At 47.8% G+C, this 47,692-nt stretch carries 36 protein-coding genes and 2 pseudogenes; 20 read left to right on the forward strand and 18 right to left on the reverse strand.

The genetic code is table 11. From position 1 onward, the window contains the following. Positions 1-79 precede the first annotated feature (79 nt). The 8 genes and pseudogenes from QUA74_RS22480 to QUA74_RS22510 all read right to left on the reverse strand — a co-directional run bounded on the left by QUA74_RS22480 (position 80) and on the right by QUA74_RS22510 (position 8,117). Positions 80-367 (reverse strand): hypothetical protein, encoded by a 288-nt coding sequence (locus QUA74_RS22480; protein WP_006630975.1) that lies wholly within the window; start codon positions 365-367, stop codon positions 80-82. A gap of 163 nt (positions 368-530) precedes the next feature. Further along, positions 531-2,693 carry a DUF4394 domain-containing protein gene (locus tag QUA74_RS22485; protein WP_333333643.1) on the reverse strand — a complete coding sequence of 721 codons (2,163 nt, stop codon included), beginning with the start codon at positions 2,691-2,693 and terminating at the stop codon, positions 531-533. Between the two features lie 706 nt (positions 2,694-3,399). Next, a pseudogene (locus tag QUA74_RS29930) lies at positions 3,400-3,909 on the reverse strand (DUF6745 domain-containing protein); the annotation flags it as partial. Positions 3,910-4,473: 564 nt separating this feature from the next. Next, a pseudogene (locus tag QUA74_RS29935) lies at positions 4,474-5,199 on the reverse strand (leucine-rich repeat domain-containing protein); the annotation flags it as partial. A gap of 62 nt (positions 5,200-5,261) precedes the next feature. Beyond that, positions 5,262-5,834 carry a hypothetical protein gene (locus tag QUA74_RS22495; protein WP_333333647.1) on the reverse strand — a complete coding sequence of 191 codons (573 nt, stop codon included), beginning with the start codon at positions 5,832-5,834 and terminating at the stop codon, positions 5,262-5,264. Positions 5,835-5,841: 7 nt separating this feature from the next. Further along, the gene (locus QUA74_RS22500) at positions 5,842-6,276 is read right to left on the reverse strand and encodes a hypothetical protein (protein WP_333333649.1); all 435 of its coding nucleotides are present in this window, start codon (positions 6,274-6,276) and stop codon (positions 5,842-5,844) included. Positions 6,277-6,321: 45 nt separating this feature from the next. Beyond that, complete coding sequence (locus QUA74_RS22505; protein WP_333333651.1) at positions 6,322-7,362, reverse strand: ABC transporter permease; 1,041 nt, start codon at positions 7,360-7,362, stop codon at positions 6,322-6,324. Positions 7,363-7,604: 242 nt separating this feature from the next. Further along, a complete protein-coding gene (locus tag QUA74_RS22510; protein WP_333333653.1) occupies positions 7,605-8,117 on the reverse strand; it encodes an adenine phosphoribosyltransferase in 513 nt (170 codons plus the stop codon). Between the two features lie 237 nt (positions 8,118-8,354). Between QUA74_RS22510 and QUA74_RS22515 the strand changes: the two genes are divergently transcribed. Continuing rightward, complete coding sequence (locus QUA74_RS22515) at positions 8,355-9,521, forward strand: pyridoxal phosphate-dependent aminotransferase (protein WP_333333655.1); 1,167 nt, start codon at positions 8,355-8,357, stop codon at positions 9,519-9,521. Positions 9,522-9,655: 134 nt separating this feature from the next. Here the strand turns inward: QUA74_RS22515 and QUA74_RS22520 are convergent, their stop codons facing one another. Continuing rightward, positions 9,656-10,429, reverse strand: a complete 774-nt coding sequence (locus QUA74_RS22520; protein ID WP_333333657.1) for an RNA polymerase sigma factor SigF — start codon at positions 10,427-10,429, stop codon at positions 9,656-9,658. A 463-nt stretch (positions 10,430-10,892) separates the two neighbouring features. Further along, a complete protein-coding gene (locus tag QUA74_RS22525) occupies positions 10,893-11,735 on the reverse strand; it encodes a photosystem II manganese-stabilizing polypeptide (protein WP_333333659.1) in 843 nt (280 codons plus the stop codon). 401 nt (positions 11,736-12,136) lie between these two features. Here QUA74_RS22525 and QUA74_RS22530 point away from each other — a divergent pair, with 401 nt between their 5' ends. Further along, positions 12,137-12,499, forward strand: coding sequence for a hypothetical protein (locus QUA74_RS22530; RefSeq protein WP_333333661.1), 363 nt, complete (start codon positions 12,137-12,139; stop codon positions 12,497-12,499). Between the two features lie 67 nt (positions 12,500-12,566). On the opposite strand, the gene QUA74_RS22535 is transcribed toward QUA74_RS22530, so the two are convergent. Continuing rightward, positions 12,567-14,255 (reverse strand): calcium-binding protein, encoded by a 1,689-nt coding sequence (locus tag QUA74_RS22535; RefSeq protein ID WP_333333663.1) that lies wholly within the window; start codon positions 14,253-14,255, stop codon positions 12,567-12,569. A 93-nt stretch (positions 14,256-14,348) separates the two neighbouring features. Here QUA74_RS22535 and QUA74_RS22540 point away from each other — a divergent pair, with 93 nt between their 5' ends. Then, a complete protein-coding gene (locus QUA74_RS22540) occupies positions 14,349-14,519 on the forward strand; it encodes a hypothetical protein (protein WP_333333665.1) in 171 nt (56 codons plus the stop codon). Positions 14,520-14,693: 174 nt separating this feature from the next. Here the strand turns inward: QUA74_RS22540 and QUA74_RS22545 are convergent, their stop codons facing one another. Together QUA74_RS22545 and QUA74_RS22550 are read right to left on the reverse strand one after the other, a co-directional pair. After that, positions 14,694-20,138 (reverse strand): AAA family ATPase, encoded by a 5,445-nt coding sequence (locus QUA74_RS22545; protein WP_333333667.1) that lies wholly within the window; start codon positions 20,136-20,138, stop codon positions 14,694-14,696. Positions 20,139-20,304: 166 nt separating this feature from the next. Beyond that, complete coding sequence (locus QUA74_RS22550; RefSeq protein WP_333333669.1) at positions 20,305-21,291, reverse strand: AEC family transporter; 987 nt, start codon at positions 21,289-21,291, stop codon at positions 20,305-20,307. A 213-nt stretch (positions 21,292-21,504) separates the two neighbouring features. On the opposite strand from QUA74_RS22550, the gene QUA74_RS22555 reads away from it, so the two are divergent. Continuing rightward, positions 21,505-24,036 carry a vWA domain-containing protein gene (locus QUA74_RS22555; protein WP_333333671.1) on the forward strand — a complete coding sequence of 844 codons (2,532 nt, stop codon included), beginning with the start codon at positions 21,505-21,507 and terminating at the stop codon, positions 24,034-24,036. A 313-nt stretch (positions 24,037-24,349) separates the two neighbouring features. Here QUA74_RS22555 and QUA74_RS22560 read toward each other — a convergent pair whose 3' ends face one another. Then, positions 24,350-24,829 carry a GNAT family N-acetyltransferase gene (locus QUA74_RS22560; protein ID WP_333333673.1) on the reverse strand — a complete coding sequence of 160 codons (480 nt, stop codon included), beginning with the start codon at positions 24,827-24,829 and terminating at the stop codon, positions 24,350-24,352. A gap of 86 nt (positions 24,830-24,915) precedes the next feature. Beyond that, entirely contained in the window at positions 24,916-25,869 is a 954-nt protein-coding gene (locus tag QUA74_RS22565; RefSeq protein ID WP_333333675.1) for an AraC family transcriptional regulator, read from the reverse strand. 321 nt (positions 25,870-26,190) lie between these two features. Between QUA74_RS22565 and QUA74_RS22570 the strand changes: the two genes are divergently transcribed. From QUA74_RS22570 to QUA74_RS22625, 12 genes are all read left to right on the forward strand, one after another. Continuing rightward, positions 26,191-27,135 carry a (R)-mandelonitrile lyase gene (locus QUA74_RS22570; protein WP_333333677.1) on the forward strand — a complete coding sequence of 315 codons (945 nt, stop codon included), beginning with the start codon at positions 26,191-26,193 and terminating at the stop codon, positions 27,133-27,135. A gap of 63 nt (positions 27,136-27,198) precedes the next feature. Then, complete coding sequence (locus tag QUA74_RS22575; RefSeq protein ID WP_333333679.1) at positions 27,199-28,044, forward strand: 2Fe-2S iron-sulfur cluster-binding protein; 846 nt, start codon at positions 27,199-27,201, stop codon at positions 28,042-28,044. Then, positions 28,031-29,023: a xanthine dehydrogenase family protein subunit M gene (locus tag QUA74_RS22580; RefSeq protein WP_333333681.1), complete on the forward strand. Its 993-nt coding sequence runs from the start codon at positions 28,031-28,033 to the stop codon at positions 29,021-29,023. The genes QUA74_RS22575 and QUA74_RS22580 overlap by 14 nt, the downstream gene beginning before the upstream one ends. A gap of 18 nt (positions 29,024-29,041) precedes the next feature. Further along, positions 29,042-31,258: a xanthine dehydrogenase family protein molybdopterin-binding subunit gene (locus QUA74_RS22585; RefSeq protein WP_333333683.1), complete on the forward strand. Its 2,217-nt coding sequence runs from the start codon at positions 29,042-29,044 to the stop codon at positions 31,256-31,258. 230 nt (positions 31,259-31,488) lie between these two features. Further along, a complete protein-coding gene (locus tag QUA74_RS22590; RefSeq protein ID WP_333333685.1) occupies positions 31,489-31,941 on the forward strand; it encodes a MarR family transcriptional regulator in 453 nt (150 codons plus the stop codon). 14 nt (positions 31,942-31,955) lie between these two features. Then, entirely contained in the window at positions 31,956-32,720 is a 765-nt protein-coding gene (locus tag QUA74_RS22595; protein WP_333333687.1) for an NAD(P)-binding domain-containing protein, read from the forward strand. A gap of 203 nt (positions 32,721-32,923) precedes the next feature. Next, positions 32,924-34,051 (forward strand): XdhC/CoxI family protein, encoded by a 1,128-nt coding sequence (locus tag QUA74_RS22600; protein ID WP_333333689.1) that lies wholly within the window; start codon positions 32,924-32,926, stop codon positions 34,049-34,051. 60 nt (positions 34,052-34,111) lie between these two features. Then, a complete protein-coding gene (locus tag QUA74_RS22605) occupies positions 34,112-34,717 on the forward strand; it encodes a nucleotidyltransferase family protein (RefSeq protein ID WP_333333691.1) in 606 nt (201 codons plus the stop codon). Positions 34,718-34,724: 7 nt separating this feature from the next. Further along, on the forward strand, positions 34,725-35,171 hold the full coding sequence (gene sufU, locus QUA74_RS22610) for a Fe-S cluster assembly sulfur transfer protein SufU (protein WP_333333693.1): 447 nt from the start codon (positions 34,725-34,727) through the stop codon (positions 35,169-35,171). A 736-nt stretch (positions 35,172-35,907) separates the two neighbouring features. After that, a complete protein-coding gene (locus QUA74_RS22615) occupies positions 35,908-36,684 on the forward strand; it encodes an SDR family oxidoreductase (RefSeq protein WP_333333694.1) in 777 nt (258 codons plus the stop codon). A gap of 48 nt (positions 36,685-36,732) precedes the next feature. Then, a complete protein-coding gene (locus QUA74_RS22620; protein WP_333333696.1) occupies positions 36,733-36,867 on the forward strand; it encodes a hypothetical protein in 135 nt (44 codons plus the stop codon). 12 nt (positions 36,868-36,879) lie between these two features. Continuing rightward, complete coding sequence (locus QUA74_RS22625) at positions 36,880-37,938, forward strand: NAD(P)-dependent alcohol dehydrogenase (RefSeq protein ID WP_333333698.1); 1,059 nt, start codon at positions 36,880-36,882, stop codon at positions 37,936-37,938. 516 nt (positions 37,939-38,454) lie between these two features. On the opposite strand, the gene QUA74_RS22630 is transcribed toward QUA74_RS22625, so the two are convergent. Beyond that, complete coding sequence (locus QUA74_RS22630) at positions 38,455-39,750, reverse strand: ribonuclease D (RefSeq protein WP_333333700.1); 1,296 nt, start codon at positions 39,748-39,750, stop codon at positions 38,455-38,457. Positions 39,751-39,979: 229 nt separating this feature from the next. Continuing rightward, the gene (gene gyrA, locus QUA74_RS22635) at positions 39,980-42,697 is read right to left on the reverse strand and encodes a DNA gyrase subunit A (protein WP_333333702.1); all 2,718 of its coding nucleotides are present in this window, start codon (positions 42,695-42,697) and stop codon (positions 39,980-39,982) included. Positions 42,698-43,092: 395 nt separating this feature from the next. Here gyrA and QUA74_RS22640 point away from each other — a divergent pair, with 395 nt between their 5' ends. The 3 genes from QUA74_RS22640 (at position 43,093) to QUA74_RS22650 (ending at position 46,158) form a co-directional block, all read left to right on the forward strand. Continuing rightward, a complete protein-coding gene (locus QUA74_RS22640) occupies positions 43,093-44,016 on the forward strand; it encodes a histone deacetylase (RefSeq protein WP_333333704.1) in 924 nt (307 codons plus the stop codon). Between the two features lie 336 nt (positions 44,017-44,352). Continuing rightward, a complete protein-coding gene (locus tag QUA74_RS22645; protein WP_242716917.1) occupies positions 44,353-44,541 on the forward strand; it encodes a hypothetical protein in 189 nt (62 codons plus the stop codon). 594 nt (positions 44,542-45,135) lie between these two features. Next, on the forward strand, positions 45,136-46,158 hold the full coding sequence (locus QUA74_RS22650) for an ATP-binding cassette domain-containing protein (RefSeq protein WP_333222266.1): 1,023 nt from the start codon (positions 45,136-45,138) through the stop codon (positions 46,156-46,158). A 129-nt stretch (positions 46,159-46,287) separates the two neighbouring features. Here QUA74_RS22650 and QUA74_RS22655 read toward each other — a convergent pair whose 3' ends face one another. After that, a complete protein-coding gene (locus QUA74_RS22655; protein ID WP_333333706.1) occupies positions 46,288-46,917 on the reverse strand; it encodes a Uma2 family endonuclease in 630 nt (209 codons plus the stop codon). A gap of 172 nt (positions 46,918-47,089) precedes the next feature. Between QUA74_RS22655 and QUA74_RS22660 the strand changes: the two genes are divergently transcribed. Then, a complete protein-coding gene (locus tag QUA74_RS22660) occupies positions 47,090-47,620 on the forward strand; it encodes a DUF4917 family protein (RefSeq protein ID WP_333333707.1) in 531 nt (176 codons plus the stop codon). Positions 47,621-47,692: the final 72 nt, after the last annotated feature.

Consider the following 47,692-nt stretch of genomic DNA (forward strand, 5'->3'; position numbering starts at 1 on the left):
GTTTTGAAGGAATATATTAGAAATCAAGAAAAGCCGTCCTAGAAGGACGGGGCTTGAATCCCGTTTTTTTGGTCAATTGTCAATCCTTTGTCAATAAAAACTCAATATTGGGTAACAGCGGGTCTTGAACAACCCCCACACCGTTAAAGCCCCAACGTTCGAGTAGCTTTTTTACCTGAGAACCGGAAATCGATTCTACTCCAAATCGATCGGCAACATCAGCAGCGTGGGCGTTGAGATAACTCAAAGCGTCATAGTCTTCGCGAAACATCAGCAGGTAACTCACTGCCGCATCTGGGTTGGGATTCGCGGACAGATATTTGCCGTCACTGCGGGAACGTAGCAAGTAAAAAACTTGAGATAACATCTTATCTTGGTTGTCAAAATAATATGTTACCTCAAATTGGGAATTAGAAATTGCCCAAACGATTTTAGACTGACAATTTGAGATAGTAGAAAAGTTGAGTTTTTTTCAACTTTCTACCTAAAAAGTACATAATTGATGCCTAAAATCGCTGGGAATCTAGCAGTTAAATCAAAGTCAGTGCTAAGCCTTTAATCCCTCGCCCGTCACCTATTTGACCGACGATCGAAGCTTGACCGGTCGTCAAATTGATATTGTATAGGCTGGAAACTCCGCCAACCTCGATCGCAGCCAAAGCCGTCTCGTTACCGCCAACACTCCTGATATCAAAGCCGAGAACAGTACCAGCATCAATTCCCAAAGATCCGATCGTATTCAACACGCCATTATTCGGCGGATCTTGCCGCACCAAAACATCTAAATTGGTGTCAATTGCAAATAGTGTCGTCGAATTGGCCCCTGCAAAGTTATTCACATACGCAGCAGCAGCAGCCGCGCCGGGATTGCCAAAATTGCGATCGCCCGCAGCATAAGCCAAATTCCCGTCGAGTTGAATTCCCCCCGTCAGCGTGTCAAAATCCACAAGTGCCCCAGTATCAGGGTTGAGGCGGGCGTTTTGACCAGGTTGATTGACAAACCGAATTCGATCGACTGTCGGATTGAAATCAAAACCCGCAGCCCCCGGAGTTAGAGGAACAGCAAACTGCCCGCTACCGACTTGACTTGCAGCCCCAGTAACCGGATTAATCGCGTACAAGCGATTACTAGAACCCACACCGTAAAGCAAACCGTTAGCGGGGCGAAAATCAATTCCCAGCAAACTTTCTCCCGGCTGCAACCCCGTAACTGCTGCGTCACTGAGAATCGCCCGCGGTCCCGCCTCGTTAAAACCTACAATTGTTTCAGCGCCATTTCTGACCGTTAAGGCGTAAGCTGTAGGCAAAGGCAAAGCCAAACCGTTAATCTGTCTCCCGTCGGCAATTTGACCGACAAAGGAAGCTTGACCGCTACTTAAATTGATATTGTACAAGCCGGAAATGCCACCAACTTCCAGCGCCGCCACTGCCACCTCGCGGCCGCCAATACTCCTGATATCAAAGCCGAGAATGCTAGTAGCATCAACTCCCAAAGATCCGATCGTATTCAACCCTCCATTATTCGGCGGATCTTGTCGCACCAAAACATCCAAATCGCTGTCAATTACAAACAGGGTTGTCGAAGTTGCCCCTGCAAAGTTATTCACATACGCAGCCCCTGCTGCCGCCGGATTTGACCCAAAATTGCGATCGCCCGCAACATAAGCCAAATTCCCGTCGAGTTGAATTCCCCCCGCCACCGTGTCAAAATCCACAAGTGCCCCGTTATCCGGGTTGAGGCGGGCGTTTTGATCGCCTTCATTGACAAACCGAATTCGATCGACTGTCGGATTGAAATCAAAACCCGCAGCCCCCGGAGTTAGGGGAACAGCAAACTCCCCGTTACCGACAGGACTTGCTTCCCCAGTCATCGGATTGACAGTATACAAGCGATTGCTAGAACCCACACCGTAAAGCAAACCGTTAGCCGGCCGATAATCAATTCCCAGCAAACTTTCTCCCGCTTGCAATCCAGTCACGGGCAAATCTGAGAGTACACTTCCCGGATTGGAAAGACTAAAACCGACAATCCGATTAGCAGGAGTTAAAGCATAAGCCGTTGTCCGCGCTGGAGGCGGGGGGCTGGGAACAACGCTGCCAATATTATTAGTGAAACTTGCCTGGTTAATCGCACTTTGCCTCACTCCTCTGAGAGTAGCGAGAAATTCTCCTGTTACCCGGTCTTGAATAACAGTATCGTTTCCAGCTTCCTGAATATTCAAGTCGCTAAAACTGAGTCCTCCCGCCAAACCGATTAAATCTGTACCGGCAGCAAAATCGGCGATCGCGTCGGCATTTGCCAAACTAACACCGCCACTGGTACGGAAAGGGTCAGCCTCAGCGTAGCGCCTCAAAACAAATAGGTCTGCCCCCTCTCCCCCTATCAGGATATCAGTATCTCGATCGCCCGACAAAACATCATTGCCGGAGTTGCCCGATATGGAATCGCTGCCTTTTCCGCCCACTAAAAAATCGTTACCTTCTCCGCCGTTAATAGTGTCGTTATCTAAATCTCCAAAAAGCGAATCTTGACCTGAATTGCCATCTATTAAATCGCTTTGCTTACCTCCATAAATGCTGTCATTACCAGAGTTTCCGGCAATGGTGTCATTCCCCATTAAACCAAAAATCAGGTCATCTTCTGGACTTCCTGCTAGCAAGTCTGCTTGGGCGGTGCCTCTAATTTCTGCCATCCTCTAATTACCCTCTAAATTTGATACTTCTGTTGCCTAACGGCGGTGGTATTCTCAGTCAAAATATCACAAATTCGCACTTTTAGGAGAGTTTTTCTGATTTTCGGCTGTAGGGGTGGCTTGCCATACAAGTATTACAGGCAGATCAAATGATATATAAACCCGCCCCCGGATTCAAATAAACCCACTCCTAAAGATAGATCGCTTAGCCGTATTTTATAGTTGGCTGTGTAGCTGGCGGGCGATCGCAGCTAAACTGCAAACAGGCAAGCTGAATTTTTTAGGGGTGCGAACCTATGAAATTTTGTACTGCGTTCATTAGTAATATACGCTGACTCTATAATTTTGGATCTGTACAGTCAGAAATTCTTTTTTAACTTTAATCTTAAAGCCTGCGAAGGTGAGCTTTGTGTGTGTAGCGGCGACCACCATCGCTCAATATAAAGTGGATAATAACTGCGGAATTGACCTAATAAGTTGAACAGTCGTCTGAAGAGGAATTAAGCTTTCAGGCAGGGGTTTAAACCTCTGCCTGAATAGGGGTTTCACATTAAGTTAACACCAATGAGTTTTGCCTGGGAACGCACAAAAGCTGTTTTTTAGCTTTTCTTTCTTCCTTCCTTCTTTCTTTCTCAGGACTTACGCAATAACACATTGTGACTGCTAATCTAACTTGATTTAAGTATATACTGTCGCCGCCATTATATCAAGTCTGCACGGAAAATTCCTCTGGATCAATATCCCAATTTGCCCAGCGAATTGCCTCCCTCGCTGATGTCAGGTTAGGTGGAACTCTCAAAGCGTGAATGAATCCCGTACTCGGACAAGTCATTTTTAACAAACAAATCGGCTCTACATCGGCATTATCTATTTGTAATAGTGCATATTCCTGCCAACTATCTATTTGTTTTGCTGACAATTCTTGAATTATGCGCTCGTAACCAATTCCTTCAATTAACACTCGCCGCACTTCGGCATTCTCTTCTGCTAAAAGCCATTGGGATTGCCATTGATTGGGGTGGACTTTGCCGTATTCTTCAGGCAATCTGACGCTGTGATAATAGTAAATTTTCCATCCATCGGCAAACTCGATCGCAGGTTCTCCTTCAGCGTGCAAGCGGTTTTGACTGTCAAAGCGCAGGTGGCGGGGGCGATCGCACACCGCGCAAATCTTTTCAAAGGGAAATATAAAACCGCAATGCTCAAAAAGCAGCTTTTGGCAGTGATGTATTTCTTGTGCCTTTTGGGACAGATTGACACCTGATGAAGAGATATACAATTCAGTCAAATAGATTTCTTTAAACAAATTCGTGGGGGTTGAATGGTATCTCAGCTCGGACAAATGATTGGGAAAAACATTCCCCATCGTTCCTTCTGATCGCTCTAATTCGTCAACCAATTCCCTCATTAGCGAACTCAGTGCGCTGTCTGCTTCGGACTCGATCGTCAGGCGATCGAGCTCATACTGCCACACGCCCGGACTTGCAAATTCTCCCACAATCGATGGGGACATGGATATCAATTTCCAATCTAGCTTTTCCCCCAATCTATTGCTGTCCCATTCGTCTGAGCAGTTTGGTGAATGGTCGCCTTTGGGCAAGTTGAAAATTTGGATAAAAGCGTCGCGGGGACTGCTGCAAACAATAACTTGGGGTTCTTCTAGGCTAATAGCGGCATAGGCAACTTTGACAGCTTCTGTGGCTTTTTGAGCATCAATTGGCGTAGTCGAGAGAGTAAGATGTTTCTGTGCGAGGAGGCCTAACACGCAGATAGCGGTCATTTGATTGTTGTCGAGATTCAGTTCTGTCAGATTGGTGAGCGATCGCAAGGCACTGATGTCGGTAATTTTATTGTTATTGTATTCGAGATACAGTGTGGTCAGATTGGTGAGCGAGCCCAGGGAGCTGATGTCGGTAATTTTATTGTTGTCGAGATCCAGTGTTGTCAGATTGGTGAGCGAGCCGAGGATGCTGATGTCGCTAATTTCATTGCCCCAGAGATGCAGTGTTGTCAGATTGGTGAGCGAGCCGAGGATGCTGATGTCGCTAATTTTATTGCCACCGAGATACAGTGTTGTCAGATTGGTGAGCGAGCCGAGGATGCTGATGTCGCTAATTTTATTGTCGTTGAGATTCAGTGTGCTCAGATTGGTGAGCGAGCCGAGAAAGCTGATGTCGGTAATTTGATTGTCGCTGAGATCCAGTGTGGTGAGATTGGTGAGCGAGCCGAGGATGCTGATGTCGGTATTTTGATTGCAGTCGAGAGACAGTGTGCTCAGATTGGTGAGCGAGCCGAGGATGCTGATATCGCTAATTCCCGTGTTGCTGAGATCCAATTCGGTCATGCTTGAAAGTATCTGCTCCGCTTCTTGTGCGTCATCAGTGCCAGCCTTTTCTAACAACACTTTAACTGTGTGCCTTGCCGATTCTGAAAGACTGTCAATATGCCTGCACCAGTCCGCAAAGCGACTAAAACTCATTGGCTCGTTTGGTGGTTTTTCTGACATAAAACACTCCTAGATGGGGAATGGGGCATCGGGAATGGGGCATGGGAATATTTATCGCACTTTTATGGTAGTTTATCGCGTAGTAAAAGCCAAGTGTTGAGTTTTTCATCTAAAACATATTTATCAGTATCAGAAAGTGCTGCAATAACTTTCAATCGATTTTTAAGTTTTCTTAAGTCGCGAATTTCTGCAATAGGTAGCGTTTTCCAATTAGCTGCCTTTTTTTCGACATCTTCCTGCGACTCTTGGACGTTCTCCCAAAACCATTCTAAAATTAAGTTAACATCGAGAACAGGATGATCGGAAATTACTTCCTGTTTTTCTATCATCGCAGCCCGCAACATCATTGAGGAAATCGTAAAAGACTCGCCACTACCTGGTTTTTTCCGATCGGCATCATCGGCTTTGCGATCGTAAATTGCGATTGCTACTTCTGCCCATTTGCGATCGCACAAACCGGAACCATTTTGACCTTTTCGAGCCTTAGCCGAGGCAACATCGGCTAATAATAGCCAGTTAAACCCTTGTGGTTCGGTGGTTTGACCTGAAAATATGTTGTTCGCCCAAATCAGTACAGATTCGGCATTTTGTTCGAGAATGCGATCGAGGGATATTGTCGTAGGAGATTGAGTCATAATTTATCTACTCCACATATTCGATATCAGCATTATTTGGATCGACTCCTTGCTGCCTAAAGGCTGCAATTCCTAGTTCTAAGCTCTCTGAATTGGGTCTAAAATGCCCGCTGTGATTGCTGATTGTTAGCAAAATATACAAACCGTTGGTGCCGACAATCTCGGCTTCTCCCGCCGCCAAAACAGGCTGACCGCGAGTTATAACCGTATGGTAAATTTCATTGTTAACATCTAAAAATTTCGGAATTATAAGGAGTTCTAGGTTGGTTGTCACTGCCCATTTGACAGTACCTTCATTAATTATATCGTCAAATCCTGCTTCTCCCACTTTAATGGGTCTGATACCTAACTCATCTGCCGATCGAATTTCATCATTTAGCGTCGCGGGGGACTGATTGGAAAAGCGAGGGCTAGGAACATTATTTGAAAATGATTGTGTCACAACAGAATTTAACGAGAATCAAATTTACAGTCAAATATGATTCTATCACTTCAAATCTTCCAGCTTAATCCGAGGATCGACAGCTTTCAGCAGCAAATCCGCAAACAAATTCCCAACAATCAACATCGTCGCACCCATCATCAAACTTGCCATTACTAAATACAAATCTTGATTAGTCACGGCCTCCAGAGTCAGCTTTCCCAAACCCGGCCAATTAAAGAAATATTCGGCAATAAACGCACCGCTCAACAAACTAGCAAACTCAAAACCCAATAGGGTAATCAACGGATTAACTGCATTCCGCAAAGCGTGAACGTAAATTACTCGATCGTCCGGCAAACCTTTAGCCCGTGCTGTTCGGATATAATCTTGACGCAGCACGTCCAAAAATTGTCCGCGCATCAATCTTTGCAAACCCGCAAAACCAGTAAGGCTGAGGGCGACTGTTGGCAAAATTAAGTGCCAGCCGTAATCAAGGATTTGACCCCACCAAGGTAAGTCTGCGTGGTCGATACTTGTCATTCCTCCGATGGGAAACAGAGGCGAAGTATTCTGAGCAAAAAATAGCAGCAGCAAAGCTGTGATAAAGCTGGGAAATCCCTGTCCCGTGTAGCTGACTACTTGCAGAACTCGATCGACTGTGCGGTTTTGATTGACGGCGGCGACTATTCCCAAAGGAATCGCGATCGCCCAAGTTACAATCAAAGATGCGATCGCCATCAATAACGTCGCCGGTACCCGTTCCCACAGCAGCGAAGCTACGGATCGCTGATACACAAAACTCGTGCCAAAATTCCCCCGCGTCACAATTTGTTGCAGCCACAGCCAATACTGCACAATAGCTGGTTTATCTAAGCCGAACTGCTGTTCGAGTTGCTTGAGAGTCTCCGGCGAAATCTTCGGATTTTGGCTCAAAGTATCCAAGTAATTTCCCGGTGCCAGTTCAATAATTGCAAAACAAAGCATCGATGCCAAAAATAGCGTTAAAAGTGCCTGCAACAGTCGCTTGAAAACATAAGTTTTTGTCTCCCTGCCAAACAGAGAACTCAACCCTCGCGAATTTTGATTCAATTTAAGAGAAGTCATACGATTTTAGATTTTAGATTTTAGAATTGAACAATTGAAGAATTGAAGAATTGTGAATGATATTAATTCCGGTTGCATCGGAATGATTTAACCGCTCTTGACGCAGAGATAGCAGAGTCTCCAGAAGAGAGAGATGAATAATTCCGATGCAAAGCTCAAGGATATTATTTGTCAGTAGTTTTTATTCAGCAGTCAACTGTCAACTGTCAACTGTCAACTGTCAACAGTTAACTGTTAACTAACTAATATTCAACTAGCGTGACGATCGGCACATCGGGCAATTTCTGCCTGCCACCCAAAGCCTGCAATTCAATGATAAAAGCAAAACCGACAAGCTCGCAGCCAGCTTGTTCCAACAACTTAGCCGTCGCCGCCGCTGTTCCGCCAGTGGCGATTAAATCGTCCACAACCAGCACCCGGCTGCCCGTTGTCATCGCATCTCGGTGCATCTCCAGTCGATCGACACCGTACTCCAACTCGTACTCAGCAAAATGAACCGCACCTGGCAGTTTCCCCGGTTTGCGGACAGGAATAAAGCCTATTCCCATTTTATAAGCCAAAGGCGCGCCAAAGATGAAGCCCCGCGATTCCATGCCCACCACATAGTCAACAGACATTGCAGAGCATTTTTCGGCTAAGCTGTCAATAGTGTAGCTGAGCCCTTGCGGGTCGCGCAGCAAAGTTGTAATGTCTCGAAACATAATTCCCGGCTTGGGGAAATCAGGAATGTCGCGAATCAGAGATTTGAGATCCATAAGCTTGCAGATCGGCGTTGAGGGTAACGAGGCATCAAAAATGCTACAATAATAACGTCAAAATTTAAAAATTAAAAAATAAAAATTAAAACTAAGAGCTTCTTTAATTTTTATTCTTTAATTGCTTAATCCTTTACGTACTATGTAAACAAATGTCATAATTCCCTAACAACAGGGTTGAATATCAACATTTGTCACCCTATGATCGAAAGTCAAAAATCTAATATCTAAAATCCAATGATTAAGTTGGCAGCACGAGTGGGTGAGGTTTCTCCTTCCATAACCTTGGCGATCGCCGCTAAGGCTAAAGCCATGAAGGCCGAAGGAATTGATGTCTGTAGTTTGAGTACGGGAGAACCCGATTTTGATACGCCCGAACACATTAAAGCAGCGGCAAAACAAGCTTTAGACGAGGGGAAGACTAAGTACGGCCCTGTGGCTGGGGAACCGCAGTTAAAAGCTGCGATCGCCCGCAAACTCCGCGATGACAATAATCTCAACTATCAACCGGAAAATATCATTGTCACCAACGGCGGCAAGCATTCCCTCTACAATCTGATGATGGCTCTGATCGAGCCTGGAAAGGAAGTAATTATTCCGGCTCCCTACTGGCTAAGCTACCCAGAAATGGTGAAACTAGCTAGCGGCAAGCCAGTAATTGTACGGACTGATGCTTCTACAGGATATAAAATTACACCGGAACAACTGAGTCGAGCGATTACTCCCAAAACCAAGTTATTTGTACTGAATTCGCCTTCTAACCCGACGGGAATGGTTTACTCTCCGGCGGAAATCAAAGCATTGGCCGAGGTGATAGTCGATCGAGATATTTTAGTCGTTGCTGACGAGATTTACGAAAAAATTATATATGACGGCGCCCAACACGTCAGCATCGGTTCCCTAGGCAAAGAAATCTTCGATCGCACCCTGATCAGCAGCGGTTTTGCTAAAGCTTACTCGATGACCGGCTGGCGAATCGGTTATTTGGCCGGGCCGAGCGAATTAATTAAAGCCACCGGCACGATTCAAGGTCACAGTACCTCAAATGTGTGTACCTTTGCACAGTACGGCGCGATCGCAGCTTTGGAAAGCAGCCAAGAATCCGTCGAAAAAATGCGTCTAGCTTTTGCCGAAAGGCGTCAGGTAATATTTGAATTACTCGATGCTATCCCTGGAATTAGCTGTATTAAACCAGACGGTGCTTTCTATATGTTTGTCAACATCAGCAAGACGGGAATGAATTCTCTGGAATTTTGCGACGCTTTCTTAGAACAGCAGCAAGTAGCCGTTATTCCGGGGATTGCTTTTGGTGCAGACGACCACATTCGCTTGTCTTACGCCACCGATTTAGGCACAATTAAAAAAGCCGTAGAAAGGCTCGATAAATTTGTCCGCAGCATCTAAAAATTAGTCTGTTGACTGTTGACTGTTGACTGTTAACGGTTCACAGTTAACAGTTAACGGTTGACTGTTGACTGTTAACTGTTCACAACTGACAACCAACAACTGACAACTGACAACCAACAACTGACTAATAACTAAAGCTGTTTAGTCATAATCTCTTTGAGCAAATCCAGCCCCTTCTTAACTCGCCGAGAAACAGTCACCGCACTGATACCCAAGCGTTCAGCCGTTTCTTTCTGCGTCAAATCGTAGAGAAAAACAAACTCCAATATCTCGCGAGTCCGTTGTTCCAACATAGCCAAAGCTTGCTGTACGCGAATTTGATCCTCTTGCGCCAACTGAAAACTCCGATACTTGCTATCGGGTACCAATTCTCCCAGACAAGTAGCCCCCTCATCTTCATCTTGCACCGGCGCGTCCAAACTCAAGGGCGATCGGTTGAGATGGGCCAACTTAATTTCTTGCCATTCTTCTAAAGAAACCTCAAGCACTGCTGCTACTTCAGCATCCGTAGGTTTGCGGTTGAACTGCACCTGCAAATCCTTGATCGCTGCTACTGATTTGCGCTCCAGGGACTGCCAGTGACGGGGAAATCGCACAGAAGGGCTTTTGTCCCGCAAGTAGTGTTGAATTTCACCCCGAATGTAGGGAATTGCAAAGGAACTAAAAGCGTGTCCTTTGGACATATCAAACCGCTCGATCGCCCTGATCAACCCAATACACCCCACTTGCAGCAAATCGTCGTAGCTTTCACCGCACTGGTTGATCCAGTGGTAAACTTCTTTTCTCACCAGTCCAATATTCTGTTTAACTAACTGATTGCGGATTTCATTCGATCCAGAAAGTTGGTACTCGCGCAACAATTGCAAATTTTCGTTTTTTAGCTCGTTCGGCAGTGTGGTAGACATGGTGGCATAAGGGTTGGTAGGGCAGAGGACTGAGGTTGCTTTAGATCTAGTTTCCCATCTAGTCTAAAAAAATCACCTTGATTGTAGTGTAATCGTAGCACTTAATAGGTGTGATAGTGGACACACCCCTTGAACTTTGGGGATGTGCTGCGATCGAGGGGGATTATCCGAAGGTTTTCGGCATAAGGCAGACTTTTAACAGGTAGAAGGCCTGCGGCACAAGCCCTTATTTAACCGGTTTTTTTTAAACGCTATATTATAATCTGAAAGCCGTTTGAATACAATAGTTTAACTAATTAAAAATCCCAACTTAATAAGTTGTTAATCATCACAATTCTCTCATAAATTTAGTCATTAGTCAACAGTCCTAAGTTATGTTGCTCAAGACTGTTGGCTAATGAAGAGCGAGCAGTACCTTTAGGGCAAGAAACTGCTTAAGTTCGATCGATCCTGAAAGCCAATTTTACGAGACAGAAGGCTCAATGCGAGCGTAAAACAAACCCCGAATTTTCACGTCCAGAGCCGGTCTAGCTCCCAAATCAGTATCAGAAGGCTGCGTGCTCTCAAAAATCCCGCCAACTTCGCCAGTGGCGCTGTTGACTTTAGCAACTTGGAGAGAAATTTTGCCCGCCTTGGTGCGGGTGTCAGCCACCTTAACATTAGCCCGCACACGTTTGGAATTGTCAGAAGCCGGAAGCGCTACAGCATTGTCATAGCCAGTCGATACCCCGCGACCTTTAGGGTCTAAAAAGCCTGCGCTGCGGTAAGACGGAACGTTAAACTCCCCTCTCAAATCGGTGGAAGTATTGATAGCAACTACTCCAGGATCAGAACTAGCAACTAATTCTTTAATGGTAAACAAGAAAGGTACTTGTTCTCCGCCCGGTAACTGAATCGTAATTGCTTGAAAATCCAAGCCGTCTTCTTCTGTAAAAGTCAGAGTTCCGTCAGTACCGACCTTAAGCGTACCTTGAACTTGGTCAATGCTCGACGTGAACCGGGTCAGCAATTTACCAGGCACAAATTCCGCTTCTTGGCGTTTGTTTGCTGGTTCTTCCTTGACAAAATAAGTTGTGGGCTGCAAACACAAACCAGTCAGTTTATAGGTGCCACCCGCTTCGATGGGGATCGATCCCCGAGAAGTTTCTGCCAAGCTAGGGCAGTTATTAGCCAATCCAGTACCTCTAATCTCGTCGTAGGTGAGCAACTCAGTAGTTGCCACCGTCGAGTCAGGAGCAGAAGAACAAGCAACCAGCGCACTCATGCAAAATGCTAAAAGTGCAACAATTAAAGCACGATATTTCATTGCAAACCTCAATATCCAACATCGGATTATATTAAGAAAAAGCCCTACTTCGAGCAAAATATAATTGCCCGCCGGCAGGCTAGGCCAGCGCTTAGGGCAGCATTTAGATCCTGATCGCTCGCTTCACCGAGACCGGCATTGACTCAAAAAATCAAGCTAGTGCGCCGTGAAAATAAGCATGAACTTACGATTTCTCAATCATGTTCGGATCGCAGCCCAATACACATGGTACGACGGGTTGTGCTCTTTTCCTGACTTGGACTGCAAATTAATATTGCTTAAGTCAACCTACTTAAGTTACTTTGCTTATGGCCCCGAATGGCGATCGCGACTAGCTCGATTAGTCGGTTGACCAAAAGGCTGGGGACAAAGGCCTTGTAGATTTCACAGGAAGCAGCGGTATGGACAACGGCAAAGATTTAGAGTCAGAAAAGTTGCAGTCTCAAATGCAATCGGTGACAGAGGCGATTCGGACTTTAGCCGAAAGTTGTCAGGGAGACAGTCTGCTGCTTTTGGCTCTGCTGCGGACGCTGGAAGCTTCGCACCGGGAAATTCGGGACGGTTTGTTTCAAGCGTCTTTTCCCGACAACCGCCAAGCACTTTACAAACTCCTCAGGAATATTGAAGCCAATGGCGGCTGGCCTTACATCCACCGCATGAAACTTCGATCGCTCTTGGGGTACACCCAACAATTATCTCCCCTAGAAGATTCTCCAGCCGAGTCACCACAAGACTCGGCCGAAACTCCCCAGGACGTTAAATAGTTTTGAGTGATGAGTTTAGTGAGTTTTACATTAACTCATCACTCATCACTAAGCTGCGCGATCGCACTTAGAACCCGTAAGGTGGAGGAACAGGTGTAGGAAAAGGTATCGGGTTCGGCACCGTCGGGAATATCGGCGTCTGGCCCGGCATTGGCAATAGTCCGGGAGTCGGCGCCGGGGCGATCGAACTAATTGACACCAGGGGCGAATCAACATCAGGCACGCTAACCGTCGGCGGAGTCGGAATCCTCGAAGCAGTCGGCGTGGGAGTCGGAGTCGGTGCTGCTGTCGGAGTCGGAGTCGGTGCTGCTGTCGGAGTCGGAGTCGGTGCTGCTGTCGGAGTCGGAGTCGGTGCTGCTGTGGGAGTCGGAGTCGGTGCTGCTGTCGGAGTCGGAGTCGGAGTCGGCGCCGCTGGTTCCGTGAGAGTCGGCGTCGCTTCTTCCGTGAGAGTCGGCGTCGCTGCTTCCGTGGGAGTTGGAGTCGGAGTTGGAGTTGGAGTTGGAGTTGGAGTTGGAGTTGGAGTCGGAGTTGGAGTTGGAGTTGGAGTTAGAGTTGGATCTGTAATTGTGGTTGTAACTGTAGTTGTAGTTGTAGTTGTAATGGTGGTTGGCCTGGGAGTAACCGTCCCAGTCACAGCGATAAAATCGTTGACATCGATCAGCGCCGCCGGAGTGTCTGTCAAAATTGCTAAAAGCTTGCCGTCGAGCGTAATTACTGTATCCCTGAGATTTGAACCGTTGCCTTGGCTAACTACCAGTTGACCGAAAGATAAATTGCTCGGCAGTCCAAAGAAATCCTCTGCGTCATTGTAATCAGTAATTAAAACCAAACTGCCAGGCCCGGCTCCCAATCCAAAGACATCGCTGCCACTGCCACCAGTCAGAGTATCCGAACCCTCACCTCCGATCAGAGAATCATTACCCTCTGCCCCAAATAAATTGTCATTGCCGAAACCGCCCAAAATTGTATCGTCGCCGATACCTCCGGCCAAGGAGTCATCGCCAAAACCGCCGTCGATACCATCATTACCTTTGCCACCAAACAGGAAATCATTGCCTTCATCTCCCAGTACCGAGTCGTCGCCCTCATCGCCGCGAAGGGTATCGGAACCGCTGCCACCAAAAACTGTATCGTCAGCCTTACCACCGAATATCTGGTCATTACCAGCGTCTCCGAAGAGCGAATCGTTGTCGGCATTGCCGTACAAAGTGTCGTCGCCGTCGCCGCCGGTCAAATAATCGTTGCCCTCAGCGCCCAACATTTGATCCCTACCACTGCCGCCGTTGAGAGAATCGTTCCCAAAATTCCCGTAGAGAAAGTCATCATCAGCATTCCCGAACACGGAATCGTCACCGTCACCCCCTGTGAGGGTGTCGTTACCAGTACCGCCAGCAATCACATCAGAGCCTGCGTTGCCACTAACTAAGTCGTCCCCTGCGTCTCCCAACACGCTGTCTATCCCGTCGTTGCCTTCGAGGATGTCGTTGCCTAAACCGCCACGAATCGAGTCGTCGCCGTTCCCGCCGGAAGCAAAATCGCGGCCTTGGTTGCCAATAAGTTCGTCATTTCCTTCACCCCCAATCACCGAATCTGCTCCGTCACCTCCCAGAAGCTGGTCGTTACCGCCGTCGCCCTCTAGGGTGTCATCTCCTCCCGCACCCAGGAGCGAATCATCGCCATCTAAGCCGCGAATTCGATCGCTCAGCGGAGTTCCTAGAATAAAGTCGTTGCTGTCTGTGCCGATCAGGTTTGCCATACGGGATACACCGCTCCTAAATCAAATAAATTGTTTGAAATTATGTTAATCGCCTTCGTGACAAGGGATTGCTGCTTGCCTAGGTTAGCATAATTGAGATTTTGGCAATCTGGCGAAGGGGCACTGGAAGTTTTGCTCGTGTCCGCAGTTGCGATCGGGGCTGGTATAATGCCCGATCGGCAATCTAATTTAGTTTTTCTGGATTTTTTCAAATACAAATTAGTCGATCGGACTCAAGGAATTCAAACTCGACAAACGAAATGAGCCCGAATAAAAAATGAATAACCTTTTTCATTCTTGCCCCTCCTCAATTTTTTACTTCTGATACCACTTTGAAAAAAGAATGCAACGGGAGGAGAACTCCAAATCATTAGCTCATTTTTCACTCCCAATTCTTCAATCTAAAATCTAAAATAATAGGACGGAAGTCTTATAATTTTATTCGGTAATAGGTAACACTATCTCAAATTCACTTCCTCCCCCCAAAGTAGAATTCACATTAATTGTTCCGCCGTGGGTTTCGACTACAATCTGGCGGGCGATCGCCAATCCTAACCCGGTGCCTTTTCCTACTGCCTTCGTTGTGAACAAATGGTCAAAAATCCGTTTTTTTACTGATTCTGTCATGCCCGCACCGTTATCGGCAATCTGAATTTTGATGTGTTGATCGCCCAACTGACTGGTACGAACTGTGATACAGTGTGGGTTTGCTTTAATGGCATCCAAACTGCGTCCTTGGTTTGATTCTTCTAGAGCATCGATCGCGTTAGCAAGCAGGTTCATAAAGACTTGGTTCAGTTGACCGGGAAAGCATTCGATTGGGGGGAGATTGCCGTAGTCTGTGACGACTTCGATCGCAGGATGGTGTTCGTTGGCTTTCAGCCGATGTTTCAAAATTAAGATTGTGCTGTCAATGCCCTCATGGATATTAAACGGAACTTTGTAGTCTTTATCGGCTCTGGAGAAGGTGCGGAGGCTCGTGCTAATGCCACGAATGCGATCGCACCCGACTTTCATCGACAACAGCATCTTTGGCAAATCTTCTAAGGCATACTCTAAATCAATATCCTCAGCATCTTCTTCAATTTCCTCGCCGGGATTTGGCAGTTTTTCTTGATATAATTTTAAGTGACCAATCACATCTTTGATCGTGGTGGTTGCTTCCTCAATATTCCCGCTAATAAAGCCGACAGGATTATTAATTTCGTGGGCTATTCCTGTGACGAGATTGCCCAAGGTGGACATTTTTTCGCTTTGTACGATCTGTAACTGTGCTTGCTGCAAATCAAGGAGCGATCGCTCTAATTCTTGTGCATAAGCTTGAGATTGTTGGTACAAGCGGGCATTTTCTAGAGAGATAGCCGCTTGGGCGCACAAAAGTTGGATGACTTCAGTGCGATTTTCTGTAAATGCACCAATTGTCAAGTTATTTTCTAGATATAGCAACCCGATTAATTTACCCTGATTTAAAATTGGCACGCACAGCACACTTTTGGGCTTTTTCTGCATCAAATACGGATCGGCAATAAAATCGTTTTGTACTGCTGCATTATCCAAAACGACAGTTTTCCAAGTCCGCTTAACATAGTTGACCACAGCAGGGGGAAACTCGTCGCTGGCTGACAGCGGTACAGATATTGAGATGACCTCTTGGTTGAAGGAGGCTACAGCTTCGATGGTGAGATTCCCATCCTTAAGCAACAGCAGAACTGCTTTTTTTGCCCCGGCATTTTCCATCACCACACACATCAGTGCAGCCAGTAATTTTTCTAATTGAATTTCACTCGATAGAGTTTGGGCTGCTTTGAGAATAGCCGCGAAATCCAGGGTTTCGTAAATACTGTTGCTGCTAGATAGACTTGTTTGGAAGGTTTGATGTAAAATTGACGATTTATTGCTTGTTTGGAGGCGACTTTCGCTGATTACAAAACGATTTTCTATTGCCTGCAATATGGGAGCAAGAAGTTGGGGATAGCGTTTTTCTAAGTCATCGATTTTGGCTTTCGCACCCCAGCGAGCATAACAGTAGTAGGCTTCTTGCATATAAGCTTGCGCCACTTTTTCTTTGCCCCAGTCGAGGTAGAATTTAGCTGCTAGTTCGTTAGCGAGGGCTTCTTCTTGGATGTATTCGTTTTCTTTCGCTCCAGAAATGGCGCGATCGTACATTTCAATAGCTTCTGCCCTCTGTCTGGCAACTCGGTATTTCTCTGCTTCTACCAACTGCCACTTATGCAAATAATTCATGGGGGCGTGTTCTGCCCAATGCTGCAACTTCCTTTGATTTTCCTGAACTCGTTGCAACGAAGTTTCTAACTCCGTCTCGGACTCAGGAGTGGCCAGGGCTATGAGTGAGTCATAGAAATATAAACCAGCTTCGGAAGTAGTTCCTGCACATCCCGCTATATACTGTCTTGCTCGATCGACATCTACGGAGGCCCCAGCAATGTCTTCCAGCAGGAATCTCAACGTTGCCCTGTACAGATAGAAGACGCAGAGTCGGTAAAAATCGTTAGAGGCAAGCGACTGAGAAACCAGCTTCTCCTCATAGCGTTCCTGTTCAAAGGAAATCTCCAAGTTGTTTGGATTACCCAATAAAAACAGCGTTGTTTCCCAATAAATCGAACAATAATTTGCCGTCGTTAGTTGGTTGAGGTCGAGTAATTGCTGACGGTATGCCCGAATTTGGGGATCAAGTTCTGCTAAAGGCTGACCGCACCCGTAGGAATGTAGACAAAATCCATGCCCATTAAACCCCACAAACTCTAAATTTCCTGTTTCTAATCCGGCTTGATAGCCTGCCTGAAGAATGGGGAGGGTTTCCCGCAAATGCGATTTGCGATGGTACAAAAAGAGTCCGATCACAACACAACTTGCAGAGCGAATATTTTTGGCCTCCGCGCTACTGCCAAGACGATAAGCTAATCGGCCAAACTCATCGGCTACCGTCACATCTTGTAGAAAGTTGTTGAGAATAATCCCATAAGAACTATAGCTATAAGCTGAAGTAGGACTGTTGCCATATTGGATAGATAAATTTACCTGTAAGGCAGCCACCAGCGCAAACAAAGACGAACCAACCAGATAACAAACTGACACCAGACTTGCCGCCACTTGCATCGTGGCCAGCTTTTGGGTATCCACCATCGCTGGCAGATCGAATAACTCTTCAATCGGTCGATCGCCGATCGAGCTATTAATTTCCTGCACTGCTTGCTGAATATCTTCTGATGTAGGGCTATCGGGCAACTCAACTCCTAATTCTTTGAGAATTAACAGACCGATAGCAATTGCTTCTAAAAACTTGTTCTGGGACGTTAATGCCTGAATTTTGACGATGTAAACGCTCACTCGCTCTAGGGGAGTTCTGGTATGATGAATCACCGTGTCAATCCACTGATTCATCTGGTCAAATTCGCCACAGAGTGAAGCCACTTCTGCTGCTATGTCGTGCAAGTTCAAGGTCATCTCGTACTGTCGTTGCCAAGCGCTCTCTCCAAGCAAATTTAGCCCGATCGCAGCATACTCGCGAGCAGCTTGATAAGCAGTAGCGGCTCTGGCTTTGCGGCAAGCCGTGAGATTGAGTTGTGCCAAATCGTCACGTTCTGTTTGGTCTTCAATCAGCGCAATACCATAGTTCAACTGATTGACGATTGAAAAAATCTGCTCTTCTATAGCTGCGGGTGAAATTTGCTGGATCAGCAATTGTCCAATCTGATAGTGAGCACGCGATCGCTCTTGTTCGGGAATTAAAGAATAGGCAGCTTGCTGAACGCGATCGTGCAAAAACTTGTAATTCACCGCCTCCGAATTTTCGGTCTCCTCCCGTCTTTCTCGCCCCATATAAAACTTGTATATTTCACTTTCAGGCAGGATTAACCCCTCTTGCAAAGCCTTCCACAAATCCGTCGCCGTTTCCGTTTCCAATTGCTGGGAAACAACTGCCAAAGTCCCCAAATCAAACTGATTTCCCACACAAGCAGCCAACTTCAACACATTCTGAGTCCCTGGCGGCAATTTTTGCAACTGCAATGCCATAAACTCGACCACATCATCAGTCAGCGCTGCCTCCCGAACTCGAACAATATCGCACTGCCAATAACCCGCAACCCGGTCAAACTCAATCAGCCCATCCTGATGCAGTGCTTTGAGAAACTGCGTTGCAAAAAAGGGATTTCCTTGGGTTTTTTGTGCTACCAAATCAGCCAAAGATCTTGCCCAATATGGCTCGCAATTGAGCGTATCAGCAACCAAATGATTTAGACTTTCTGAACTCAACGGTTCCAGCGTAATAGTATCCACCGTTGCCCCAGCTTTGACCGCTGCATCCAGTGTCAGCATCAACGGATGTGCTGCAAATACTTCATTATCTCGGTAGGCACCAATTACTAATAAATAGCCGGTTGCTGACTCGGTAACCAGCAGTTGCATTAACCGCAGCGAAGCTGAATCTGCCCACTGCAAGTCATCCAAAAACATCACCAGGGGATGTTCGGGCTTTGTGAACACATGAATAAAGTTTTGAAACTGCAAATTAAACCGATTTTCTGCCGCAGTTCCTGATAATTCGAGTGCGGGCGGTTGTGACCCAATAATTTTTTCTAGTTCGGGAATTACTTCAATAATGACTTGTCCGTTATCGCCTAGGGCTTGCAATATTTGAGTTTGCCAATTTGCCAACCTATCGTCACTTTCGCTCAACAATTGTCCCATTAAATCTCGAAATGCTTGGACAAAAGCTGAGAAAGGAATATTGCGGTTAAATTGGTCGAATTTGCCTTTGATGAAATAGCCGCGCTGGCGGACAATTGGTTTGTGAACTTCATTGACAATTGCAGTTTTCCCAATCCCAGAAAAACCCGCGACTAACATTAACTCACAGCCTCCACCCTTTTCTGATGCCTGCTGGGAAAAACCTGCTACTCGATCGAATGCTGCCAGTAATTCGGCAACTTCGGTTTCGCGACCGTAGAGTTTTTCGGGGATGAGGAAGCGATCGCCCACATCCCTCTGCGCGATCGTAAAACTCTCTATCCTACCGTTTTCTTCAAGTTGCTGCAAACAAAATTCTAAATCGAATTTCAGACCCAAGGCACTCTGATAGCGGTCTTCGGCATTCTTTGCCATTAATTTGCTAACAATCTCCGAGAGGACCGGCGGGATTTCGGGATTGATTTCATGCAGTGATGGCGGTTGCTTGGCAATATGACAGTGTACCAATTCCATCGCATCGTTGGATTGAAACGGCAATTGTCCCGCCAGCAATGCGTAAAAAGTCACGCCCAAAGAGTAAAAGTCTGTCCGGTAGTCAATCCCCCGATTCATCCTTCCCGTTTGTTCGGGAGACAAATAGCCGAGTGTCCCTTCCAGCACGTTAGGATTCATCAGGGTTTGAGTTTCCCTTGGCAGCAAAGATGCAATACTAAAGTCAATGAGTTTGACTTGTTTTGTTTGCGGATTAATTAAAATATTCGCTGGTTTAATGTCTTTGTGAATGATGCGGTGGCGGTAGAGTATATCTAATGTATTGCTCAGGTCGATTGCCACTGGCAAAAACTCGCTCAGAGTCGGGGCAGTTTCCCCTTGTTCCATCCATTCATTCAGAGAAACTCCCCCAAATTCTTCCATTACCAGCGCATAGCTGTTGTTGTAGGTTTCCAAGCTGTAGGTTTCGATGATTCCTGGCAATTGGAGGTTTTTGGAGATCGTGTACTGATTACGAAATTGCACCAGTTCGCTGAAGCTGGGATATTCGTTCCGCAAGACTTTGATGGCTACAAGCTGTTTGTCGTTAGTGCGGAAAGCTCGATAAACTAGGGTGCGAGTTCCTGAGTAAAGGGGATCGAGAGTTTGATAACCTGTCAATGTAAAATTTTTACTTGGCATACTCTTGTTATTCACGTTATCTGCGGCTTATTTCCCTAGCAGAAGCCCCTACGGTTTCTCAGCCCCCTGAGTCTTATTTTTAATCAATATAACATAGAGCGCTCAAGGTTTGTGATGCGGATCACTGAAGTAAGCAGCGTTTTAAACTGAGCAATTATTATTTTTGTTAAAAATTAAATAGCCTGATCCATAGGGGAATAGTGAATAATAAACTAACGCAGCCGATGCCGATCGCAGTTACGGCTAATTCGCGATCGAGATTGAAAGCTTCTGCCAACAATGTAGTACCAAAAGCAGGAGGCATCGCCATTTGCAGCACTAGCACAAGTCGCGGCGCGCCCGCGATTCCCAAAAACGTTAATCCCGTGCCAATTACCAAGGGAATTAACAACATTTTAATCGCCAAACAAGCCACAACTTGTTTGAGGTTGTGCAAGGAATTCAACTTGCTCAACTGCATCCCGATCGTAATTAAAGCTAAAGTAATTACCGTCCAAGCGCCTGCTGTTAACAATTCTGCGATTTGTGCCGACAGCGGCAAGCTGCGCGAGACAAATCCTATACCAAAAGCCCACAGTGCCGGATTCATAAAAATTGCCTGCAGGGGTGTTAACCAACTCTGAGGGCGATCGCTTTTACCGCAGTGAGAAGCAATAGCAACTCCCAGTATATTGATTCCCACGGTAGTGCCTAGCAAGTCGTAAAACAACGCCCAGGCAAAGTGTTCCGATCCTAATAAGGACAAGGTGACGGGAATGCCTAAAAAACCCGTATTACCCACCATCGTTGCCAATAAGAAGCTGCCTTGAGTGGGCAAACTCCAAGCGCTGGTGTGTTCCGGGCTATTTTGGGCGATCGGATTAAGACTCTTGAAACGTTCCTCGCCGACACCGAAATTTATCAAAATCCCAGCGAGTCCTCCACCTGCTAGAATTGCCACCCAAGCTATCAGCGGCGCCATCCAAATAGCGCCCGACAAATTGGCGCGGCGGATGAAAGCAACAATGCTCAATGGCGTGCCAAAGAAGAAAAGAAACTTGGCTAAATATGTAGAATAGCTTCTCGGTAGCAGGCGGCCGAGAATGAATCCCAACGCCACCCATCCGATTAGATTTAGATAAAGTTTGAGCAGCGGATTTTCTAAATAAACCATGATTGACTAAATATTTACTAAACGACTTACGCAGATCCATTACTTTTGCCAAAACAGCCCACCTTTAGGCTAGCGCCGCAGTTTTCCATTGCACCGCAGCGCTAAATATTAATGCTTATTCAGCTTCGCAGATAATTTTCCCGACAGGCCTTGACATCCACAGAAGCGCGTGTAATGATTGAGTTGAACAAAAAGTCAACATAAGTGAAAACTATGGCACGGCAAGCGAAACAATCATCTCAAGCCAAAAGTTCCAGCAGCCAAGCAGCCTCCAATACTCGCACCAAATTTACCCTCTACAATTTTGCCGGAAACGCCAAGGCATTCTATCTAGTCGATCGCATTAATTTAGAAAGAAAGCCCGGTGATATCCCAGAAAAATCTGTCGCTCACAGCATCATTATCATAGACCGTTCCGGCTCAATGTATTATGACTTAGAACCGCTGAAAGAAACCCTAATCAAGCTTTTGACCTTAGACGAGTACAACAATTACCAGCTAATTGTCAGCCTGATTTCCTATGCTAGCAATGGGGACGTAATTTGTCATTTCCAGCGAATTCCCATTCAAGAAGTGCTGAAGTTTGACTCTCACTACATCAAAGAAATTCAAAAAATCCACACGGCTGGCAGTACCTGCATATCGCAGTCGATGCAACTCGCTAAATCTCTGGTTAAAGCGGGAGAAATGACAGCGATCAATTTGCACACAGACGGCTATGCAAATGACCCCAGTGCCAATTCGGAAGCTGCAAAACTAGGGGAAATTTGCGAAGAACTAAAAGATATGGATGTGTTTGCCAACACGATATCCTATGCCTCTGCTGACTTCAAACTGCTATCCAAAATCGCCAACACATTATCGGGAAATTGCATCCGCGCTGGCGAAGTCAAAATGGTTTATGATGCTCTTTACGACAGCACAAAACTGTTAGGCAGTTCCGTTGCACCTCCGCTGGAAGAACCGTTAATTAAGGAATACGATTATCAAGTTTTTGTTTCCAAAAGCGGCAAGAAAATCAACGGTTCATCGAGCACGCTGAAAATCTGCGGGCTGAAAGCAGACGATCGGGGACTGTTTTACAAATATCAGAAAGTCGCCAAAGATGAGTATGACAAACTAGATGTTCCCGTTGCTCAAACTGATGAGTCGGTGTTTGCTTTTGCGAAAGCTAACCTCGCTGACGGCAATTTAAATACGGCTAAGTATGCGCTGGCGAGTACCTTCGACGCTACTTTGACGGAAAAACACGCTAAAGCTTTGACAAATGCCCAAATAGCCGAGTTTACGGAAGATTTGGAACAGGCTGTTTTTGCGCCTGAGGTGTTGAAAAATCATGAAATTGGCGATCGGGTAAAAGTCAGCGATAAAATTTCCCTGCTGGAGTTAATCAAGATATGGGAGGAAAACAGCAATAGCATCATCATCAACTTGAAACACTTGCAAGAAAATTATCAGCGAAAAGGTTTGAAGCGAATTGAAGGAAAGCGAGACGACAACGGCAACCTTGTCAAGCCTTGGCTGAAAACAGAATTCTTAGATGGCGGCGAATACGTGCAAATGGGTTCATTTGCCATCAATCAAAATACCGCTACCATCAATATGCTGATTACCCGAAAAGCTAAGCTGGTAAAAGTTGAGGATGAAACTTTAATCGCAGAAGTGGCGGGAATTCTAGTTACAGACCTCAATACTTTCAACAATTATACCATTGTCAGCGACGGCGAAGTTAATATTAAGTCGCTGCGAACCAAAATCAGCAGCAAACCAGTGTTTGATTTGCTCAAAAAATCCGGTGTCCTTGAAAAAGACGGTTCGCCTGTGCAAGAATTTGACTTCCGTTCAGAGTACGATATTAAGTTAGAGACTTTGCCCCTCGTGCCTTTTGACGGGCGTTACGGCAGCCTTGACGGAGTGTTTGAGGAACTCGCAGAAATCAAAATTCTCTCTAGCATTCTCTCGGCTCATTTGAAGGAGGAATCCGAGGCTTACACAGCGGAACAATTGGAAGAATTGAAACAGCATTATCTGTCAAAAAGCCTTTACATCAACTTTCCGACGACGACGGAATACACAGAATTAAAAAGTGCGATCGCCCACGGTTCAGTAGATTCGCGAGTCAGCTACAAAATCGACATCGGCAGCAAAAACATCCTCAACTTCGGCAAATTGCACTCTGCCAACAAATTTCTCGATCGCCTTTATGAAGTTTACCACAAAAACACGGGCGAAAAGCTAGCAAAACCAACATTTGACATCACCTTAGATGAGCCTGTTGTCTTCGCACACAAAACACTGTCATCCCGAACAAAAATCACCAAAGTTGACGACTTGATGAAACTGATTTTCGATGAGTTTCTAGGGTTGGAGGATAACGGAATTGTTAGCGCTACTTTAGCGAAAGTGGGTGCAGATAGTTTGCTGCGCCTTTTGCAAGCGAAATGGCAGGGAGAAGATGTCAAGCGAGAGGAGTTTGTCGCTGCTTTAGCTAATGCCAACGAGCGACTGGAAGGTTATGCTGAAAAAGTGTACAGGGAAAAAGTTTCACCGCTGGTTTTCTATATCGGTTCTACCGGACTTATCCCGGATGAAATGGAGGCAAAAGCGGCGACTGCTGAGGAAATTAATTCTAAATACGGCAACTTGCAATTTTCTAAAGATGAGCAAGAGGGGATATTTTTTGAAGTGGGAGACTGCATTATTAGCGTGTATGCTAAGAATGAGTATTTCACGGTAGGGAAGTAGGAATTATAGCCTTTCTCAGTAACATGAGGTGCTCTCGCGGGCATAGGGCATAGGGCATAGGGCATAGGGCATAGGGCATAGGGCATAGGCATAGGACTCGCCCCCATACCTCACCACGCTTGAGAACCGCTATAGGGTGGGCATTATTTGCCCACCTTCCTCAAATATGGGTGATTGAAATAAACCGCAAAGGCGCAGCGGTGGCGACTAGGAAATAGGTAGATGGGACAAGTGTTAGGTTGCCAAGACGAAAGGAGCGATCGCAAATCTTCTATGATGGGAGTAGAACAAGAGTTTGAGTGTGTGCAATTGCTTAGATTTTAGCTTTATGCCAAGTCATCACTAGATACTTACGATCGTGTTCAACCCCATAACCAGTAGATAAAAACTCGTGTTTATTATAGAAATCAACCGCTATTTTATTCTCCTCATAGACTGGTAACTCAATTGGAGATTTGCAGTTTTGTTTAACCTGCTTCATCAATTTAGTTCCGCAGCCTTTGCGTTTATAATCTTTCAAAATATATAAAGAATTTAATTTTGTCTTATCCTTATACTCACGAGCAAAGGCAAATCCAATTACTACATCACTATCCACTATAACCCATGCTTTAATAGACCATTTATTATTATTATCTTCACCTTTGCCATTCAATAAATTCTTTTTTAGATCATCTAGTTCTTTCTGTAAAGCATCATCAGGCACCAAGCCTAGTAATTTTTCTTCTGTTTTAAATATGTCTAAAACTTGATTAAGATGAGATTTATTATACTTTCTGATTTGTCCAACCATAGTTGATTTGTTCCCAAAATACAGTGAGCGCAATAAATGCCTAATGTTTTAGCGATTTCTGGCCTGATTAGGGCATCTTGAGGATGTCAAGTTGAACTCGCAATCTGCCTAGCAGCTTCTCGCAGCCGCTCCATATCGCGCATCGGTGGTATACCAAATAGCCGCTTGTACTCTCGGTTGAAGTGCGAGGAATCGTCATAACCCACACGGTAGGCTGCACTGGTAGCGTCAAGGTTTTGCCCCAGCATCAGACGGCGAGCTTCCTGCAGTCGCAGTTGCTTCTGGAACTGCAAGGGACTCATGGCAGTGACAGACTTGAAGTGATGGTGGAAGCTCGATACACTCATTCCAAGCTCTCGTGCGATGCTTTCAATCCGAAGCGGCTGGTTAAAGTCTTTACGAAGTCGATCGACGGCTCTAGCAATTTGGTGGGTAGAGCCACCCAGAACTGCAATATGACGCAGCCGACTACCTTGCTCTCCCATCAGCAGTCGGTAAATAATTTCCCGCTTAATCAGTGGTGCCAGAACATTAGCTTCAGCAGGGGAATCTAGAAGCCTGACAAGCCGCACCACAGCGTCCAAAAGATTTGCATCCAACGGACTTACGTTAATCGCTTTCACATTGGCATCCCTTTGTGGTGAGGGATCGCCCGCCTCAACCATGACTGAACCAACAAGAGTGGGGTCGAGATCGAGGCGAAGGCCAAGGTACGGTAGCGCCTTAGACGCTTCCTGAATTTGGCTGGCAATCGGCAGTTTGACCGTAGACAGCAAATAATGCAAAGGGTCGTACAGATAGCGATCGCAGCCCAGAAGCACTTCTTTACTGCCCTGGGCGATCGCACAAAAGGCAGGGATAGAGACACTATGAACGCATTCCGAAGGTGAGGAGAAGCGGTAGAAGTGCAATCCTTTGAGCCGCTCAATCGTCCCATCATGACGAATCGCCTGTGCAATCCGCTGGGTCAGTTCGTCTCTGTGGGCTTGCGCTCTATCTGCCTCGCGCTTTGCCTGCTGGTCGTTGTTGATTAACTCCATATCGGGCTTTCCACTCGTTTTGGCAGCGTTTATTTCTAAGTTTGCAGGATTGTACAACAATCTTAGACGATCGTCCTATTCCTTGCCCTTGAGGATTTTTAGAATGAAGCTAAAGCAATGAAAAACCATTTCGGCTTCTTGTAAGCATTCTGGACTTTTATTTAATAGAAAACTCAGTTTTGATTGGGCAAGAGATTCGCCTACTGACAACCAAAAGGGCATCAAGGCGAACCTTGCTTCTTAAAAAATTCATCCCTATTGATAGAGCAGGCGCTAAGTGCTCGATCTCTACAATTGGGGGTAGCCAAAGGAATTCAAAGGATGAAACTGCTCACCGCAACGGTCATATCGCTTTCTCTGCTCGCTTCGGCCTCGGCCCAAGCAAATCCGGCAGGAACCGCCGAGGGGTCCGGTGCTCCCCAGACCGCGCCAATGCAAGATTCGCAGACAATCAACATCACGCGAAGCGGCTCTGTGCCCTCGCGGAAAGGACCAGCCGAAAATTTCACGGGTTCGGTGCGCGTCGATCCTCTGTTCCAGGCGAACGATCCAGCAGACACGTCTGGCGCCAACGTTACATTTGAGCCTGGTGCTCGATCGGCATGGCACACCCATCCGCTCGGTCAGACCCTGATCGTGACAGCGGGCGTCGGGCGGGTGCAGAGCTGGGGGGGACCGATCGAGGAGATTCGGCCAGGAGATGTCGTCCGGATTCCGCCAGGTCAGAAACACTGGCACGGAGCCTCGCCAAATACGCCAATGACGCATATCGCGATCGTGGAACAGCTCGACGGCAAGAGCACCGACTGGATGGAAAAGGTCAGCGACGAGCAGTACGGCACGCCAGTCCAGGCGCAACGATCGGCATCCGCTGCGCCTGCACGCTCCGTCCCCGCTGTCAGCGTGCAACCGACGCCGGCCCAAAGAGCGTTCGGCGACATCGCCCCCAAGTTAGTCGAGCTTACTGACAACGTGCTATTTGGTGATGTCTGGGAACGTCCTCAGCTATCAAAGCGCGATCGCAGCCTGGTGACCGTCAGCGCGCTGATCGCGATGAACCGTCCCGACCAGCTTCGATTTCACCTCGCCAAAGCCCGCGAAAATGGCCTGACCCAAGACGAGTTGATCGAGACCATTACCCACTTGGCGTTTTACGCGGGCTGGCCTAACGCAGTTACCGCGATTGACGTGGCTAAGGAAGTCTTCGAGAGCACAGGACGCCCGAGCGAAGGCACACAAGCGCCTGCGGTGGGTGCAGACCGTTAGAATAGTCGGCGCGAAAAACAAACACTTGTCCAGGGATTGTTTGAGAATTTTGCAAGGAGCATCATGGACGATAATCAAGAACGGAAAGATTTCAGTTCAACCGAGAGCGATTCGCAGCTCAGCGCGGACGAAGAAACACTGCTCGACCAACTCGGTATTACCGGCGCTGCTCGCCGCAAATTCTTGGGGCAAAGCATGGCTGCCCTACTCGGCACCTTCGCCTTCCACCTGCTGGCTAAAGAGGAGGCCTTTTCCACGCTCGCCGCTGCGCCCGACGCCGTGTTCGCCCAGACCCCTGGGGTTGAAAACGCCGTTAAGGTTCTTTTGAAAATCAACGGCTCGACCCAACGGCTGGAAGTGGATTCGCGCATGGCGCTGCTCGACACCCTGCGCGAAAGACTTGGATTGACCGGCACCAAAAAAGGATGCGATCAAGGACAGTGCGGCGCTTGTACGGTGATCGTTGACGGGCGCCGCGTGCTTTCTTGTCTGACACTTGCCGCTAGCTGCGAGGGGAAAGAGGTGACGACCATCGAAGGGATCGCTGACGGCGACAATCTTCATCCGATGCAGGCGGCGTTCATCAAACACGACGGCTTCCAGTGCGGCTACTGCACGCCGGGGCAGATATGTTCGGCGGTGGCGCTTCTGGAGGAAGCCAAAAACGGCGACGCGAGTCACGTCACTAACAATTTGCAGACGAGCGCCCAGAATGTAGCACTCTCTGATGAAGAAATCAGAGAACGCATGAGCGGTAATATTTGCCGTTGCGGCGCGTATCCGGGAATCGTTGCGGCAATCAGAGAAGTTCAGTCCGGGCGCGAAACAGCCCAGGCCTGGCATTTTGCCAGCGATGAAGAAATTGCCGTTGCATTAAACGAGGAGGGCAAAGCCGATGCAATCGTTTAAATATTCCAGCGCCACCGATGCGGCCAGCGCCGTTGGCACCGTTTCCGCGAATCAAACGGCAAAGTTTCTCGCAGGCGGGACAAATCTGATTGATTTGATGAAAGAATACGTCGAGCGTCCCAGCGAACTTGTTGACATCTCAGGTTTGAATCTGGCGGAAATTCGATCGACCTCGAACGGAATTTCGATCGGCGCCTTAGCCAAAAATACCGACACGGCCAACCATCCACTCATCCGGCAAAATTACCCGCTTCTGTCAATGGCGATTTTAGCCGGCGCCTCCGCGCAGCTTCGCAATATGGCGACCAACGGGGGAAATTTAATGCAGCGCACCCGTTGCCAGTATTTTTACGACATCGCTATGCCCTGCAACAAACGCGAGCCTGGTAGCGGATGCGGAGCGCTTCAGGGGCTTAATCGCATTCATGCCATTTTTGGCTACAGCGACAAATGCGTGGCGACTTACCCGGGCGATATGGCGAATGCGCTTTATGCGCTGGACGCGGTAGTGAGGATTCGCGGCACGAACGGGCAAGAACGCACTATCCCGCTTCAGGATTTTCATCGCTTGCCCGGTAACACGCCCCAAAAAGATAACAATCTTCAGCATGGGGAATTGATCGTCGCGATCGAAATGCCGAAGAATAACTTCGCCACCAAGTCTTATTACCTAAAAGTTCGCGATCGGGCTTCCTATGCTTTCGCACTGCTTGCCGTGGCTGCTGCTTTAGAAACAAGCGGCAACACCATCAAACAGGCACGTGTTGTTTTGGGCAGCGTCGCGCATAAACCTTGGCGTTCGCCCGAAGCGGAAAGAGTTTTGATCGGAAAACCTGCGACGGAAAAAACTTTTGAGGCTGCTGCCGAAGCGGCTCTGAAAGATGCGAAACCGCTTGAACATAACGGTTATAAAGTCGAACTCGGAAAACGCGCCATTGTTCTGGCTTTGCAGCAAGCGATGACGAGCAGCGCGGCCTAATTAGGGAGGATAAACGAAATGGCAAGATACATCGGAAAAGAAATGAGCCGCGTGGACGGCGTAGCCAAAGTTACGGGTCAGGCTAAATACGCGGCGGAATTCCAGGTTCCCAATCTCGCTTACGGTTTTATCGTGCTGGGAACCGTGGCAAAGGGCACGATTAAATCGATCGACACGCGTGATGCTGAAGGCGCCGCAGGCGTAGTTCGCGTCTTTACGCACCTGAACGCACCGAAGCTTGGTCCGAAGTCTTCCACGGAGCAGGCCCCGCCCCGCGCCACCGAGGAGGAAGACAAGTCGTTTCGGGCGCTCCAGTCTGACAAAATCTTCTTCAATATGCAGCCTGTGGCACTCGTCGTCGCCGAGACCTACGAGCAGGCACGTTATGCGGCACGTCTCGTTAAAGTCTCCTACAACTCACAGCAGCACATGACCGACACTGAGGCGGTTCGCGCGATCGCGCGCGTCCCCACTAAAGGGCCGGCTCCGAAGCCGCGCGGTAATCCCGAAGAGGCGATGCGTACAGCGGCCGTGAAGGTAGAGGCCGAGTACCGCATCCCGATCGAACACCACAACCCCATGGAGCCGCACGCGGCGATCGCGGTCTGGCAAGGCGACAAGCTAACGGTCTTCGACAAGACGCAGGGGGTCTATACCGTGCGGACACATTTGGCTTCGAGCTTCGGCGTGCCGGAGGAAAACGTGAGTGTGGTCTCGCCCTTCGTCGGCGGGGCCTTTGGAGCGTCGCTGCGCCCGAACTATTATCCGGCGCTGACAGCGATGGCAGCCCGCGAACTCAAGCGCCCAGTCAAGGTTGTCTATACGCGCACGCAAATGTTCACGGGCCACGGTTATCGTCCGCACACGATTCAGAAGATCGCGCTCGCCGCGGAGCGATCGGGAAAGCTCTCCGCGATGATTCATGAAGCCGTGCACAACACCTCAACCATCGAGGAGTTCTCAGACGACACCACGCGTTTCACGCGCCAAGTCTACGCGTGCCCGAATCTCTACGCGCCGCTGAAGATTACCAACACGGACCTCCCCACCCCGACCTGGATGCGCGCACCGGGGGCCGTTAGCGGTATGTTCGCGCTCGAATGTGCGATGGACGAGCTGGCCTACGCGCTGGCGATCGACCCGCTGGAACTTCGGCTGATCAACTATGCCGAAGTAGACCCGGAGAGCGGCAAGCCATTTTCGAGTAAGGCGTTGCGGGAGTGCTACCGGCTCGGCGCGGAAAAATTCGGTTGGAAGAATCGCAAGTTCGAGCCGCGATCGATGCGTGACGGACGCCTACTCGTCGGTTGGGGAATGGCGACCGGCGTCTGGGGCGCTTCCCAGATGCCTGCTGCGGCCCTGATCACGCTGGGGGTGGACGGCACGGCCAAAGTCGCAAGTGCGACCAGCGACATCGGACCTGGCACCTACACCGTGATGACCATGATCGCTGCCGAGTATCTGGGGCTGAAGTTGGAGCAGGTGAAATTTGAACTCGGGGACACGAAGTTCCCTCGGTCACCGTCGCAGGGGGGCTCTTGGACGACGGCGAGCGTCGGCTCGGCGGTGCGCGGGGCGGCTCTGGCGATCGGCACGAAGTTGCTGGCGCTGGCGAACCAGGAAGCGAATTCTCCGCTCAAGGGGGCTGCCTCCTCGGATGTCGAAATGCTCGACGGGCAACTGCAACTAAAAAGCGACCCGTCGCGTTTGGTCAACATCTCCGCAGTGATGAAGCGTAATAATCTCACCGCAATCACGGAAACATTCGAGTCGCGTCCCTCAGAGGAGCGCGAGAAGTATGCGACGTTGGCCCACGGCGCGCAGTTTATTGAAGTGAAGGTCGATCCGGATGTGGGGACTGTCCAGGTTACGCGCGCCATTGAAGTGAGCGCCTGCGGCAAGATCATGAATCCGAAGGCCTCGCACAGTCAGGAAATCGGCGGCTTTGTCTGGGGCATTGGTATGGCGCTGCAAGAGGCGACTGAAATCGACCACCGTTACGGGCGGATTATGAATCCGAATTTGCAGCACTATCACGTGCCGGTTAATGCCGATGTCTTGGAGATCGATACGATATTCGTTGAGGAGGAGGATAAAGTCGTCAATCCGCTCGGTGTCAAGGGCATGGGCGAACTCGGCATGGTGGGCATCCCGGCGGCGATCGCCAACGCTGTCTTTCATGCCACGGGCAAACGCATCAGGGACCTGCCGATTACGCCGGAAAAGCTGCTGTGAGTCAGATCATTTGAGGAATGAAGTGCCAGCGCTAGTCGAGGCGATCGCCTCCGCGAACCTCAGGGGGAACGGTGCACCAAGGCAACGGTGGGCAGTGTGGAAGAATCTTCGTACCGTCGCCTTGGTGCAACGCATGGGAATGGGTGCAAGACTGGTCCCGAAAAAAGTTAATTATAGGTATTGAACTATTATGTAGTGTGCTATATAATAGTGATTGACTGGATTTTTAAATGGATAACAACTCGAACATCAACCAACGGCGACAGGTGGGGAGGCAGCTTTCGTTTGCCCTCTATAGTGCGTCGAACCGCGTCATTCGGCTTCATAGGCCCTTTCTTGAGCCTTTGGGCCTGACCTATCCTCAGTTTCTGGTCATGCTGGCTCTCTACGAGGGCACCCCGCGCACTGTTGGGGAAGTAGGGCAAGAACTCGGTATGGATAACGGAACCTTGACGCCCCTGTTAAAGCGCCTTGAGAGCGCGGGGTTGGTGACGCGCACCCGTGACCAACAGGACGAACGCCGCGTTCTTATCGAGCTGACAGAAGCGGGCGAGGCACTCCGCGAGGCAGCGTGCTCGATCCCTGAAAAGATCGAGACGGCCTGCCGTCTCTCCGATGAAGACCTTGCTGAGCTTCGCGACACCTTGAACGGGCTGGCAATACCCCGTCAAACAACCCAGTAAAAGGATGATTTATCATGGATAACACGAAAAAAATGAACATCGGGATCTTGGGCACTGGCCATATCGGGAAGACTTTGGCACGCAAACTGGCTGAGGCCGGACACGACGTGAAGGTGGCCAACTCTCGCGGCCCCGAGACCATCGAGGCCGATGTGCTGGCTTTCGGCGCACGCGCGGTCTCGACCGCTGAAGCGGTGGAGGACGTTGACGCGGTGATCCTCTCGATCCCTCTCAACCGCATTCCCACAATCGCGCCGCTAATCGCCAACCTACCAGCCGAGACAGTCGTCATCGACACGTCCAATTACTATCCCCATCGGGACGACAAGATCGATGCTATCGAGGCCGGGCAGGTTGAGAGCCTTTGGGTGGTCGAACAGCTAGGCCGGCCGATCGCCAAGGCGTGGAACGCGATCGGGTCTGGCTCCTTCGCCACTAAGGGCAAGCCTGCTGGAAGTCCTGACCGTATCGCCCTCCCTGTGGCTGCTGACCGCGAGAACGATCGCTCCGTGGCGATGGCGCTCGTCGAAGACACCGGGCTTGATGCTTTTGACGGTGGCACGCTCGCCGATTCGTGGCGTCAGCAACCAGGCACGCCCTGCTATTGCACCGATCTCACGCGCGAACAGATGGCGGCAGCGCTGGCATCTGCCGACGCATCACGATCCCCAAAGCGCCGGGACTTAGCAGTTGCAGTGCTGCAAGAGCGGCTTGGTGACGCTACGACAAATCCGGATGCCGATTTCGGGGTTCGCGTGAACCGTGTGATTTGTATGTAACGTGAGTTCGGGATAAGAAAGGGACAAGCAAGTAAGCTAAAACTCATCACACCAAAGCTTTACAGGCTCGTCCCATGATTAGTTTAGAAGAAGAATTTTGCAGGATTGTACAATAACTTGCAAGTATCGTTATATCGTGCCCTATGCTGAAGTCCTTATAATCAAACTTAAACAGTGAAATACAAAAATTTTTAGGCTGAGCCATGAAAGAAATACACGATATTATGGCTGCTTTAGAGCAAGTAAAAAACACCACGAAAAAGCTAGCCTTGGCAACTTTAGTTAAAGTGGAAGGTTCAACTTATCGCCGTCCTGGTGCGCGAATGTTGATGAGTGCAGATGGCTTGATAGTAGGTGCAATTAGCGGTGGCTGTTTGGAAAGTGATGTATTTGAGAAAGCACAGCAGGTAATGAACACTGGTAGGCCTTGTGTGGTTAAGTATGACTCCACCTCCGAGGAAGATTTAATTTGGGGATTGGGGCTTGGCTGTCAAGGCATTGCTTATGTTTTGATTGAATCCTTGCCAGTAAACGAGCCGAACCAAATTAGTTTTGTCCACAAATGCCTTGATGCTCGGTTTGAGAGTGCTATTGCAACTGTATTTAATATAGAGGGTGAAAGCAAATCTCAAATAGGCGATCGCTTGCTACTAAATTCAGATATCATCAACCACATCAGCGATGAGGAATTAGCAGCAGCGGTTTTAAGGGATACACAAGCAGCACTTCAACACAAAACCTCGGTAGGGAAACAATATCAGTTAACAGGCGGGAAAGTTGAAGTTTTTATTCAAGTCATTGGGCCGCCGCTGTCGCTGGTAATTTTGGGTGCTGGGTATGACGTTCTTCCCGTTGTTCGCTTTGGCAAACAGTTAGGGTGGCATATTACTGTAGTTGATAACCGCCAACGGGAAGCAAGCCGAAAGCGTTTTCAAGAAGCCGATCGAGTTAAATTTTGTTCTCCTGAGGATGTATTAAAAAACATCGAGATAGATGAGCGTACTGTTGCTGTAGTTATGACTCATAATTATTTAGACGACCTGGAATTGCTGAGAGTGTTATTGCCTTCTGGCTTAAAATACTTAGGTGTACTTGGCCCTAAGAAAAGAACAGCCCGATTATTGCAAGAACTACAAGAAGAAGGAGTTATCCCGACTCCACAACAGCAACAAAATTTATATAGTCCGGTGGGACTCGACATTGGGGCAGATAATTCCGAAGAGATTGCTCTGGCGATTATCGCCGAAATTCAAGCAGTAACAGCAAAGCATCAAGGTGGTTTTTTAAGAAATCGCACTGTACCAATTCATGATTCAATCAATAGTCAATAATCAAATAATTAATGGCTAATACGGGTATGTTCTTAATAATCAAAAATTCAAAACTTGGGTATGGTATTTAAAATTGGTCTAATTATTCTCGCTGCTGGAGCTGCAACCCGCATGGGAAGACCAAAACAATTGCTTTCTTATCAAGGACGCAGCCTGATACTCCATGCGGTTGAAGTTGCCTTAGCTTCTATGAGCCAACCTATCATAGTAGTCCTGGGAGCTTATGTAGAACAAATTAAACCGGAACTAATGCCAAAGGCAGTGCAAGTTGTAGAGAACTCCCAATGGCAAGAGGGAATGTCTTCTTCTATTCGCGCTGGTATGAGTATGCTACTGAAAACTAACTCTAAACTTGATGCAGTTATCATCTCACTTGCAGATCAGCCGCTAGTTTCTCCCCAGATTTTTAATCAATTGATTCAGTCTTATCAAGAAACGCAAAAAGTAATTATTGCCTCAAAGTATAACGAAACTACAGGTGTACCTGCCCTGTTTAGCAAGGCCTTATTTCCCGAACTGATGCAGCTTGAAGGAGATAAAGGTGCAAAAGCGTTAATCCAAAAATATATAGATAGAGGATTGATTCTGCTAATACCAGAAGCAGCGATTGATATTGATACGCCCGACGATTACAAGCAGTTGCTATTAAAGAATTTTAAACAGTGAATAAATTATGAAAACTAACGATCGCCAAATTTACCAACAAATAATTTTGACACACGCCACAAAACCGCAAAACAAAGGAAAAACTAACCCTGTACATCGTCAACACCGAGGAGAAAATCCCTATTGCGGTGATGTGGTTGATTTAACGCTGCTACTAGATGAAGCAGAAAGTAAAATTGCAGACATTAAATTTGAAGGTGCAGGTTGTGCTTTGTGCCTTGCTTCTGCTGACTTAATGGCGATCGCTATCAAAGGTAAAACTATTTCACAGGTGCTTTTAATGGTAGAAGAGTTCCGCGAGATGGTAGCGGGAAATACTCAGTTTGAGCCTCCGTTGGAGAAACTCAATATCATGCAAGGTGTTTCCCGATATCCGATGCGGGTTAAGTGTGCAACTTTGGCTTGGCATACCCTCAAAGCGGCGCTGAGTTCGGTTGAAACTAGCAATGAATAGCTATAGTCACATCCAGCAGAGGCACATCCAATGGACTCATATCAATTCCGGTGCAACCGGAATTATTGTTGACTGTTGGCTGTTGACTGTTGACGAATGACGAATGACGAATGACTAATGACTAATGACTGACGAATAGCCTGTGCAATAGGCTATTCGTCAGTTCGTTTCTGTGGGCTTGCGCTCTATCTGCCTCGGGCTTAGCCTGCTGGTCGTTCATTAACGACCTAGCGGACTTTTCACTCGTTTTGGCAGCGTTCGTTTCTAAGTTTGCAGGATTGTACAACAATCTTAGACGATCGTTCTATTGCTTGCCCTTGAGGATTCTTAGAATGAAGCTAAAGCAATGAAAAATGGTTCCGGCAAATTGTAAGCATTCTGGACTTTTATTTAAGAAAAAACTCAGTTTTGATTGGGCAAGAAACCTGCTGAGTGACAACCAAAATGCCATCAAAGCTAACCTTGCTTATTAAAAAATCCATCCCTATTGATAGAGAAGCAATAAGTGCTCAATTTCTACGATTGGGACAGCCACCGAAATGGCATCAAGTGAAGGAATTAAGAAATGGACATTAAACGAAGTGGCTCACAGCCTTCGGCCAAAGGACCGGCTGAGTATTTTACCGGCACTGTCCGCATTGACCCCCTGTTCGAGGCACACGATCGAGCACGCACACTTGGTGCCAGTGTCACGTTTAAAGGCTTCCCTAATGGGCAACACCCAAAGGAGTAAAAAATGACAAGGAACGAGAATGGAAGCTACACAGGAAAGGTTGCGTTTGTGACCGGAGGAGCGAGCGGCATCGGTCGAGCTACGGCGCTGGCGTTTGCCCGTGAAGGTGCCAGCGTGGTGGTCGCTGACATCTCAGAACAGGGCAATCAAGAAACAGTTCACACGATCGAAGAACTTGGCGGTCGGGCGATCGCCGTCAAGTGTGATGTGACGCGAACCGAGGACGTGAAGGCGGCTCTGGACAAGACCGTTGAGGCTTTCGGGCGGCTGGACTTCGCCTTCAACAACGCGGGCATCGAGCCGAGGAAGGCAGCTCCGACCGCCGAGTACGAGGAGGAGGAGTGGAACCGGATTATCGACATCAACCTCCGCGGCGTTTTCCTGTGCATGAAGCACCAGATCCCGCTGATCCTCAAGCAGGGAGGCGGCGCGATCGTCAACACGTCATCGGGCGCGGGAATCATCGGCATCAAGGGCAGCCCCGCGTACACCGCCGCGAAACATGGCGTGATCGGACTGACCAAGGCAGCAGCCCTCGACTACGCCGCGCAGAACATCCGCGTCAACGCCGTGTGTCCCGGCTACATCGACACCCCGATGATGGGTCGCTTCACCGGCGACACGGACGAAGGGCGCGCCAAGGTGATTGCCGAGGAGCCGGTCGGACGGATGGGCAAGCCCGAGGAGATCGCGGAGGCTGTCCTCTGGCTGTGCTCCGACGCGGCTGGCTTCGTCATTGGGCACGCCCTGGTCATCGATGGCGGCCAAACGGTGCAGTGATGTTCGCCGCCAACCCGATCGAACCCTAAACGCATAGACAACAAAGCATTGTCGCCATCGTCACCTTCACCGCCAACGGCGATGACTCATATCGCCACTCAGGAGGTACTCGACGGCAAGCCCCTGGACTGGATGGAAAAGACCAGCGACGAACAATACCAGGCACCAAAAGTAAACAAATAGGAGCATCAACCCATGTACAACACGAAAGCTTATTCCGCAGCCAGTGCAACATCACCGCTAGCCTCCGACACGATCGCACGGCGCGATCCAACCGAACACGACGTTCAGATCGAAATCCTCTTCTGCGGCATCTGTCACTCCGATGTCCATTCGGTGCGTAATGAGTGGAGCGACTTCATGTCTACTACCTACCCGATCGTTCCCGGTCATGAGATGGTGGGACGGGTCACTCAGGTTGGCTCGGCAGTGACGAAGTACAAGCCTGGCGATCTGGCAGGAGTCGGCTGCATGGTTGATTCGGATGGAACCTGTCCCAATTGCAAAACAGGACTTGAACAGTTCTGCCCGAACCTGACCCTCACCTACAACTCCCCGGACAAGCACCTTGGAGGTGTCACCTATGGTGGTTACTCCGATAGCATCGTCGTCGATGAACGCTTCGTTCTGCGCGTTCCCACCAACCTCGATCTCCCTGGAGTCGCGCCACTCCTGTGCGCCGGAATCACAACCTACTCGCCTCTGCGCCACTGGGGTGTCACCAAGGGCAAGAAGGTCGGCGTGGTTGGTATCGGCGGGCTAGGCCACATGGGTGTGAAGTTCGCCCGTGCATTCGGAGCCCACGTCGTCGTTTTCACCACCTCGCCCAACAAAAAGGAAGACGCGCTGCGCCTCGGTGCCGACGAAGTGGTCGTCTCCCGCAATGCCGACGAAATGCAAAAGCACGCTGGCAGCTTCGATTTCATTCTCGATACCGTCTCCGCCAATCACGACATCAACGCCTATCTCAACCTGCTTCGCCTCGACGGCAACATCACCCTTGTCGGCGCACCTGAGAAGCCCCTGGAGGTCGCGGCATTCAGCCTGATCATGGCCCGCCGCAGTCTCTCCGGCTCTAACATCGGCGGCATCGCGGAAACCCAGGAGATGCTCGACTTCTGCGGCGAACATAACATCACCGCCGATGTTGAAGTCATCCCCATCCAGAAGGTCAATGAAGCCTACGAAAGACTGCTCAAGTCCGATGTGAAATACCGCTTCTGTATCGATATGGCATCCCTTAAATCTGAATAACCCAGGTGGAACCTCGAAGGACTAATCATGCAAACGCGCAAACTTGGAAACAGCAATTTGGAAGTCTCGGCGATCGGACTTGGCTGCAGGTAGGGCTGTTTCATTCTCAGGGAAATCATCGTTTTGTAGGGGTAGTGCCCCCGTGCCTACCCCCTCCACGGACGAGGGAATCGGTGTTTCAAATATCGGGGCAACCACGGGGGGTTTGCCCCTAGGTCGAATGAAACAGCCCGGCCCCAAAGGGGGAAGTTCCACCTAAAGAACAAAGCAAAAAATACCACAGACGGATTACATGGATGCGTTGGCGCAAGATGGAGAGGACTGGGTGAATTATTTGGATAAATATTCTGAATCTGTACAACAGTTAATGAATTTAACTCGTAATAAACGTCGCTTTTATCAACAGGGTAGACAGGCTGCAACCATTATTATGCGGTCTTGTTCCTAGACCTCTTTCTCGCGCTCCCAAACCCTTGATAACACAGAAAAATGAGAGGAAACGTCATATTTTAGTAGTTAAAAAGGGATTTCATCATCATCTTCCTCTTCCATAGTCTTAGCCGTCATCCGCCAACTCGTAAGATACTCAATTTGCACATCAATTTTGTTAATTGCTTCCCCTAACCGCTTTTGGATGTATTGAGTCAGCGTCACCATAAAATCTAACTCAACTCCCACAGATAGGGCAAGTTTTGCCAAGCTAGCAAAATCTACCTTCAAAATTGAGGAACTGGATAACTTAAAATGGGGAGTATTTTCCTCATTTTGCACCAACATTGCTTTTTTAATTCGTTCTTTGAGATGCTCAACTTCTGAATCCAGCAACTTCCATTCAGGCAAAATTTCTTTGTACCTTTCACCCAATGCAGTTAAATCATCACTCTCCGGTTCCGGCGCAATTTTCTTAGTAGATTTCCGCCGTTGCTGTACATTAGAATTTAACCGCAAACTAGCAATATCCTCCACTTCCAAAGATGGATGAGCGATGAGTTTGCCTAACTGTTTTTGAATTTCTTTCGTCAGCGTTACCGGAAAATTTAACTCAATTCCCTCAGTTTGCGTCAGTCTGGCCAGGGTGAGAAAATCTACTTTCATCGTTATCGAACTGGAAAGCTCAAAATAAGAACTGTCTTTGAGCTTTTGGGCTAGCATCCCTGCTTTAAGGCGTTCTTTCACTTCAGCGATTTCTGAATCTAGTGGCTTCCACTGAGATTCTATTTCCTGATATTTTTCGCCCAATGCTGTCAAGTTTTCCGTTGCGGGTTCGGGGTAACATTGGGCAAGAATTTCTAGCAGGCGGCGATGCACTCCAGCTAAATAAACCGCGTCCATCTTGGCATATTCTAGCTGCTTCTGCGTCAGAGGACGCTTTGCCCAATCGCCGCTTTGTTCTGTTTTATCTACATAAGCAATGCCGCAAAGTGTTTCTATTAAAGTTTTGAGTTGTCGATTAGGTAAGGGCAGAATGTAAGCTGGAATCTTTCTCGCCATTTGCAATGTGCAACTGACATTTTGAGCGTCGTCATTGCCTAGAAATCTGATGTCATAGCTGGCGTTGTGCAATACTTTTTCAATATCTGGATTTACCATGATTTGGTTAATGAAATCTTTTGCCAATTCTGGTTTATCCAATACATCAAGTATAAAAGTGGCATCTCCACTAGAATCTGTGGAGTCAGCTAACACCTGAATCAGAGATAATCTGGGGTTGGATTTATAGTCTGCTATTTCTGTGTCAACCCACAGGATTTTAGCTTGGGAAAATTTAGTGATGAGTGCTTTGATGTCGTTTGCTGCTGTTAAATAAGGCATTTTTACAGACTTTTGCTATTAATTTTTTGATTCTATTATGCTATAGCAATTATCGGATCGATTGTCAACGATTCAAGCGCCGGACATGGCAAGGCCGTGTCCCTACAGATATTTTTTCACAATTAGTATTAAATGTTGACCCGTCTTGGAGGGAGAAACCGGGAATAGACGATCGCATTTTTACCATTCAGCAGTAAGGTACGCAGCGCGCACCTTACAAACTATTAACCTATGACTCTTCTGCCACTTCCTCAGATTCCGATTCTTCGATCGATTCTTCACCAGCAGCCGGCACTAAAGCCACAGCTACGATCGAATCATCCTCGTCCAACCGCTGCACCCGCACACCCGTTGCTGTGCGCGATTGGGTAGAAATTGCACTCACAGCCTGACGGATAATAATACCTCGGTTGGTAATGATCATCAACTCGTCATCTTCGTTGACAATTCGCAGCGCAGCTACCTGATCCTTACCCTTTTTCGACTTAAATTTAGTAGCCGTCAATCCCTTGCCCGCCCGTCTTTGTAGGCGGAATTGAGAAACTGGAACCCGCTTGCCGTAGCCGTTGGTGGTGATTACCAACACCGAAGGAACTTCGCTGCTAACTGTCGGAATTTCTTCGGCTTCTTCGCCTTCAATTTCCTCGGCTTGCAGTTCTAATTCTTCGTCTTCCAATTCCGCATCTTCCGTTTCCAATTCAGCAAGTTCTGCCCCTTCAAATTCCGAATCTTCAGTTTCTAATAGAGCAATATTAGCTCCCTCAAATTCCGAGTCTTCAGTTTCCAATTCAGCAATTTCGGCAACAATTGAACTGGGCAAAATGTCCATACTGATCAACTCATCGCCCGATCGCAATTTCATTGATTTTACACCCCGCGTCGCGCGGCCGACTGGGCGCAACTGTTCGTGATTGGTGCGGAAATGAATTGCCATGCCTTGGCGCGTACCGATGATGATGCTGTCACCCACTTTTGCTCTCCGTACCCAGCGCAGTTGGTCGCCTTCTTCTAGAGAAATCGCGATTAATCCATTAGTGCGGATGTTGCCAAAAGCGGAAAGTGCGGTTTTCTTGATGTAGCCGCCGCGAGTCAGCATTACCAAGTATTCTTCGCTGGTGAATTCTGTCACTGACACCATAGAAGTGATTTTTTCTTCTATAGGAATCGGCAACAGTTGCACCACGGGAGTGCCGCGGGCCGTCCGGGAACAGATGGGAATTTGATAAGCTTTGACAGAGTAAACTACGCCCCTGTCGCTGAAGAACAAAACGCTGTCATGATCGCAACAAGAAAGGAAATGTTCTACTCCGTCGTCTTCTTTCATTTTCGCGCCTGCTTTGCCGCGAGTAGCGCGACTTTGGGCCTCGAAAGTGCTGACAGGCATCCGCTTGATGTAGCCTTGCTCTGTGATCAGAATAATTGCTTGTTCGTTGGCAATTAAATCTCTTTCATCAATTTCTCCTTCGGCGTGTTCGATGACGCTGCGCCTAGGAGTGGCGATTTTGGTTTGGATTTCGACTGCTTCAAATTCGGCGATTTCTAAGATGCGTTCCCGGCGCGCTAAGATATCTTCCAAATCGGCGATTTTAGCTCGCAGTTCTTCGTGTTCTTGCTGAATCTTTTGCGCTTCTAATGCTGTCAAACGCCGGAGCTGCATTTGCAGAATTGCGTCGGATTGCTGTTCCGAAAGACCATAATTATCCATCAATTCTTGTTTCGCTGCTGCGGAGTCGGCAGCGGCGCGAATTAGGTGAATAATTGCATCTAAGTTGTCTAAGGCAATTAATAAGCCTTGCAGAAGGTGGTCGCGTTCTTCTGCTTTGCGGAGCTCATATTGAGTCCGGCGAGTAATTGTCTCAATGCGGAAGTCTAGGAAGACATTGAGGAATTGGGAGAGCGTAAGTAGTTGGGGTTCCCCGTTTACTAGCGCTAACATATTGGCTCCAAAGTTGGCTTGGAGGGGTGTTTGTTTGTAGAGGTTGTTGAGGACGACGCGGGGATAGGCGTCGCGCTTGAGTTCGATCACGATCCGCATTCCGTCTCTATCGCTTTCGTCGCGAATGTCGGAAATTCCATCTAATCTTTTGTCGTTGACAAGTTCGGCAATTTTCTCAATTAGCGCTGCTTTGTTTGTTTGGTAAGGCAATTCGGTGATAATAATTGCTTCTTTGTCGGGGCGGCCGGGATGTTCGATGGTTTCAATGCCGGCGACTCCGCGCATTGTAATCGAACCGCGACCGGTGGTGTAAGCATCGCGAATGCCGCCTCTACCCAGAATTTGTCCTCCGGTGGGAAAGTCCGGGCCGGGGATGTACTGCATCAATTCCAGGTCAGTAATTGCTGGATTGTGAATTAGTGCTAATAAACCGTCAATTATTTCGCCTAAATTGTGCGGGGGAATGTTGGTTGCCATCCCTACAGCAATCCCGGAGGAACCGTTGAGCAAAATTTGGGGAATGCGTGCCGGGAGTACGAGGGGTTCTTGCTGGGAACCATCGAAGTTATCGCCGAAATCAACTGTTTCCGAGTCGATGTCGCGCAGCATGGAGTCGCTAGTGAGAGCTGTCAGGCGACACTCGGTGTAACGCATCGCAGCGGGCGGGTCGTTGTCAACGGAGCCGAAGTTGCCGTGGCCGTTGATCAGGCGTTCCCGCATGGAGAAATCCTGAGCCATCCGCACCAGGGCGTCGTAAACCGCTGTATCTCCGTGCGGGTGATACTTGCCCAGCACCTCCCCCACGACGCGGGCGCATTTGCGGAAAGGTCGATCGGGAGTCAAGCCTAATTCGTTCATGGCGTAGAGAATGCGTCGGTGAACGGGCTTGAGACCGTCCCTGGCATCTGGTAGCGCCCGACCGACAATTACGCTCATGGCGTATTCCAAGTACGATCGGGACATCTCATTACCCAGATCCGTCGGGATTATCCGCGACTCAGAGGTGCTCATAGGTTGAAAAACTCCGTTAAAAATTTAAATTTGACCGCTATAAATCTCAAAAATGCGATAAAATCGGTTTGGATTCAGTAGAGCTGCCAAATATTGCAAATTACTCCTGAAATTATATCACAATTTGCCTTTGACTTTATGGGAAAGTTGCCAGAAAAATTAAGGGACGAAACAAGCACAATTGATAATTTGTCAGTTGGTGATTTTTTCAGCAGTTGGCAAAAGCTAGAAAGGTTTTTTTAGGCTGAAGGCTTTCATGCTTTCGTGACTTTTTTGACGCCCATATAAGAAATTAAAATGGTTACTAGATCGAAATTTTAATTTCACAAAACCGAAGGCCTTCTTAAAGCCAACTAAAAATCTAAAATCTAAAATCTAAAATCTAAAATCAGCCGATGCTACCCGTCATCTACTCCGAAGATTTCTTGCTGCACAAGACTGGAATGCTTCACCCAGAGCGACCAGAACGTTTAACGGCGATCGTCAACGCTCTGAAAGCTGCTCCCTGGGCGGATCAAATTCAGTGGCAACTGCCCACCCCAGTGGCGCAGCGCGAACAACAACTGTTCTCGGCTATCAAAAAAGTTCACGCGCAAAGATACATCAAAGAAATCGAACATTTGGCTCATCGGGGAGGCGGCTACCTCGACGGCGATACGCCGATTTCTGCTGAAAGTTACGATGTAGCGCTGCTAGCGGCGAGTGCTTGGCTCGATGGGGTCGATCGAGTGGTGGCTGCGGGGGAACCGGCTTTTGTGCTGGCCAGGCCGCCGGGACACCACGCCGAAAACGCCCGCGCGATGGGTTTTTGCTTGTTTTCCAATGCTGCGATCGCTGCTCACTACGCCCTGGAACAGCCGGGAATCAACCGCGTCGCTGTCCTCGACTGGGACGTGCACCACGGCAACGGCACTCAATCTTTGGTGGAAAACTGCCGCCAAATTGCCTACTGTTCCCTGCACCAATCTCCGTGCTATCCGGGAACAGGAGATGCCGAGGAGCGAGGCATCTACGAGAACGTGCTGAACATTCCCCTGTATCCGGGCGGTGGCATAGCTGAATACCTGAGCGCCTTTGAATCTCTTGTCGTGCCTTTTTTGTCCAAATTTGAACCGGATTTGTTGATTGTCAGCGCTGGTTATGACGCTACTGCGTCCGATCCGCTGGCGAGTATGACTCTGATGCCGTCAGATTTCGGTACTTTCACCGGATACTGCCTGCAAATCACCCGTCGCATCGCCTTTGGTTTGGAGGGGGGTTACGCGCTGAAAGAGTTGGCCGAGTCGGTTGTGGCGACTATTGACCGATGCCTCAATTAGCTGGAAAATTGGCATAGGGAAAAATAAGGTTGAAAAGCTGTCAGGACGGGATGGAGAGTTTTTGAGGGCGATAAGCGAAGCGATTATTTGGCGATCGCGCTTGATGGTCTTTTTCCCTCTTCCTTCTGAGTTCTTCCTCCTGACTTCAGTGACAAGCATCACAAATTTAAGAGATCCAAGTCACTTGGCATCAAAGTCTTGGTCACAGATTTTTAACCAAAAAATCACACTGTGTCAATGTTTTCGATCGCCATTGAAGTCACTCCCAGAGTGCATAATACAAATACAACAAGCCTGTTAAAATTTTATCTGTCTCAATCAACTAGGAGGTTTATCATGTCAGTATCCCAAATGACACTCGAAGAGTTATTTGGTCAGGTCATGTTCTCCAGCGTCGTGACTCGCCACGACCGGAGACAGCTCAGATCTGCACTCTTAGAAAGAACACTGAATGATGATGAGTATGCCATCATCAACCGACTGCTGTACAACGTTCGCCGCGGTTGGGTAAAAATTGTCGATTAAAGACTTGGCAGCCACTCCCTGTAGGGGAGTTAATACCATTTTCGATTTTCGATTAAAGAATTGGTAATGACTGATAAATATCGGGGTTGAGATCACGGACATACTGTTACATTTTTTGTGGAACTCATTACAAGCATAACTTGCCACTTCGGGAAGTTTTTTGCGTTTAATACTGGGCTCGAAAGTGTGATGTGTTTGACCAGAGTATGAATTATCATCAACATCTCGCTACACATCAGCCTATAGGTAGAGATAATTATAAAATAACAGGTTTCGGGTGCATCTCTACTTGTTGAAAACTTGTGAGTTTTGAGTTGTTAACTGAAAAGTTATAATTAACTCAAAACTCATAATTTTTTGGATTTGAGATGGGAGATTGGAGAGTGGGAAAACTGATGAATATCAGGGTTGAAAACCGCTAGAAAATTAATATTTTTTAAACTGATATTAAGAATCAAAACTATAGGCTGTTTCCGGTTGAGGAGGATGGTGCGATCGTTACAAGCACAGCCAATCGCATTGGTCGATCGACCATTCCGGCAATTTGAGCCCGGAAGTGTCAAAATATTAACAACCAGTTCATCCCCAAAATATATGGCTCCCGCCGTTTTAATTGAAAATCTTCAGAAACGCTACGGCACTGTAGAAGCCGTTAAAGATGTTTCCTTCAAGGTAGAACCGGGGGAAATATTTGGTTTGCTAGGCCCCAACGGTGCAGGCAAAACCACAACCCTGCGGGTACTTTGTACTTTGAGTGCGCCCGATAGCGGACGCATTGAAGTGTCTGGCATTTCTGCTGTCAGTCAGCCGAGAATTGCCAGACAAAAACTCGGCTACGTCGCCCAAGAAGTGGCTCTCGATAAGGTGCTGACGGGGCGGGAACTCCTGCAACTGCAAGCAGCGCTTTACCATTTGCCGCGCAATACGATTAAAGGGCGGATTGACGAAATGGTGAAACTCCTCGGTTTGGAGGAGTGGGAAAATAAAAAGACGGGCACTTATTCCGGCGGTATCCGCAAACGCCTCGACTTAGCTGCTGGATTACTGCATCAGCCGGATGTTTTGGTGTTAGACGAACCGACTGTCGGGCTCGATATTGAAAGTCGGGTGGTGGTGTGGGATTTCCTGCGGCGCTTGCGGGAGGAAGGTACGACGGTGCTGATTACCAGCCATTATCTCGAAGAAGTTGACGCTTTGGCCGATCGCGTGGCGATTATTGACAAGGGTACGGTGATTGCACAGGGCACGCCGGAGGAGTTGAAAAATCGGGTTGGGGGCGATCGGGTGACTCTGCGGATTCGGGAGTTTTCGCCGATCGAAGAAGCTGAAAAAGCTAAAAATCTGATGCAATCTTTGCCTTTTGTGCAGGAAGTAATTGTCAACGCGGCTCAAGGAAATTCTCTCAATTTAGTAGTAACACCGCAAAGCGATGCGCTGGTGACTATTCAGCAAGCTTTAAAAGATGCGGGATTGCCTACTTTTGGGATTGCTCAATCTCGGCCGAGTTTGGATGATGTGTATTTGGCTGCGACTGGTAAGACGCTGTTGGATGCGGAGTTGGCTGCTGCTAGCAACCGCGATTTGAAGGCGGAGCAAAAACAGGCGATGCGATCGTAGTTTGAGGGAAGGGAAAAGTTCGTGAGAAACAGGCAAGATGCCTGTTCCACAAAGAGTGAATTTTCTTGTGGAACAGGCATCTTGCCTGTTCATAAACGAGATAAACCGATATTTAAGCTGAATTTGATATCATACATCCAAAACTTGCTCTGCTGTCAATGCTAATTCTGGGAAAGTTCGGGATATAATGCGATCGATCCCTCGGTAAGCAGTCATTTGATAAACCCCATTTTCATCGAGCAGGTAAACAAAAACTGTCGGCTCTTTCGGGTTGCCCAAATAGTTCCTGCTACCCAAAGCTAAATAATCGACAATCCAATATTCAGAAATTCCCAGCCGCTGATATTCATCCAGCTTGTCGATATAATCATCTTCCCAATTTGTTGAGACAACTTCTACAACTAATTGTGGGGGTTCAGTTAGGGCTGAATAGGCGAACGGCTGCGATTCCCAGAGGTTTTTGTCTACTACTGTAACATCAGGATGGCGGCCTTGTTCTTTACCATTCGGGGTTAATGTCCTGACTACAATTCGGCCAGATACCCTGTAATTCAGGTTGAGTATTTTTACCTCGTCTTGGAACGTATTTTCAATAAAATCAGCTACATTTTCGTGCAGTCTTATTGTTGGTAAGATTTTGACAATTTCTCCATTAACCAGTTCATAACGTCCGTCTTCATCTAGAAGTTGCTTGATGAATCGATCGAAAGTGAGCATTAGTTTAGGTTTGGTAGGAGTTCCATCGTGGTTTGCTCTCATTTAGCTAGATATTTAAGACTATTATGCCACCAGTTTAACATACTGTTTTAACACAGGTGGAATCGTGAGAAGAGTTTCATCTTTAATGTGACTTATTAAGTTATTTGGTGATATTTTATGAGTTTTTAGGATTGTCAATTTAAAAAATATATGTTAGGATAGATTGGAATAAATGCAACAGTTAAATTTTTGGATATTTTTGTTAACGATAGGTACAAAAATGAGTAAAAAATTAGTTTCATGGGAAGATATTCGAGAAGATTTTGAAAACAAGGAAACCAGTCTTTTGCTGGGCAAAGGTTTTAGTTGTGCAGTGTGGAATCGTTTCAAAGATTCATCCCTGTATCAAGAGGCATCATTACAAAATAATGGTGGCAATTTCTTGTTACCAGAAGATATAAAAATTTTTGAGAAGCTAGAAACTAAAAACTTTGAGAAGGTACTAGCAACTCTTTCAACAACCAAAGAAGTCAATGAGATTTTAGGGGTGCAGGCGCATTCAGAGCTTCTCCAGACAATAGACGATCATTATCAGAATATTCAACGCTCTCTAATTGAAGCCGTAGAGCGAGTCCATATTCCTTGGCTAAAAACCCAAAAACACAAAACACAGGTATTAACCACTGTCAAAAAAGAAATATTGAAGTATCAAAATCTGTTTTATACAAGTTATGATTTGCTGATTTACTGGAGCCTTATTTGAAATGCTCACCGTCCTAAAGGAGCGGTGATTCTTGACGCTTCATCGGGATTTGCTACCGAAGTAGTCTGACAA

It is taken from the genome of Microcoleus sp. LAD1_D3, from assembly GCF_036702135.1.
Classification (GTDB): domain Bacteria; phylum Cyanobacteriota; class Cyanobacteriia; order Cyanobacteriales; family Microcoleaceae; genus Microcoleus.

Excerpts from the sequence above, each read along its gene's own strand:
- QUA74_RS22525 (WP_333333659.1), bottom strand. The coding sequence starts at position 11,735 with ATGAAATATCGTGCTTTAATTGTTGCACTTTTAGCATTTTGCATGAGT.
- QUA74_RS22550 (WP_333333669.1), bottom strand. The coding sequence starts at position 21,291 with ATGGTTTATTTAGAAAATCCGCTGCTCAAACTTTATCTAAATCTAATC.
- QUA74_RS22515 (WP_333333655.1), top strand. The coding sequence starts at position 8,355 with ATGATTAAGTTGGCAGCACGAGTGGGTGAGGTTTCTCCTTCCATAACC.
- QUA74_RS22640 (WP_333333704.1), top strand. The coding sequence starts at position 43,093 with ATGCTACCCGTCATCTACTCCGAAGATTTCTTGCTGCACAAGACTGGA.
- QUA74_RS22510 (WP_333333653.1), bottom strand. The coding sequence starts at position 8,117 with ATGGATCTCAAATCTCTGATTCGCGACATTCCTGATTTCCCCAAGCCG.
- QUA74_RS22530 (WP_333333661.1), top strand. The coding sequence starts at position 12,137 with ATGGACAACGGCAAAGATTTAGAGTCAGAAAAGTTGCAGTCTCAAATG.
- QUA74_RS22565 (WP_333333675.1), bottom strand. The coding sequence starts at position 25,869 with ATGGAGTTAATCAACAACGACCAGCAGGCAAAGCGCGAGGCAGATAGA.
- QUA74_RS22545 (WP_333333667.1), bottom strand. The coding sequence starts at position 20,138 with ATGCCAAGTAAAAATTTTACATTGACAGGTTATCAAACTCTCGATCCC.
- QUA74_RS22585 (WP_333333683.1), top strand. The coding sequence starts at position 29,042 with ATGGCAAGATACATCGGAAAAGAAATGAGCCGCGTGGACGGCGTAGCC.
- QUA74_RS22615 (WP_333333694.1), top strand. The coding sequence starts at position 35,908 with ATGACAAGGAACGAGAATGGAAGCTACACAGGAAAGGTTGCGTTTGTG.
- QUA74_RS22480 (WP_006630975.1), bottom strand. The coding sequence starts at position 367 with ATGTTATCTCAAGTTTTTTACTTGCTACGTTCCCGCAGTGACGGCAAA.
- QUA74_RS22560 (WP_333333673.1), bottom strand. The coding sequence starts at position 24,829 with ATGGTTGGACAAATCAGAAAGTATAATAAATCTCATCTTAATCAAGTT.
- QUA74_RS22535 (WP_333333663.1), bottom strand. The coding sequence starts at position 14,255 with ATGGCAAACCTGATCGGCACAGACAGCAACGACTTTATTCTAGGAACT.
- QUA74_RS22570 (WP_333333677.1), top strand. The coding sequence starts at position 26,191 with ATGAAACTGCTCACCGCAACGGTCATATCGCTTTCTCTGCTCGCTTCG.
- QUA74_RS22595 (WP_333333687.1), top strand. The coding sequence starts at position 31,956 with ATGGATAACACGAAAAAAATGAACATCGGGATCTTGGGCACTGGCCAT.
- QUA74_RS22575 (WP_333333679.1), top strand. The coding sequence starts at position 27,199 with ATGGACGATAATCAAGAACGGAAAGATTTCAGTTCAACCGAGAGCGAT.
- QUA74_RS22485 (WP_333333643.1), bottom strand. The coding sequence starts at position 2,693 with ATGGCAGAAATTAGAGGCACCGCCCAAGCAGACTTGCTAGCAGGAAGT.
- gyrA (WP_333333702.1), bottom strand. The coding sequence starts at position 42,697 with ATGAGCACCTCTGAGTCGCGGATAATCCCGACGGATCTGGGTAATGAG.
- QUA74_RS22600 (WP_333333689.1), top strand. The coding sequence starts at position 32,924 with ATGAAAGAAATACACGATATTATGGCTGCTTTAGAGCAAGTAAAAAAC.
- QUA74_RS22555 (WP_333333671.1), top strand. The coding sequence starts at position 21,505 with ATGGCACGGCAAGCGAAACAATCATCTCAAGCCAAAAGTTCCAGCAGC.
- QUA74_RS22590 (WP_333333685.1), top strand. The coding sequence starts at position 31,489 with ATGGATAACAACTCGAACATCAACCAACGGCGACAGGTGGGGAGGCAG.
- QUA74_RS22625 (WP_333333698.1), top strand. The coding sequence starts at position 36,880 with ATGTACAACACGAAAGCTTATTCCGCAGCCAGTGCAACATCACCGCTA.
- QUA74_RS22520 (WP_333333657.1), bottom strand. The coding sequence starts at position 10,429 with ATGTCTACCACACTGCCGAACGAGCTAAAAAACGAAAATTTGCAATTG.
- QUA74_RS22580 (WP_333333681.1), top strand. The coding sequence starts at position 28,031 with ATGCAATCGTTTAAATATTCCAGCGCCACCGATGCGGCCAGCGCCGTT.
- QUA74_RS22630 (WP_333333700.1), bottom strand. The coding sequence starts at position 39,750 with ATGCCTTATTTAACAGCAGCAAACGACATCAAAGCACTCATCACTAAA.
- QUA74_RS22605 (WP_333333691.1), top strand. The coding sequence starts at position 34,112 with ATGGTATTTAAAATTGGTCTAATTATTCTCGCTGCTGGAGCTGCAACC.
- QUA74_RS22645 (WP_242716917.1), top strand. The coding sequence starts at position 44,353 with ATGTCAGTATCCCAAATGACACTCGAAGAGTTATTTGGTCAGGTCATG.
- sufU (WP_333333693.1), top strand. The coding sequence starts at position 34,725 with ATGAAAACTAACGATCGCCAAATTTACCAACAAATAATTTTGACACAC.
- QUA74_RS22660 (WP_333333707.1), top strand. The coding sequence starts at position 47,090 with ATGCAACAGTTAAATTTTTGGATATTTTTGTTAACGATAGGTACAAAA.
- QUA74_RS22495 (WP_333333647.1), bottom strand. The coding sequence starts at position 5,834 with ATGACTCAATCTCCTACGACAATATCCCTCGATCGCATTCTCGAACAA.
- QUA74_RS22505 (WP_333333651.1), bottom strand. The coding sequence starts at position 7,362 with ATGACTTCTCTTAAATTGAATCAAAATTCGCGAGGGTTGAGTTCTCTG.
- QUA74_RS22650 (WP_333222266.1), top strand. The coding sequence starts at position 45,136 with ATGGCTCCCGCCGTTTTAATTGAAAATCTTCAGAAACGCTACGGCACT.
- QUA74_RS22655 (WP_333333706.1), bottom strand. The coding sequence starts at position 46,917 with ATGAGAGCAAACCACGATGGAACTCCTACCAAACCTAAACTAATGCTC.